The following is a 57,671-nucleotide window of genomic DNA, read 5'->3' as shown; positions in this document are numbered from 1 at the left end:
GCCTTCAGGCAGAGGCCTTTACGGCTCCCATCACCATCGGCGTTGGCCTGGGCCTTCTTCTTGGCAAGGTCATCGGCGTGTTTGGCACATCCATGATCGCCATCAAACTGGGGCTGGCTGACATGCCAGCCCATGCCGGGCGCCTTCAGATGCTGGGCACTGCGCTCCTGTGCGGCATCGGCTTTACAATGAGCCTCTTCATCACGTTGCTGGCCTTTTCCAGCGATCCGCTTTTCCAGTCGGAGGCCAAGATCGGGATATTGGCGGGATCGCTCCTTTCCGGGTTGCTTGGCTATATGCTGCTGCGGGTGGCCAAGGGAGACACCGGCAAGGACGCAACTGCGCAGGCGTGACGTCTTCAAAGGAACCACAGCAACAATCACCTGTTGCATATCAACATGACAGAATACGCGGGGGGGATGATGTCAGAACAGGTAGGCGGCTTCACGCAGATGGCCAGCGACCACCTCGAACATGTGGCGCTCTACCGCTGGTGGCGGCGCGCGGTGGTGGGACGGGTCGATCATGAAGCCGTAATGGGGCGAATCGTTGACGATAGCGGCTGGTCGCCCCGCTATGCCTTCATGGTCATGATGTCTGCGGGCATCGCTGTCCTTGGTCTTCTTCTGTCGTCCCCGGCAGTCGTCATCGGCGCCATGCTCATCTCTCCTCTGATGAGTCCCATCCTTGGTCTAGGCTTCAGCCTTGCTCTATTCGACTTTGCCGAGATGCGCCGATCAATGATCGCCCTGGCCATCGGCGCAGTAGCAGCGGTGCTGTTCACGGCGCTCATCGTGACGCTCTCGCCACTTCAGGCACCCACATCGGAAATTATCGCTAGGACGCGGCCCAATCTTTTCGACCTGGCGGTGGCGCTGTTCGCTTCGCTGGCCGGCACCTTCGCAATCATTCGGGGCCGGGGTGATACGATCGTTGGCGTGGCTATCGCCACCGCTCTTATGCCGCCGCTCGCCGTCGTCGGCTTTGGCCTTGCAACCTGGAACATGGCGGTGCTGGGCGGCGCATTTGCCCTTTTCGTCACCAACTTCGTGACCATCGCTTTGTCCGCGACGGTGATGGCGCGCTACTATGGCTTTGGCCATCACCTCTCCAGCCAGCAAAGCTGGACGCAAACCTTTCTGCTCCTTTTCGTGTTCGTAGCGATGGCGATCCCACTCGGCATCTCGCTCAAGCAGATCGCAGGCGAGGCGGTCACGACGAACCAGGTTCGCTCTTTCCTGTCGGACCGCTTCGGCTCGTCCGCCCGCGTGACCCAGTTGGACATCGATTTCGACGCGGCGCCGATCATGGTTCGCTCGGTGGTCATCACACCGCGCAGTCAGGCGCAGCGCAACGATGCGCTACAGAAGGAACTGGAGCAGCGCATCGGCCGCACCGTCCGACTGCGGCTCGATCAGGTGTTGCTGGAGGCGGGCGCGGGCGCCATCGATGCCCAACGGGAGGAAATCCGGCAGGCAAGTGATGCCGCCGCGCTGGAAAGCAGCCGTATTACTTCCCTCTCACAAACTCTCGCACTGGCCGCGGGCGTCCCGGCCGAACAGGTGACGATTGACCGCGATCATCGCCGCGCCAGCGCCGTTGCCGCGCCGCTTCCCGGCGCATCCCTGCAATCCTATCGTATCCTGGAAAGCCGCGTAGCTGCACAGGCCGAAGGTTGGGGTGTGGCGATCATCCCACCGCAGATGGGCTTCCCTGCGGTTGCCTTTGGCAATGACATCGCGACATTGGACCCAGTCTCCCGTGAGGCGGTCCTCACCTCCGCATGGGCGGCCCGCCGCTGGAATATACAGGCGCTGGTCGTGCCAGGCTTGCCAACCGGCGAGACCGACAATCCAGGCCTCAGTCAGCGTCGTGCGCTCGCCATCGCTCAACTGCTGCATGAGCAAGGGGTTGCCGCCATTCCCGGCAATGCAGCAGGGCAGAGCTTCCGCCTCACTCCTGCGCAAGGGGAAACCGCACCCTGATGGCTGCCTTGTCCATGGTCACCCCTGCGACAATCAGTACATGTATCCTGCTTGCGACGCTGCTCCTGTTTGCATCGGAACGTGTGCGGCACGATCTGGTCGCGCTGATCGCCCTGTTCGCGAGCATTGTCACCGGGCTCGTGAAACCGGGCGAGGCATTTTCCGGCTTCTCGGACCCAGCGGTGCTCGCCGTCGCCGGCGTGCTGGTCGTCGGCCGGGCCGTCGAGCTGTCTGGAGCCGCCTCGGCCATCGCCAAGGTCGCCATTCCCGCGAAGGCTGGATTTGCGGTGCGGCTCACTGGCCTGCTGATCATCGCTGCTGTTGTCGGCCTTCATGAACAACATCGCCGCTCTGGTCATCACGATGCCGATCGCGAGCGAGATTGCGCGTGACTCTCGCCTGCCACCCGCTGCTACACTGATGCCACTGGCCTTCGCCACCATCCTTGGTGGCATGACAACCCTGATCGGTACGCCGGCCAATCTGATTCTGTCATCTGTGCGTGAGCAGGAACTGGGCGAGCCGTTCGGGTTCTTTTCCATGACCACGGTGGGCGTCGCTGTGACCGGCGCGGGCATTGTCCATCTTGCGCTGATCGGATGGCGTCTGCTCCCGATCCGCATGCGGACCGACCGCCAGGCGCGTGCACCTTGGCGCGTGTTCGAAATAGCGGTGCCGCATGACGGGACTATTCCGACGACCGCTTCTCTGCGCGCGGCAGGAGCGCGATTGCTCGCTGCTTTCCATACCACGGAACGACCTGCCATCGACACGATCCAGCATGCCGGAAATCGCCTGCTGCTGCTGTCGCGCTCGAATCCATGGGACGTTGCGCAGGCCACCGGGCTGGAAGCGGTCACGCAGCGCAATGAGGCTGACGATGCGGTCACGGCGCGTGTCGCCGTCGCGCACGGCTCTCTCCTGATAGGCGCGGGGTATGACGAGGTTCGCACCCGCAGTCAGGAGCAGTTGGAGGTGGTGGCTGTTGGACCAAGGGTGGCGCGCGAGCGCAAGCCACTCGTACGCATGCGCATCAGGGCCGGAGACCAGCTTTATGTGCGGGGAGGCAAAGATGACATCGCCCGCTTCATAGCCGGCGCACGACTGCTCGAGATTGATCGGCTGGACACCATGCCGGTCAATCGCACGAAAGCCATCGCGATAGTCGCCATCTTTGCTGCCGCCATTGTGGGAATTGTGGCGTTTCGCCTCTCCCCCGCTCTGGCGTTCGTCGGCGCGGCGGCTCTTGCCGCGCAATGGCTGGGCGGTGTGCTTGCCGGGCAGCCGCTCTTCTTCGTGCTGGCTGCGCTATGTTCAGTCACGCTGCTGCTTTCGATATTCCTCAACAATGTCGCTACCGCCATCATCATGGGGCCTATGGCGATTGCCGTTGCACATCTGCTGGGTGTCAGTCCGGATGCTGCGCTACTTGCGGTGCTTGTCGGAGCGACTTCGGATTTCCTCACCCCCATCGGACATCAGAATAATCTGCTGGTCATGGGGTCTGGTGGCTATAAATTTACTGACTATGCAAGAATAGGAGCACCGCTCGTCATCATCGTCGTGATGATATCAGCGGCGGTTTTGTCAATGAGTTGAGGGTTCCCGTCTGATAGAGGCATTTCAGGCCGCAAATTTGCTCTTTCGGCGTTACTCGGCCTTGTTGCATGACCTTCAGATACTTCGCACAGCCAGTCAGGAGCTTGACGTCAAACGACGATCAGAATGAGACAGAGGATAGTCTGATTGCGTTTGCAACAATTGTAATTGACTAAGGTCGCCGCCTGATGGCCGCTGGAACAGCCGCAATCCGAATTCGGGCAGGATCGCGATCAGATGGTCGAAAATGTCGGCCTGTAGGCCCTCATATGCGGCCCAGACGGTCGTGTTGGCGAAGGCATAGATTTCGAGCGGCAGTCCATGTTCGCTGGGCGCCAGCTGGCGCACCAGCAGGGTCTGGTCCGGGCTGATATTCGGATGCGCACGCAGATAGGCCAGCACATAGGCGCGAAAAGTGCCAATATTGGTCAGCCGTCGGCTGTCCAGCCTGTTGTCCGCGGCACGATCCACATTCCAGCGTGACAGGTCATCTCGCTTGTCGTGCAGATAGGTCCCCAGCAAGCCGAAGCGAGAAACGGCATGCATCCCTGCTTCATCAAGAAAGCTGACGCTATTCTGGTCGATCACCAGTGCACGCATGATCCGGCGTCCGCCCGATTCCTGCATTCCGCGCCAATTGCGAAAACTTTCGCTGATCAAACGATGCGTCGGGATGGTGGTGATCGTCTTGTCGAAGTTCTGAACCTTTACCGTGTGCAGGGCTATATCGACCACATCGCCATTGGCGTTGAGCTGCGGCATCTCGATCCAGTCGCCCACCCGGATCATGTCGTTGGAGCCGATCTGGACGGATGCGACCAGCGACAGGATCGTGTCCTTGAACACCAGCATCAGCACGGCCGCCATCGCCCCCAGGCCCGACAGCAGCAGCAAGGGCGACTGGTCCATCAGCGCCGCGATCATCAGGATGCTCGCCGCGCCATAGACCAGCAGCTTGCCCACCTGCACATAGCCCTTGATCGGCCGGTTCGCCGCATCGGGGCGGCGCTGATAAAGGTCGTTGCCGAGCGTCAGAAGGCCACTCAAGGCGATGGCCAGCGTCAGGATGATGAAGGCCGCGCACAGGCTGGCCATGAAGCCGGCGAGCCTGACCGGCAGATGCGGGACGGCGGCGACGCCCGACTGGATAATGAGCGCCGGCACGATGTTGGACAGGCGCGCGACGACGGCACCGATGTGCGCGGCCTCGACCCGGAACGGCAGATGATTGATCAGTCGCAGCAACAGAGTCAGGACGATACGCTTGGCAACCCAGTTGGCCGCCCAGGCGAATGCGCCAAGCAGCAGCAATCCCGTCACGGCCTGCAACCAGACATTCTCGACATAGCCGCGGGTGAGGATCTGGAGGCTGTCCGACGCAATATAGAGCTGGCTGATCATGCGGCCCGTTCCCCTCCGAACGGATCGTCGTAAAGCGACCGGCCCGCCGTTTCCGGCATGAAGCGAAGCGCGATCAAGCCGATGATGCAGGCCGCCATCATGTAGAAGGCTGGCATGAGTTCATTGCCGGTCGTGCCGATCAGCGCGCTACCGATCGCCGGCGCCGTACCGCCGAACAGCGAAGTTGACAGATTATAGGCGATCGCAAAGCCGGCGAAACGCGCGGCGGTGGGGAACAGCGCCGGGAAGGTCGCCGAAATCGTCGCCAGTTGCGGCACATAGAGCAGGCCGAGCAGGACAAAGCCGATGATCGCGCCGACCAAGCCCGTCGCCATCAGCATGTATAGCGGCACCACCGCGACCAGCAGGCCGATCAGCGACAGCCGCCACATCGGGCGTCGGCCCATCCGATCGGACATATGGCCGGCGATTGGCAGGAAGACCATCATGAAGAGCATGCCGATGATCGGCACCACCAGCGCCTCGTCCGGGGACAGGCCGATGCGGCGCTGCAAATAGGTCGGCATGTAGCTGAGCAGCGTATAGTTGACGACATTGAGCGCCACGACCAGCCCCCCCACGACCAGCATCGGCCGCTTATGGTCGCGCAGCAGCCGGGAAAGGGACGGCGATCTGCTGCCTTCGGCCGCCTGCTCGCGAAAGACCGGCGTGTCCTCCATCCTCGATCGCAGATACATGCCGATGAGGCCCATGGGCGCAGCCACCAGAAAGGGAATGCGCCAGCCCCAGTCGTGCATAACCGCGTCCCCCAGCAGCAGCGAAAAGCCCAGCATCAGTGCCGCACCGAAAGAGAAACCGGCAAGCGTGCCGAACTCCAGGAAGCTGCCATAGAAGCCGCGTCGGGCGTCGGGCGCATATTCGGCCATGAAGGTCGCGGCCCCGCCATATTCGCCACCGGTCGAAAAGCCCTGCACCATGCGCAATAGGATGAGCAGCGCGGGCGCCGCCCAGCCAATCTGCGCATAGGAGGGGATGAGGCCGACGGCCAGCGTCGCGCCGGACATAAGCAGGATAGTCAACGCCAGCACCGCCTTGCGCCCCAGCCGGTCGCCCAGCGGTCCCCAAAACAGACCGCCCAGAGGCCGGACGAGGAAGGAAATGGCGAAGGTCGCCAGCGCGAACAGCACGGCATCGTCTACCTCGCCCGGAAAGAGCGCGGCGGAGATATAGGTCACGCCATAGGCATAGATGCCATAGTCGAACCATTCGGTTGCATTGCCCAGTGCCGATGCGGCGATCGCCCGCCGCAGGGTGGCCTTGTCGGCCTGCGCCGGAATTTCGGCGGTCGCAGGTATGGCGGAAGCGGTCATTCAGTCTGTCCATCTACGGTATTGGGATCGAGCAGCGAGGCCACCGGCGTGGTGCGCGGCACGATCTGGAATTCCTGCTGGTCGGGCACCGGCACGGGCGGGGTCGCCGCCTGACGCCAGAGGCCGAAGGCCAGCGTCGCGCCGGCGCACAGGGCAATGAAGAGGAAGAGGCCGCTCGTCGGCGCCAGGCTCATCAGCAGCGCAGCGCCCAGCGGGCCGATTGCCGCGCCAACCGAATAGAGCAATACCAGCCGCCCGCTCGCCGCCACCCGCTCGGTCGCGAGCAGCCGGTCGTTGCAGTGCGCGACGCAGAGCGGATAGAGAGCGAAACTGAGGCCGCCGAACAGGGCGCCAAGCGCCAGCAGCCACGGGCCGCCCGACACCAGCATCGCCAGCGCCGTGCAGACAGCCAGCGTCGCGGCAAAGCAGCCGACGATCACCCGCCGCCGGTCGAGCCGGTCCGACAGGCGCCCCAGCGGCCATTGCAGCGCGACGCCGCCCAGGATGACGATCATCATGAAGCTGGCGGTCGCGCCAAGGTCCAGCCCCAGCCGACGCACATGCACCGCAGCCATGCCATAGAAGGCGCCCAGCATCAGCCCGGTCGCGACCGAGCCGACCGTGCCGAGCGGTGAGGCGGCATAAAGGGCGCGGATGGTGAAGGCTTGGGCATCGACCGGCGCGGGCGCGCTGCTGCGGGTCAGGCATAACGGGATGATGGCCAGGGAAATGAGGATGGAGGCGATCTGGAATGGCACCGCCGGCAACGCACCGCTGGCGCCCAGCAGCAATTGCCCGACCGCCTGCCCCGAATAGAGGGCGACCATATAGGCTGCGAGCACGCTGCCGCGCGTTTCCGCCTCCGCCCGGTCGTTGAGCCAGCTTTCCAGACAGATGAACACGCCCGCGACGCAGATGCCGTCGATCAGGCGCAGGCAGGCCCAGAAGAGCGGATATTGGACCAGCGCATAGGCCAATGTGCTGGCCGACAGCAGCGAGACGAAGGCGGCGAAGGCGCGGATATGCCCCACCTGTCGCACGATCGCCCCGGCCCGCAACGCACCCACCACGAGCCCACCGAAATAGGCGGTGGCGACCGCACCGATCGCCATCGTGCCTGCCCCTGCCCGCTCCAGCCGCAGGCCGATCAGCGTGGACAGGAAGCCGCTGCCCGCCATCAGCATGAAGATGGCGAGCAGCAGGCTGCGGACGGGGTGGATCGCGGCGAACATGGGGGACGACCGGGTGCGGATCAGGCCGCGCGCCGATCCTCCGCCGGTTCCGCCCCGTCCTCCACCAGGGCACGGTGCAGCGCGCCCACGGCGGTCTCATAATGATCGACATCGACGATGAACTGGACGTCGACATTGCGGATCTGGTGCTGCATCGCGACGATCGGCACATGGGCATCGGCCAGCGCCTGCAGGGCGTCGGGCACCAGCCCCGGCCGGGCTATGTCGCTGCCGATGACCGACACGATCGCCACCGGCTGGGCCGATATGGCAGCGTCCGGATAGCGCGCCTGCAAATCGGCGATCACCCGCTTCACCGTCGCCGCATCGGCGGACAGATAATGGGTGATGGTGTTGGCATTCGACGCCTTGCTGACGATCCAGGCGCCATGGCGGGCCAGCGCGTCCAATATCGCCGCGTCATAGCCTTTCACGCCGACCATATCCTGCTCAAAGAACTGAAGCGCCTGCGCATGGCGCACGCCGGTGACGATCTCGACGCGCGGCGTGTCGGACACATAGGCGCCGCAGATCAGCGTCCCGCCATCCTCCCGGTCGAATGTGTTGCGCACCCGCAGCGGAATGTCGGTCTGGCGCAGCCCCCGGCCGGCGCCGGGATGGATCGCCTCCATCCCCAGATTGGCAAGCTGGTCCGCCACATCATAATTGGTGCGGCCGATCTTGCGCGCCTTGTCCGTGCCCACTAGGCGCGGGTCGGCGCTCGACAGGTGGAACTCCTTGTGGATGATCGCCTCGCGCGCCTTGGTCAGCACGGCAATGCGCGAAAAGGTCATTTCCGAATAGCCACGGGCATAAAGGCGCACCATGCCCTCGCTGCATCCGGCATAGCCGGTGACGATCGGCAGGGTGGTGGAAAGGTCGATCGGCGCAAACGCCTGGCCGATCCGGTCGTCCAGCTCGCGCATGTCCTGCTGGTCCCACAGGGTCAGGTCGACAAACTGCGCATTGACGCCCCGGTCGCGGAGCAGCAGCGCGGTCGAATGCGCGCTATGCGCTTCGCCGAGACCCGCCAGCAGTTCCCGCACCGTCACCAGTTGTTCCTTGACGCAGAAGCGACCATGGCTGCGCAGCCGCGCCAGATCGTCGAGACAGGCGGCGACCGCATCGATCCGCATGTCGACAAAGGCATTGGCCTCCGCCAACCGGTCGGCGCGGACGAACATCGTCGCATTGCGCTCCTGCATGGCGCGGCGCACCGTCTCCATCGCCTGGCGCCAGCCGTCCGCATCCTCGTCCGCCACGAAGCGGGCATAGACACCCGGTTCGCCGCTTTTCTTGTGCTCCAGCAGCAAGTCGGTCATGCCGGCATAGGCCGACACGACGAAGATGCGATGATAGAGGTCCGCGCCCTTGCGGCCGGCGATCAGCACATTGTCGAACAATGTCGCCGTCGCGGCCATGGATGTGCCGCCGATCTTCTCGACGCTATGCAGGCTGCTCATGCCAGCGCCTCCTGCATCAGGGGGCCGGTGATCGGCGTGATGACCGGCGGTTCGCCGCGCGCGGCGATGAAGGCTGGGCGCGGCCGGTCGACACCAAAGGGCGCCTCCAGCCGGTTGGACACCGCATTATAGACCAGGAAGGCATTGGCGCGCGGGAACGGCGTGATGTTGCCGTTCGACCCGTGCATGATGTTGCAGTCGAAGATCACCACCGATCCGGGCTTGCCGGTCGGCGCGACGATGCCATGATGATGCGCCAGTTCGGCCAGGCTATCCTCGTCGGGAACGCCATATTCCTGGCGCTTGAGCGACTGGCGATAATGGTCCTCGGGCGTCTCGCCGACGCAGGTCAGATATTGGCGATGCGATCCGGGGATCAGCATCAACGGGCCGTTATGCGGCGTGTTTTCGGCCAGCAGCACCGACATGGACAGCGCGCGCATGCGCGGCATGCCATCCTCCACATGCCAGGTCTCGAAATCGCTGTGCCAGTAGAATTCCTTGCCCTGGAAACCGGGCTTATAATTGAGCCGTGACTGGTGGATATAGACATCGTCACCCAGCAGGAAGCGGGCCACGCCAGCCAGGCGACTGTCCGCCGCCAGCCGCTCGATCACCCGGCTCTGGGCATGGATGCGGAAGATGGAACGGACTTCCTTGCCGCCCGGTTCGGTGATCACCGTTTCGGCTTCCAGTGCATCGGGATCGGCCAGCAGCTTGCGGGCCTCGTGCTGGAGGAAGGCGACTTCCGCGTCGGAGAAAATGTCTTCCAGCACCAGATAGCCGTCGCGGTCGAAGGCATCGGCCTGGTCGCGGCTGATCGGCGCGTCGGCGCTCCAGTCGGCATGAACGACCGGATCGTGGCGCGGCAAGAATTCCGCCATGTCGGCATGGCGGGACGGGTAGAGGTCTTTCATGGGACTCCCCCTTTTTCAATCTATGGTAACAAGGGCGTGGCAGGCTCGGGCGTCCCAAACCTGCATCACGCATCAGTCGGCCAGCGCAGGTTCGCGCGCGGCGCTGGTATCGGCGGGATAAGCGCCATTCTCGTCATGCACTTCCTTGCCGGTGACCGGCGGATTGAAGGTGCAGGCGCACAATATGTCGGTTTCCGGCCGCACGATATGCTGGTCATGAGCGTTGAGCGCATACATGACGCCAGGCGCCAATTGATGCGTGATGCCGGTGCCCAGATCCTCGATCGTGCCCGTGCCCTTGAGCACCAGCACCGCCTCCAGATGGTTCTGGTAGTGCATGTGCAGTTCCTCACCCGCGTACATGGTAGTGACGTGGAAGGAAAAGCCCATATTGTCATCCTTCAACAGAAGGCGGGCGCTTTCCCAGCCCTTGGACTTCACATTGCGGTCGGACTTGCGGATGTCATTAAGTTTGCGAACGATCATGTCTGATATCTCCTCTTATTCTGCGGCGACGCCATAGGTGACGGTCAGCGCGGACCGGATGCTCTCCTCAAGAATGTCGAGGCCGGCCGACAGCACGGCGTCCTCGATCACGAGGGGCGCCAGCACCTTGACGATCTCGTCATGCGCGCCGCTGGTTTCGATGATGAGCCCCTGCGCAAAGCAGGCGGCGGTGATGGTCTGCGCGACTTCGCCCGATCCGACATCGATGCCGCGCATCATGCCGCGACCTCGGGTGGACAGGCCATGTTCGGCCGCCATCGCGTCCAGCCGCCGTTCCAGCAGCGCGCCGCGACGGGCGATATCCTGTTCGAACTGCGCATCGCCCCAGAAATGGCGCAGCGCAGCGGTGGCGGTGACGAAGGCATGGTTGTTGCCCCGGAAGGTGCCATTATGTTCGCCCGGTGCCCATTGATCCAGTTCCGGACGGAACAGGGTGAGCGCGAAGGGCAGGCCCATGCCCGACAGCGACTTCGCCATGGTGACAATGTCGGGGGTGAAGCCCATCCCTTCGAAGCTGAAGAAATTGCCGGTGCGGCCACAGCCCGCCTGGATATCGTCGACGATCATCAGCGCGCCGTGGCGCCTGGCGATCTCGGCAATCCGGCGCAACCATTGCGGCGAGGCGGCATTGAGGCCGCCTTCCCCCTGCACCGTTTCCACCAGGATGGCGGCCGGCGCATCGAGGCCGCTCGACGGATCGGACAGGCGCCGTTCCAACAGGTCGGCCGTATCGACATCGGGACCATGATAACCATCATAGGGTTCATGAGCGACATGGCTCAGGGGCACACCTGCACCACCGCGCTTGGCGGCATTGCCTGTGCAGGCGAGCGCGCCGAGCGTCATGCCGTGAAAGCCGTTGGTGAAGGCGATCACCAGCTCGCGCCCAGTGATCTTGCGCGCCAGCTTGATCGCTGCCTCGACTGCATTGGTGCCGGTCGGCCCGGTGAACATAGCGCGATAATCAAGCCCGCGGGGACGCAGGATCACATCCTCCAGCGTGCCAAGGAAGTCGGCCTTGGCATCGGTGTGCAGGTCAAGGCCATGGGTGATGCCGTCGCCGGCGATATAGTCGACCAGCGCGGCCTTCAGGATCGGATGATTGTGGCCATAGTTGAGTGTGGAGCAACCCGACAGGAAATCGAGATAGCGGCCGCCCTGATTGTCGTGCATCCACACGCCTTGTGCGCGGTTGAACTGACGCGGCATGGCGCGGGCATAGCTGCGCACGGCGGACTCGCGCCGCTCATAAATGGCCGTGTCGGGCATGGCGCTGGTAGGTTTGGGCTGGGTCGTGACGGTCATGGTCTCTAATCTCTTTCAACTCTGTGCCGGTGTCGGCAGCGGGCCGATGCGCGCCTGCCATTCGGTGGCGTGGGCGCCGGCAAAATGGGCCTGTTCTTCAAAGCGGGCGGTCTTTTCGACCGGTGCGCCCCACCGCCGCGCCAGCCCCTGGAACAGGGCCCAGGAGGCGCGATTATCGTCGGTGATGGTCGTCGTCAGATGGGTGACGCCGGCCTGTTCGGGCCGGGCCAGCAGCGCCTCGACCATGCGACCAGCAAGGCGCTGGCCGCGCGCGGCGGACGACACCGCGACCTGCCACACGAAGAAAGTGTCGGGCGCGGACGGCGGACGATAGCCCGACACCCAGCCGACCACCTCACCCCCGCGCTCGGCAACGATACAGCTGTCGGCGAAGTCGGTGCATTGCAGCAGGTTGCAATAGGCCGAATTGGGATCAAGCGGCGGACAGGCCGCGATCAATCCACTGATGGCCGGCCCATCCGTAGCGACGGGCTTGCGGAAAAACATGTCCTGCCCCTCGCTCGGTTCAGAGCGCGCAGAAGCCCGTGGCGGCGTAGCAGCCGCTGTAGCTTGGGAATATAAGATTGTTCAGCTCCCGAATTATATTTTACTCGGAGAAGCAGATTCTCCGGCGAGACGGGCGCTTATATGCCGATCCCCTGCGCCACCTTCAACCCCAAAGTCGAAATTATATTTCACATGACGAAGTATATGATAAGGAACTTTTAGCGCCGTTGGCGATCTGCGCGACTTCGCGCTATGCGCCTTTCCATGGATTCCGAAATTGCCTTCCTGACCCTGCGCGCGTTGCGTCGAGTCCTTCGCGCGACTGAAATCGGCAGTCGTCAGTTGGCGACGACCACCGGCCTCACCCCATCGCAATTGCTGGTGTTGCGGGAAATCGACTCGCGCGAGTCGGTCACCCCTTCGGCCGTGGCGCAATCGCTGCAATTTAGTCAGGCCACGATCACCGCAGTCGTGGACCGACTGGTCGTGCTCGGCTTCGTCCAGCGGCAGCGCGGCGAACGCGACAAGCGTCAGATTCACCTGACCCTGTTGCCCGATGGTCGCGACGCCTTGGCCGAAGCACCCGATCCACTACAGAAGCGCTTTATAGACCGCTTCGACGCTCTTCCCAACTGGGAACAGGCTATGATCCTTGCCGCGGCGGAACGGTTGGCAGTACTGATGGATGCAGATTCGATAGACGCCGCGCCGCTGCTGGACAGCGGCCGGATCGATCGCTCTGAACCGCATTGACGCCCCTTGTCGAATGTTCAGAGCCAGAGTTCGGCTCCTTAGATGCAGACCTTCCACGGCATCATTTGCTGTGCGCTCATTTGATGCAACCCGATCTTGCGCTATCGTTTGCGTATACATTCTCTTTCGTTGGGTGCCGCAGTCGACCCATTGTTGCCGTTCAATCGCTCCCGAAAGTGATATTGTCGCACGCATGCGCATGGGCAAACACATCCGATCGTGCTATGGAGGCACACCGGAACAGCGCATGCATAGATGGTGGCTCTAAGCCACCATCAAGCTCCGCGGCTTCGTATGTCTGATCTACCGAGCCGCCACATCGATGCCTGATGATATAGTCGTAACCGAGCTTCAATCCGTCGTCCTGAAACGCCTCAACGCCCAGACGGCTGGTAGCGGCTCCAGATCGATGATGTTTGCCCATGGATTTGGGTGCGACCAGAATATGTGGCGATACGTCGCACCGGCGTTTGAGGCTTCTTTCCGAACGGTGCTTTTTGACTACGTCGGTGCAGGATCGTCCGATCTTACCGCATATGATCCCGGTAAATATGCCTCGCTAGAGGGCTATGCCGATGATGTCGTGGCTCTGGCCAAAGCCCTTGGTATCGTTGACGGGATATTCGTCGGCCATTCGGTAAGCGCGATGATCGGCCTGATGGCGGCACGCCGTGCGCCTGAACTCTTCTCGGCGCTTGTGCTGGTGGGGCCGTCGCCCTGTTACATCGACGATGGCGACTATGTGGGCGGGTTCGACCGTGCCCAGATCACGGAATTGCTGGAGTTTCTGGACAGCAACCATATGGGCTGGTCGCAGGCTATGGCACCGGTGATCATGGGCAATCCTGATCGCCCGGGTCTTGGCGAAGAACTGATCGCCAGTTTCTGTCGCACCGATCCGGAGATCGCCAAGCAGTTCGCGCGCACGACCTTCCTGTCCGATTGCCGGAATGAACTCGGGCCGATTGGGGCCAAGGTTCTTATCCTTCAGTGCCGAGAGGACGTCATCGCGCCAGTGTGCGTCGGCGAATATGTTCAGAATGCCATCCCCGGAAGTGAGTTGGTGCTGCTCGACGCTACGGGGCACTGCCCGAACCTGAGCGCACCTGAGCAAACCATAGCGGCGATCAAAGCCTTTGTCTGAGGCTTCGCGAAACCCCGATACGGTCGCTCAACAGCAAGCCATCGATTTCGAGCATCTCTTTGAGGCAGCGCCTTGCGGCTATGTGCTCGCGGACAGGGATGGACGCATAACCCGTGCGAACCGGACTTTGGCAGACTGGATCGGCAAGCCTTCCGACCAGTTGATCGGCAAGCGCTTCGCCGACCTCCTCCCTGTGGCCGGGAAGATATTCTACGAAACCCACTTCGCGCCGATGCTCCACATGCACGGCCGCTTCAGCGAGGTGGCTTTGGAGATCGTTCGGGCGGACGGTTCCAAGGCGCCGATCCTTGTCAATGCCGCTGCTGTCCGTGACGGCGATGACCTGTCCGAGATGCGCTTCACCATCTTCCTCGCGGCGGAACGCCGTCTGTACGAACGTGGTCTGATCGAGGCCCGTGACAAGGCGGAGGCAACGATTGCCAGCGAACGGGCTGATTCCGAATTGCGCGAGCAGTTCATCGCTGTGCTCGGCCACGACCTTCGCAATCCCCTGGCGTCGATCGCCAGCGGCATCCACATGCTCGAACGCGACGGGCTGACCGAGCGGGGCAAAAAGGTAACCGGGCTGATGACCGGCAGCATATTGCGCGCCTCAGCCCTCATCGACAATGTCCTCGATTTCGCGCGCGGGCGCCTAGGTGGCGGCATCACTCTGGATAGAAACGCCGAGCCGCTCGAACCCATCCTGCGCCAGGTCGTCTCCGAACTCCGGTCGATCGCGCCCGATCGCACCGTCACGGCGCATTATGATCTGGCGGAGCCTGTTCATTGTGACCGGATGAGGATCGGGCAATTGCTGTCCAATCTCCTCGGCAACGCACTGACCCATGGCGCCAGGGACCAGCCAGTCCGCATTAATGCATCCACTACGCATGGCGAGTTGGTGATCGCCGTATCCAACGGCGGTGACCCGATCCCGCCAGATGCACTGGAGCGCCTGTTCCAGCCATTTTTCCGTGGTCAGGATCGCGTGAAGCATGGTTTGGGCCTCGGCTTGCACATCGCTTCTGAAATTGCCCGGGCTCATGGCGGTAATCTGGTGGCGCGGTCTGACGCAACCGCAACGACCTTTATCTTCACTATGCCATTGGCAACCTGACACGCCATCAAGCGATATTTATGAACCTCCAGCATGCTGGGGCATTGATCATGACCGGGCATACTCCCGCGGAAGGAGGCCCGATTTGTCTACGCATGCACCCTCTTCGACCGTCCTGATAGTGGAGGACGAAACTCTCGTCCGAATGCTTGGGACGGATATTCTTGAAGAAGCCGGCTTTATCGTGGTGGAGGCCGCCAATGCTGACGAGGCCATGGCGGTCCTTCAGGGACAGCCTGACGTCCACCTGCTCTTTTCGGACGTCGATATGCCCGGGACCATGGACGGGCTGGAACTGGCAAAACTGGTTCATGAACGATGGCCGCGCATCCGGCTTCTTCTGACGTCAGGCCACCACCGGCTTGCCAGTGCCGATATACCCGGGACAGGACAGTTCGTGCCGAAGCCTTGGAGTGGAACTGCGCTGGTCGACAAGATTCGCGGCCTTCTCGCCGCATAGGAACCTCGGTTCAAGCCGATGGCAGGTCGGCCTGATGTGGCACCTTCCGCTTCACGATGGTATTGGGCGATGAGGAATATCTGATCACTTCAGCATTCTGTCTCTGTCCATCATCCGTTTGCTCACCGGCTTGGGTATCGGTGGCATGCTGGCCTGCACCAACGCCATGGTTGCCGAACTGGCCAATGCGCGGGCACGCAATCTCGCCGTCGCCGTGATGGCGGCTGGCTATCCCGTCGGTGCGATCGTCGGCGGATCGATCGCATCGATATTGCTGGTATCGGGCGGGTGGCGCGACGTGTTCCAGTTCGGCGCGATCATCACAGGTGTCTTCCTGCCGCTGGCATGCTTCCTGCTGCCGGAATCGATCGGTTTCCTCTTGCAGAAACGGCCTGCCAATGCGTTGAAAAAGGTCAATGCCCTGCTGACCCGCATGGGCCATGATGAAGTTGACGCTCTGGCCGCGCCCGATGTCGCCGCGCCCAAAGCTTCTCTTGCCGCCTTGTTCGCACCCGGACTGGCCCGCATCACCCTGTTACTGACAGCCGCCTACTTCGCGCACATCATGACCTTCTATTTCATCCTGAAATGTGTGCCCAAGATCGTCGTCGACATGGCCATGCGCCATCGGCGGCCGGCGGCGTGCTGGTGTGGGCCAATGTCGGGGGACTGGCGGGCGCTTTGCTGCTGAGCGTCCTCAGTTGGAAAATCGGTATCCGCGTGCAGGTCATCATCGCCATGCTGATCTCCACGGCGATGGTCAGCTTTTTCGGTCAGGGCCAATCCAGCCTGTCGGGCCTGGCGATGATTGCCGCCGCCGCCGGCTTCTTCACCAATGCCGGCGTCGTGGGCCTCTATGCCCTGATCGCCCAGTCATTTCCGACAGCCGTCCGGGGCGGCGGAACGGGTATCGTGATTGGCGCCGGGCGCGGTGGTGCGGCACTGGGACCGATATTGGCAGGCTTTCTGTTCAGCCTGAATTTCGGCCTGCCGATGGTGGCCATGACGATGTCGCTGGGATCGCTCCTTGCCGCCGTCGCCCTTTTGCTGCTGCGGCCCGGCCGATCATCCTGATCCAAGCATAGTCTAACGACTATCCACTCTCATTCGGCCTACAGATCGCCTTCCGCATAGCTCCTGATCAGTTGATACAGGAAGCGGCGGCCGTCCATGATCACGCTCACCCGATAGCGTTCGTTCAGCCCGTGGACGCCATTGCCGTCCGGCTCGCGGAACATGCCTGACACGCCAATGGTTGGGATGCCCGCCGCGTTCAGCGTCCGCCCGTCGGTGCCGGCCGTGGTCATGAACGGCACGACCGGCGTTCCGCCCAACTGGTCCTTCGACGCCTTCTCGATCGGCCCCATGATCTGCGGCGTGATCTTCGGGAATACCGGTGACGGCCCCTGCTCCGGCTTGATCAGCGTCAGTTCCGGATCGGCGATCGCCTTCAGCAGCATGGCGTTGGCGTTATCGATCGTGTCGCCCGGCAACAGGCGGCAGTTGATGGTCAGCCGCACGCTCTGGGGCAGGGCATTGGCCGCATGGCCACCCTCGATCATCGTGGGGACACAGGTGGTGCGCAACATGCCATGCCATAGCGGCGACTGGCTGACGATCCGGTCCGCCTCCGCATCATTGGGGTTCGCGACCAGCCGCGCCATCGCCGCGCCCGTCTCCCCGCCCACGATCGGCGCCATGCGGGTGAAGAAGCCCTTGCTGGATTCATTGAAGGTCACCGGAAATTCCAGCTTGCTCAGCCGGTCCATCGCCCGCCCCATGCTGTAGAGCGCATTGTCTGGCCGGGGTCGCGAGGAATGGCCGCCCGGATTGGTCGCCTCCAGCACGAAATTGCCGCCGCCCTTTTCCGCCACCAGCACCGACACGACGACCCGCTTGCCATCTTGCGTCATCTCGCCGTTGCCGCCTTCGTTCAGGCCCAGCTTCGCGTCGATCAGATCGCGATGATTGTCGACCAGCCATTTCGCGCCATTCACCCGGCCGCCGCCTTCCTCGCCACAGGTCAGCGCCATCTTCACCGTATGTTTGGGCTTCAGTCCTTCCTTGTTGAAGCGCAGCAGCGTGTCGATCCAGGCCGCCGCCTGCGACTTCATGTCGGCGACGCCGCGCCCGTACAGAACGCCATTTTCCTCGATCAGGGTGAAAGGGTCGCGCTTCCAGTCGGCACGCTTGGCGTTCACCGTGTCGATATGCCCCAGCAACAGCAGCGCATCGGGCTGGCGGCCCGGCAGGATCGCGACCAGATTGCCCGCCTTGGGGTCTTCGGGCGGCACCAGCAGCTGGATATTCTCGGCCGGGAAGCCCGCTCCCTTCATCCGCGCCGCGACCTTTTCGACCAGCGTCGTGCAACTCCCCGTCGCCCCGGTGCTGTCTGTTTCGACCAGTTCCTTCAATATCGCGCGATATTGCGCCTCACCCGGATCGGCCGTTGCGGCGAAGGCCCCTGCGGGTGTCAGCAGGGCAAGGGTAAAGGCGATCTTGGCATAAGGCATCAGCGGCTCTCCCTGGAGCGGATCATGAAAACAGGATGCGGCACGGCCGGATCATGGCGCCGCGCAGGTAAAACTGGCGGTGGCGTTGCTGTCGCCGCCCCGATAGCGCGGCACCAAAGGCCAGACGCAGATCGGACGCTGGAAGGCGATGCGTCCCGAAGGCCCCTGGCCCTCACTATATTTGGTCGCCACCAGCGTTTCGGGCGCCTTGCCCTTTTCCACCCAGTCATAAAGGGCAAGGCCCATATCGTGCAGACTGTCATCGACCGGCGGCTCGCTGTTGCGGGTCGCGTTCGACATGTTGGTCGCCCCCTCCCCGCCCGCCGTATGCCCCATGCCGCCGACCATATAGAGGCGGGCAAAGCCCTGTATATCTGCCAGCCTGTCCGTCCGCGTGCCCGCGCTGCTCTGCGCGACGAGGCTCTCATAATAGTTGATCGTTTCGGGCGATGCCGCGACCGGATCGTTCCAGCCGACGAACATGATCAGCTTGCCGCCCCGCGCCCGAAAGCGCGACAGGTCGGGATCGACGGCATCGATGACCGGCCCCATCGACGTGCGAACCCGGTCGACATCCGCGCCCCAGTCGAATTTCCACCAGTCCCAGTCCGGATCGTCCTTCACCCAATAGCGGAAGAAATCGACGCGCTGCGGCTCATCCTGCTTGCCCGGATTGGCCCAGTAGCCGGCCCAGCCCGGCAGCGGGCTGTCCTCATCCCCCTGCCCTTCGCTGCCCACGACATAGCCGGGATAGATTTGCGCGCCCGTCCGGGCATCGCGCGGTCCCTGATAGATGGCCTGCATCGTCGCCACCTGCTCCCCGGTCAGGCAGTCGGGGGCGTCGCCGCCCTTGCAGGACAGGCTGGCCGGGTCGAACGGGCAGGCACGCGGATCGCTGACCACGCCATCGCTCACCCCGTCCAGCGCGTCGCATTGCGCGACCACCGCCTTCTTCACCATGGCCAGCTTCGGCACCGGGACGATGGGATGATCATTGTCGCCGGGCCGGTGATTCTTCACGAAACTCCAGAGGAAGGACAGGATGAGCGATGTCCGGTTATTGCCCGGCGCGCCCGCGATGATGCCGTCGAAATCCTCCGGATAGCGCTGCGCTTCCATCAGCGCCTGATGGCCGCCGGTGGAGGAGCCGGAGAAATAGCTATGGGTCGCCGCCCGGCCGTAATAGGCCTGCGTCATCGCCTTGGCCGCGACGATGCTTTCATGGACGGCGCGGAAGCCCCAATCCTCGATCGCCGCGCGATTGCCGCGCCCGAAGGTCAGCGATCCGCCGCGATGGCCGGTATCGGTCGCCACGCCCACATCGCCCCGGCGGACCCGCGCCGCGAGTTGCGCATAATAGAGGTTCGACCCGAAGCCGCCATTGCCGACCATATGGACCCGCCCGGACCAGTCGGTCGCCTGTGGCAGCCAGACTTCGAAACCGATGCGGGAACCGGCCACGGGCGAGGCTACCGCCTGCACATGGCAGAATGTCGGCAGCGCGCCATGGCTGCGAACCGGGCGACCGTCCTCCTGCGGTTCGGCAAAGCTGCCGCCGGCAATCTCCTGCGCGCCGGTGACGGTGACATGCGGCAGCACGATCTTCGCCATGTCCGCGCAGTTCGCAGCATGAGCCGGATCGGCCGCCAACGCGACCAGCGCCAGCCCTCCGACCAGCCCAATGCCTATTGCCCTCACTTCAGCGTTTCGGGCGGCGACGGCTTGGCCAGCGGCACGGGGACATGGCGGGGCATATAGACCTGCCCGTCCTTGATCACGATATTGCCGTTGCGCACCACCATCTCGACCTTGGCCAGATCGTCCAGATTCTGGTCCGGATTGCCCGCCACGACGATGACGTCGGCCAGCTTGCCCGGCTCCAGCGTGCCCAGCTTATCTCCCATATCCATGATCTGGGCATTGACGCGGGTTGCCGCCATCAGCGCCTTGGCCGGGGAATAGCCCGCCTTTTGCAGGAATTTGAGGTCGGCGATGTAGATGTTGGGCGTGTTATAGAAGGAACCGCCGATATTGTCGGTCCCGACGCCGATGGTGATCCCGGCGGCGATCATTTTCTTCAGGATATCATAATTGGCCTGCGCCGCCATGGAGAAGCGCCGCGATGCCGTGCCCGCATAGACGCCGCGCGAATCGAACAGCCCCTGATAAACCTGCATGGTGGGGATGGAGGCCGTCCCCTTCTGCGCCATCAGCTTGATCGTCTCATCGGTGCGCGGCAGCGGATGCTCGATCGAATCCACCCCGGCCTCGACCGCCATCTGGGTATAGATGGTCTCGCAATCGCAGGTGACCTTCAGGCCCAGCCGATGCGCCTCCGCCACGGCGGCCTTCACCTCGTCCGGGGCGAAATGGCTGGCGATCTTGATATGGCTGGCGCCCATCTTGTAGGTTTCGCGCACCGCCTTGACCCAATCGTCCGCGCCATTGGCTTCGCGCGTATAGGCGGCGCTGTGGATCGGGGTCAGCGGCCGGTCGGCGGCATGGCCGCCCGTGCCGGTGATGATATGCCCGGCGGCAAAGACACGCGGTCCGGGCGCCATATCCTTTTCCAGCCATTCGCTGATGATATAGGGCGCGTTCAGCGGCCCGCTCATGTCGCGGACCGACGTAATCCCGTTTTCCAGCAGCATTTGCAGGCTGCGCAGCGCGCGCAGCGTGGCATGGCCTTCGCTGTCGGTCATGTCCGCCGGGGTTTCCGGGGTCGGGTAGGTCGAATGGACATGCATGTCGATCAGGCCCGGCATCACCGTCTTGCCGGTGACGTCGACGATCTTCGCATCGGCCGGCCAGGCGGTCGAACCCGCCGGCAGCACCGCCACGATCTTGTTCTGCTGGATCACGACCGATCCGGGATAGGCCGCGCTCTTCACGGAATCGAAGATGCGCCCGCCGGTCAGCACCAATGTCCCGTCGAAACCCTGCTTGCGGGGAATGGCCGGGGTCCGTTGCGGATTGTCGGCCGTCACCTGTTCGGGATATTGCACCTTGCGCCGGTCGTTGAAATCCTGCGCCAGCGCGGTTCCGCCCAGCAGCAGAGCCAGCGGCAGCATGCGCTTTGCCCCCTGCAAGGCGCGACGCGCCTTATGCCGCGCAAAATCCTGAATGCTGTCCCTCTTCACCTGACGCCCCCCGGTCTGAACCTGTCTGCCCCTAAAGACGCAGGCCCGGCCGACAGCCTCCCGATAAAATGGAATTTTGTCGTACTTTGTGTCGAAAAGCCGATCGTGCGGATACCGGAAAAGCCGCTTTCGTCCGTTGTGGAGGAAAGGAACCGTGCGGGGTGGGGCAGGTCGATCTTGGCAGAGCGGGGAAGGACTTTCAGACAGTCGTTCGCGCATGTCGGGATCATCGGCCCGGCATCGCTTGGCCTGCTCGCTTTATCCTGCCCGGCAAAGGCGGGATTGGGCGGACCGGCCAATATATCCGTCCCACAGCAACGACTGGAAAAGGCGATCCAGCAACTGGCCGTGCAGACACGGCGACAGGTCATTTTCGCTCCCTCGCCCCTGACCCGTAAACTGTCCGCGCCGATCAAGGGCTATCTGACATTTGAAGACGCGCTGCGCCGCCTGCTCAGGGGGACCGGCCTGACTTTCCGGCAAAGCGTCAACGGCGTCATCTCGATCGAGCCGGAGCGCGAGGAAGCGGCTCCCCCCGCAACGCCCGCCGAACCGGTGGATGCGCCACCCAATCCGCAGGCGCTGGTCGTCATCGGTCCCCATATATTCGAACCCGTGACCTTTGCCGGCGACATGCAACTGCGCCCCGCCAGCTTTTCGCTCGACGCCCTGCTGGATGATGGCGCCGGTCCCAGCGCCCAGCCCGGCAGCGCGGGGCAGCAGGGCATTGTCGTCCGCGGCATCGGCATGGCGGGGGAGGCCACGACAGCCGTCTATTTCGGTGACGTCGCCATCACCGGCCCCTCCGGCACCGGCAGCGATGCGTCGCGCACGACCATGGATCTGGCGCTGGTCGACATCTATAGCGTCAGCACGGCGCGAACCGCGCGCAACACCGAACATGGCATCGGCGCGCTGGCCGGCGAGGTGGAAGTGGAGCCCGAACCCGCCAAGCTCGGCAAATGGGAAGGCAAGTCGACACTCGGCTTTTCGCTGCTGGAGGGCGGTGATCCGGGATATCAGCTGGCGGGAACGATCAATGCGCCGGTCGGTGAAAATGCCGCAATCCGGCTGACCGGCTATGCTAACCGGCAGGGCGGCTTCGTCGACAATATCCGCACCGGCGACGACAATGTGAATGGCGATGCGATGCAGGGCGTCCGCCTCATCACCCGCTATGCTCCCCATGCCGATCTCGACATATCCGCGCTGCTGACATGGCAGCACCGGCGCATATCGGACAGCGGCGCCTGGAGCCGCGCGCTGGGCCGTTATAATATGGACCGGCAATTTCTGGCGCCGACGACCCATGACTTCCTGCTGGGACGGCTGAAGGCCGCCTACCAGATGGACCATGTCCGCCTGACCAGCATATCGGCTTATTATCGCTGGAAGCTCGACCGCAAATTCGACCGCACCAATCCCACCCTTCTTCAGGCGTCGGACCCGGCCGCCTGCCAGCGCTATTTCGCCCTCGGCACCGGCGCTATGTGTGACCCGCAGCAAGTCGACGCCTTCACCAATCATGTGGAAAGCCTGACCCCGGCCCTGCTGCACATTCCCATCACCCTGCGCCGCATGTCGCAGGAAGTCCGTCTGGAAAGCCGACCCGGCGGCCCGATCGACTGGACTACCGGGGTGATGCTGGACCACCGGTCGGAACATTTCAGCAGCGGCCTCTCCGTCTATACGGACGATGACGCACCAACCGACTATTTCGGCCTGCGCGAAATGGCTATCAGCCGGACGCAGGCGGCGATTTTCGGCGACGTCGCCTATCATGGCGACGGCGGCTGGCTGGCGTCGCTCGGCCTGCGTTATGACTGGCACCGTGTATCGTCCCGCAACGACGTACTGGTGCCCAACATCATCAGCGGATCGATCGATTCCTGGCCGTTGACGGTCAAGCGATCGCAGGGCCTCTATGCCCGCGCACATCTGGACCTGCCCGTCGACGATCATGTGACGCTGCACTGGCAGGCGACCCGCAGCTTCCGCCCGGCGGGGGTGAACACGGCTTCGGTCCTCGTCCCCAACCAGCGCACATTTGAGGCGGACAGCTTGTTGGGCGCGGAATTCGGCCTGAAAGCGCGGTGGAACCCGGCCCTGTCCTTCACACTGATGGGCTATCTCAACGTCTGGCAGGACATGCAATATCGCGCTTTGTCGGAAAACCGGTCCCACGCCTATATCGTCAATGTCGGCAACGCCGCGATCGCCGGCACGGAAATGGAAATGACGGTCACGCCATCCGACCGCACCACCATCCGCCTGTCGAGCAGCATAATCCTGAGCCAGATCGAACGGATAGCACCGGCCGCCGCCGCCGTGGGCGTCGTGGAAAAGGGCGATTCAATCCCCTTCGCCTCCACCTTCCGCGCCAGCCTCAGCCTGATGCAGCGCTGGCCGCTGGAGGACGGACGCGCGATCACTGCGAAAGCCCATTGGCAATATCAGTCCGGATTCCATTCCACCTTCAGCCGAAACGACCCGGATTATCTGGCGACGAAGGGCTTCCTGCTGCTCAACACGGACGCCGCCTATAACTGGCGCGATGCGTCCATTTCGGTGTCCCTCAAAAATCTTTTCAATGTTCGTGCAGATTTGCGTGCTTTGAATAATGGATTCGGGGCGGGTCAAACGTTCAGCTACAGGCCAAGGGAATTTTCGTTGATCTGGACAAGACGATGGTAACATCGCCGGACAGGATACCGACAGGCCAATAGGGGGAAGTGGAGAGGAACGGAGCTATTTGACAGGGGAATAGGCATCCGATGGACCAGTATCGCGGTACGCAATTAAGTCTCGCTCCGTCCCATCCGCTGCATCAGCGGGACCTGATCCCGTTCATCCCTGCCCTGCGCAGCTATTTCGTCCGGAAAACCGGCAATCTGAACATCGTGGACGATCTGGTGCAGGACGTGATGCTGCGCATTCTGGCGCGGCGATCGACCGACCAGATCGACAATCCGGAAGCCTATCTGTTCCGCACCGCCGCCAATGTGCTGCGCGACAAGGCCCGCCGCGACAGCGTTCGCAAGGTCGAGATGCAAAAAAATCTGACCGAAAGCGATCATCCTGTTGAGGAATGTTCGCCAGACCGCGTCATAGTTGCAAGAGAAGAGATATTGCGGGTCGCGGCGGCGTTGCAGGAACTGCCCGAACGAACACGGGACATATTCCTGATGAAGCGGTTCGAAGGTTTGTCCCATGCGGAAATTGCGGCCAGGGTCGGCCTTTCGGTCAGTGGTATTGAAAAGCAGATCGCAAAAGCGGTAGCGCATCTCGCCCGGCGAATGTCGAAGTGAAAGGTTAAGGCGCAACCATGGCTGATCGGTTTGATGTTGCCGCTGCATATCTGGCGCGCATGCTGTCGCGTCGGGATTCTCCGGCCATGCAGTCCGAAATGGACGAATGGGAAGAGGCTGCGCCGGAAAATCGCAAGGCGATGGAAGATGTGTACGCCGCCTGGGATGTCGCCGGATCGACCCAGGACAGCCCGGAAATCCAGCAGATGCTGGCCGAGATGCGCGAACGGACCCAGCCGAAGCGTGAAAGCTGGCTGCGTTCGGGCACCGGCAAATGGGCCATCGCCGCTGGATTGGTCGCGATGGTGTCCGCCTCTGCCGTCGTCTGGTTCGGCAAGAGCGGCTCGACGCCCGGCGCCAGTGAGCAGGCGCAGATCGCGGCCGTGGCAAATGATCCCCAGATTCTGACCAGCGCCAAGGACCGCCGCACCATCCGCCTGCCGGACGGATCGCGCATCACGCTGGATCGCGACAGCAGCATCAGGTTGGCCTATTCCGACAATCAGCGCGGCGTCACGCTGCAAAATGGCCGCGCCCATTTCGCCGTGCACAAAGATGCAAGCCGCCCCTTCATCGTCTCGGCCGGTCGGCTGACCGCCACCGCCGTCGGCACCGCCTTCGACGTCAGCCTCTCGCCCAAGGGCGAGGGCGTAATGATATCGGAAGGCATCGTCCGCGTCGTCACCCAGTTGCCCGCCAGGCATGGCGGCCATACGACCCTGCTCAACGCGGGCATGAAGCTGGTGCAATATGCCGGTTCGGTCGAACTGACCCCGGTCGACATCATGCAGGAATCCGCCTGGACCGACGGCAAGATCATCTTTTCATCGCATTGCCTGACCGACGTTGCCCGCCAGATGAACCCCTATGCTGGCGACGCCCTGCTGGTCGACCGGGACGCCGCCCGGATCGCGATCAGCGGCGTGTTCGACCTCAATAATGTGGAAGGACTGGCCCATGCGCTGGAGCAACAGGGGCTGGCCACGGTGCGCCATCAAAATGGCAAGATCATCATTTCCCGCGTTCCGGCAGCCGGTTCGACCGACTGCCGGAGCCTGACCTAAATCAGGGCTTCGCTGAAGGCCCGTAGAGCAGCGCGTTGAACAGGAATTTGAACGTTCCATAGGCCTGCGCGCGATGCGCCACTTCGGGCGCCATGACGAACAGCTTCCCCTTGCCGACATCGATATCCGCGACGGCGATGGTGCCCCCCAGCTTCTCCTGCCCCACGGCCCAGCCGCTGCGCAGCAGATCACGCCCGTCGAACCAGGATATGCTCTTATAGCCCGCACCACCAGCAACCGGGGTGAAGCTCTGCGCCTGATTGAAGAAGACGTCCACCTGATCGGGCAGGCCAAAGGCCAGCGGCTGGCGATTGTCGACGCGCGCGCGCAGGATCGCGCCGGGGATATAGAAGTTCTTGATATCCAGCGCCTTTGCCGCGCCATCCACTTCCCGCGTCAGGGCGGGCTTGAGCGGCGTAGAAAACAGGTCGACGAAGCGCGCCGAACTGCCGATCGCCACCACGCTGCCGCCATTGCGGGCAAAGGCGGCGATGGCAGGCACCGTCTTGGCATCCGTAACCTTGCCCAGCATCGCGCGATATTGGGTAGGCGTGTCGTTCAGCTCCGGCTGGCGGCTCGGCCGGTCGGAACCCCATGCGCCTTCGGGTGGCAGGGCGTCGTCGGCGAACAGAAGGACGTCATAATCCTTCTCCAGATTGCCCGCGTCCAGTCGCTGCGGAAAAACCTGCTCGAACGGGAATTCGAACCGCTCCAGCAGCCAGCGCGTCCAACCCGCCGTGATCAGCCCGCCATAGCGATCCACCAGCCCGATCCGCATGGGTTTCAGCGCGATCATTTCGCCCTGCGGCTTTGCCGCCACCGCCTGCGCGACGATCCCCAATTCGCTTGTTGCCTTCGCGACGATGCTCTTCGCCTGTGCCGACGCCGGTATCCAGATCGCGCCGGGCTGCATCGCTTTGCCATTCACGCTCGTCGCCTGCCGCACCCAGGCCGGGCGAATACCGGCCTTGAGCAGGCGATTCGTCAGGATGAAGCCGTTATTGCTCTCATGGCTGACGATCCAGCCGGCATCGCCCTGCCCCTCGATCCGGCCGGGCGGCGGGGCCAGCGGTTCGGACAGGGTGGCAAAGCCTTCGGGCATCGGGTCCAGGATGCGGTCGAACCTTACCCCCATCTGATAGGCCAGCGTATAGCCGGTAATGTCGTAGGGCGCCTTGGGCGGACCGCCGGGGTAATCGGTGTCGTGGGGATGATCCTGCGGCTCGAACATGTCCAATATATGCGGGCGATAGGCCTGCGCCGTCCGCACGATATAGGAACCGGCGGCATAGCTTTTGCCCCCAGCCGTGAAGGGTGCGTCGGCCCGCTCGACATCGACGCCATTCTTGATCAGCGCGTTGAGGAAGGTGACGGCGGTCGGCAGATCGGGCTGATCGGCGGGAATGACATAGGCGCGCGGATCGCGTTCCGCCGGCGGCTGCATCAGCATGCCATAGAGTTTGGGATCGATCTTCTTCGGTCCGCTGGCCATGGGACGATTATATTCGTCCTTGCCCTCCACCTTCAGCGGCGCAGCATTGACCAGCCGGTCGACCTTGGCGGGCGTCACGGTCCAGCTGTCGCGGCTGCCCTTCTCTATGCTGTTCATGCCCATCCGCCAGACGTTGAACAGCAACCGCTCCCGATTGCGCGATGCATAGTCGATCACGGCGCGGTTGAGCGTCCATTGATAGTCGAGCGAATCCTGCAAATGCCAGTCGCGCGGCGCGATCGGCATCATCTCGTCGCCACGCGGCAACTGGGTGCCGGGCACCAGCGGGATCTTCGCGGGCGTGGGGCTGCCGATAATCTCGGTCAGCAGGCCGATGCTGTTGTGGAAATAGGCGACCGACCGTTCCATGCCATTATGCCAGGTGGAATAGCGTGCCGCGCTGCGGGTGCCCGATCCCGCCTTGCCCTCGGCGATCAGGCGGGAATGCATGGAAAAGCCGACCTCGTTGAGCTGCGACATGACGATCGGGTCATAGTTGAAATTGAACGGATCGCGGAAAGGCGGGACGAACACCACCATGCCTTCCGGCCCGGTCTGATGCTGGTTGTAGATGATCTGCGGATACCATGTGCGGAACAGCTGCCGGTTGACATTTTCCGTCTCCGGCATCGCCATCATATAGCTATCGCGGTTATTATCATGGCCGATATATTTCTGGTACAGCACGGGCAGCGTCGCAAATTCCCGCGCCTTGGGATCGGCATGGCGCATATACCAGTTGGCGACCAGCTCCATCCCGTCCGGATTGTCCTGCGCGAACAGGATGATGCAATCGTCCAGCATCCGCATCGTTTCCGGGTCGGACTGGGTCAGCATCCGGTGAAGCACCTGAATCTGCCCCTGCGCCGTCACCGTTTCGGTCGCGTGCATGCCCGCGTCGATCCAGACGATCGCCTTGCCCTCCGCCGACAGGCGCTGCGCCTCCTTCTCGTCCACGCCCTTGGCGCGCGCCAGTTTCTGCGCGATGTCGCGATAATGATCCAGCTTGCCCAGATTGGCGGGGGACGACACGATCGCCATCCATTGCGTCCGCCCTTCTGCCGTCTTGCCCATGTCGACCAGCTTCATCCGGTCGCTCTCACCGGCCAGCTTCTTCAGATAGGCTTCATATTCGCTATAATTGGCCAGATAATAATCCGTGCCCGGCTTCTGCTTGAAAAAGGCTTCGGGCGCGGTCTGCGCGGTCAGGGAAACGGATTGCGCCAGCATGCCGGCGGTCAGCAACAGCCAATGGGGTTTCATCATGGCTCCATGGAAAATATTTTAGGTAAACTGGCGCGATAAGCCGTTCAATAAAAGCGGATATTGTCCACCTGCATCCACAGATGCTTGCCCGCCGGGCGACTGCCGCCGATCTCCACCTGAATGATGCCATCGGGCTTGAACGCAGGCGCCGCCTGCCCGCGCGTGACGACCGGCGTGAACTGGCTGAAGGGCACGTCCACGCTGCCCCAGGCGGGCGTGCCGGTCACGGTCGTTTCCCAGCTTCCGTCCAGTCCGTTGATCCGCACGATATAGGCGCCATCCCCCTTCACCTCGAAACGCACGCCCTGATAGCCGTCCAGCCGAACCGGCGTGACCGACCCGCGCGTCAGCGGCACAATGAAGCCTGCATAGGCATTATCCTTGGTCGACATACGGGCCGACAGCGCCAGCGCCTTGCCCCCGCCATCGCGCGGCACGACCTGCGTGATCTCCACCGTCCGGTCGAGGCCGCCATCGGGCGATTCCAGCCGCAACGTATCGAGCGAGGAGCGCTGGTCCGCCCGTTCGAAATCATCCAGCAATGCCGGCACGGTGACGGACGCCAGCCGGGTCGCCTGATTGGCGGCAGGCAGCGGCGGCGCCCCGGCCCCGCTGACCAGACGGCCGTCGACCATGACCTGCGATATCTTGTAGACGTCCATGATATTCGCCCAGGGCGCACCATCGATGATCGCGATGTCGGCCCGCTTGCCCACGGCGATGGTCCCGCGATCGGCATCGATCCGCAGCACCTTCGCGCTGTTCTTCGTGCCGGACTCCAGCGCCTGTGCCGGGGTCAGCCCTGCCTTCACCAGCAATTCCATCTCGCGCAGCGTCGATCGGCCATGCGGCGTGCCGGGCATACCGGCATCGGTGCCGACGGCGATGATCACGCCCGCATCATGCAGCGCCTTCACATTGCCCAGCGCATAGCCGAAATTGATCAGCGATCTTTTGTAGCGCGGATCGTCGGTCGTCACCGGCCCTTGACGCGGCTTTTCCGGATCATAGACGGCCAGTGTCGGCGCCATCGCCATGCCGGTCGCCTTGATCGCGGCCACTTCCTCCGCCGTGATCGCGCGATCCTGCATGCCGTGGGCCAGCGAATCCACTTCGCCCCGCGCTCCGACCAGCCCGCGTTCGACCGTGACCGTATGGGTCAGGACGGGCCAGTTATTCTTGTGCGCCGCCTGCGACAGCGCCCGCAGCGTCCATTCGTCCATGCTGGTATTGTCGGGCGAGCTGCCATAGCGCCAGCCATCGGTGAAGGCCTTGATCAGGTCCGGCTGATAGGCTTCCAGCGTCTTGACCGCCGCCTTCGCGCCTTCGGGCGTGTTGATGGGGATGGTCGTGTTCCGATCGCCCCAGTCCGCGCCATGGCCGCCCGGCGTGCTGACGCGCGCGGCAAAGGCGACATGCGGCGTCGCCAGCGTCTTCAGCCAGGCGCGGCGCGGGGCATAGGATTCGGGCTGCTCATGAAAGTCCGTGACCGTGGTGATGCCCGACTGGACATAGGCGGTGGCGATCTGCGGAATGGTGGCGGGCGATCCGCCCGGCGTCCAGTGGGTGTGCACGTCGATGAAGCCCGGCAGCACCGCCTTCCCCTTCGCATCGATGATCTTCGCGCCGCGCGGCACGGTCACATCACTGCCCACGGCAATGATCCGGTCGCCTTCGATCAGCACGGTGGCAGGCTTTGCCGCCGTACCCGTGCCGTCGAACACCATGCCGCCCACTATCGCGGTGACGCCCTTGCCGGTTTGCGCCGGGACGGACGCCGCCGTCAGAACCAGACCCGCAATCACCGGTGCCATCAGAAGATATGTGCGCAAGATATGCCCCCTTATTGCCTGCCGCTCGCCAGCCCCACGGCCCGGACGAATAGCCTCTCTGCTCCCTAAGACGCAGCGCACGCGCCTATCCTCCCAAACCAGCGCCAAACATTGCGACAGCTTATTCTGTGGGGGTTTGTCGCCCAGCCGCGTCTATATTTCGGACCAGTAACGAGGGGACATATATCCATGGGGAAAACAGCACTCACACTCGCCCTGACGACGGCGCTTTCGATGGGCGGCATGACCGCGCCGATCGCCCATGCCGCGCCAGCCGACGGCGAACCGGCCTTTCGCGCGCTGTACAAGGAGATGGTGGAAACCGACAGCAGCTTCGACACCGGCGACTGTACCGCCGTGACCAACAAGGTGGCGGAACGGATGAAGGCGGCGGGTTTCCCGGCGGAAAATCTCCACCTCTTCGTGCCCGAAGGCCATCCCAAGGCGGGCGCGCTGGTCGCCGTCTATCCGGGCCGCGATCCCAAGGCCAAGGCGATCCTGATGCTGGGCCATATCGACGTAGTGAACGCCCGCCGGGCCGACTGGACCCGCGATCCCTTCACCATGATCGAAGAAGACGGCTATTTCTACGGTCGCGGCACCTCCGACATGAAGGCGCAGAGCGCGATCTGGGCGGACACTATGATCCGTTTCAACCAGGAGAAGTACAAGCCGCTGCGCACCGTCAAGATGGCGCTGACCTGTGGCGAGGAAGGGCTGTATCTGAACGGCGCCAAATGGCTGACGGAAAATCAGCGCGACCTGATCGACGCCGAATTCGCCCTGAATGAAGGCGGCGCAGGTGAGTTGGACGCCAGCGGCAAGCCGGTGGCGCAGACGCTTCAGGCCGCGCAGAAGGTGGTGATGAACTTCGCGGTGGAGGCGACCAACCCCGGCGGCCATTCGTCCGTCCCGCGCCCCGACAATGCGATCTACAGCCTGGCCCGCGCGCTCGACCGGCTGGGTCAATATGATTTCCCGGTCCAGTTCATCGACGCCAACAAGGGCTATTTCACCCGCATGGCCAAGGTGGTGGGCGGCGAAACCGGCGCCGCGATGACCGCCATCGTCGCCAATCCCAATGATGCGGCCGCCAATGCGATCCTGAACAAATCGCCCATGTATCATTCGATGCTGCGCACCACCTGCGTCGCAACCATGTTGTCGGCCGGCCATGCTTCCAACGCCCTGCCCCAGCGCGCGACCGCCACGGTCAATTGCCGCGTAATGCCCGGTGTATCGACGGACGAAGTGTTGGCGACGCTGACCAAGGTGGTCAACGATCCCGAAGTCAAGGTCACGTCCCAGCGCGCCTATCGCCCGTCCAATCCGGCCCCCGTCACGCCGAAGATATTGGGCACGGCCGAGAAGATCTCCGCCTCCATCTGGCCAGGCGTTCCGGTCGTGCCGCACATGGCGACCGGCGCCACTGACGCGGTGTCGCTGAATGCGGCCGGCATCCCGACCTATGGCATTTCCGGGCTGTTCCGCGACACCGACGGCAATGGCGTCCATGGCCTCAACGAACGTATCCGCGTTAAGTCCGTGATGGAAGGTCGCGTGTTCCTCTATCAACTGGTGAAGGCCTACGCCGACCAGAAGAATTGATGAAAAAGGGGCCGGTCATCCTCTCGGATGACCGGCCCCTCCTCGCCCTCCCTGACCTCGCTAAGCCTTAATAGCCCACGCCATAGCCCATGCGGCGCGGGTCCGATCCGCCCATGCGGGCGCCCGACGGATCGGCCAATATGCCCTGAATGCTGCCGATGGCATAAGGGCCGACCTTCTCGATCCGATGCCCCATCGCCCCCAGCGAGGCGATGATGTTCTCGGAAAAACGCCCTTCCATCTGCACGCTCATCGCCGCACCGGGCTTGTAGAAATTGGGGTCAGGGTCCAGCGCGAAACGCGGCGCTTCGATCGCCGCCTGAATGGGCATGCCCCGGTCCACCACATTGACCAGAAACTGATATTGGGTCTGGCCGATGGTTTCGCCGCCCGGCGACCCGAACACCATCTTGAACCGCCCCTTGTCCAGCACGATCGTCGGGCCATTGCCCAGCAGCGCCCGCTTGCCCGGCGCGATCTTGTTCGGGTGCCCGGCATAGGGCGCGGACGATCCCAGCCGCAGTCCGTTATTGCACAGCAGCCCCGTGTCCCCCATCACCATGAACGTGCCGAAACCGCCACCGACGGTCGTCGTCACGGCGATGGCATTGCCGTCCTGATCGACGATCGACATACTGGTCGTATCGCCGCCACGGGTATGATCGTCCCCGTTCGCCGCGAAAATCTGCGGCGGCTGCGTCATCGACGTGCGGCCATTATAGCGGATCGCGTCGCCCCCCTCGGGATAGGCGATCGCCCGCTTGATATCGATCAGACGGCGGCGCTCGGCCGCGAACTGCTTGGACAGCAGGCCATGGACCGGCGTCTCGCTAAATTTCGGGTCGGCCGCATATTTATAGACGTCCGCCTTGGCGACCTTGATCGTTTCGATCAGCAGGTGCGTCAGTTCCGGTCCATCAGCGGGCAGTGCGGAAATATCCCACCCCTCCAGCAGATTGAGCTGCTCGCACAATTCCAGCCCGGTGCGCGATGTCAGCGGACTGGAGTAGACGTCCAGCCCGCGATAATTGGTGCTGACCGGCTTGTCCCATTGCGGGCGATAGGCCGCCATGTCGTTCAGCCGCAGCCAGCCGCCGGTCTGCTGCGAAAAGCGCGCAAATTCCTGCGCGACCGGCCCGGAATAGAAATAGTCATAGGCGGCCTGCAACGCCTTGCCATGATCGGCCCCGCCCTTGCGCGCCTGCGTATCCGCGTCGGCCAATGCCTGAAGCGTGCGGGCCAGCGGTTCGTTGCGGAAGATCGAGCGGGGCGCAGGCGGCTGACCGCCGGGCAGGAAGATCGCCGCGCTGGTGGGATAGAGTTTCAGCGTCGCCTGCGCCCGGCGGATGAACATCGCGATCGACGGGTCTAGCGGGTGGCCATCGCGCGCATAGCCGATCGCCGGTTCCAGCAGCGTCGCCAGCGGCAACTTGCCGAAGCGGCGCGCCAGTTCGATCCAGCCGCCGAACGCGCCGGGCACCGTCACCGCCTTTGGCCCATGATCCAGTTCCTTGGGATCGCCATCGGGATCAAGCAGACGGGGCGCGCCGCCGGTGAAGGCCAGGGAGGAAACCTCCCCGCTCTTGCGGTCGAAACAGGTGGCAAAGCCATTGCCCGCCGCGCTCGACGCCCAGGGTTCGACCACATTCATCACTGCCATCGCAGCCACCGCCGCATCGGCCGCCGATCCGCCCTGCATCAGCATGCGGACCCCGGCCATCGACGCCAGCGGATGACCGGCGGCGACACCGCCATGCGGCATCGGCACCTCGATCCGGTGGGCGGCAACGCTCGCCTCGCCCGATCGCGGCGCATCGGGCGCCCGCGCACCGGACTGGGCCAGCGCCCGCACCGGCAGGGCGGACATCGCCACCCCGGCCAGGCTGGCGCTGATCATGGCGCGCCGGTCCATCCGGGCAGGCGCTGTTTCGGGAGGGATGCTGCTCATGCCATTCTCATTTTTTCATGCAGGGATTTGGGCGGGCGAAAAACAGGAATGCCCGGCCCCGCAAAGGATATCTCTCCTCCGCAGAACCGGGCCATTCCCTTCACATCAGGGGATCAGAAGGACTTCTTCGCCCCGACATACCAGTAGCGGGCCTGCGGCGCGTAAAGGTTCGATGCATAGCCGTTGGACGACAGCGGCGGATCCTTGTCGAACAGGTTGCGCACGCCCAGCGTGAAGCTGCTACCCTTCAGCATGCCTTCATTCTCGAACTTGTAGGTGCCGTAGAGGTTGATCGTGGTCTGTCCCTTGACGACGAAATTATCGCCTTCGGAATTGATCACGCTGCTCTGATAGGTGTCGCTGATGAACTGGGTGAAGGCACCGATTTCCACCGGCCCATAGGAATAGTTCAGGCTGCCCGACAGGCGCCAGCGCGGCTGGCCGTCCCGCTTGAGCACGCTGCCACCGCCTGCGACAGCCAACAGCGAACTGATCTGACCCGACGAAATGCCGTCCAGAATAGCCTGTGTGCTCGAAGCCGCCAGAACGTCATATTTGATCAGACGGGCCGCGTTCACGTTCAGCGCAAAGTTGCCGATACCGGTCTTCACCCGATATTCCATGTTGAAATCGATACCATCGACCTGAACGGGCAGCAGATTTTCGAACGGCGCCACGACATAGAGCAGTTCGCCCACCGGCGCGAGGCCCGTGCCCGCTACCAGCGCTTCATCCGCCGCCGTGGGCGCAGCGCGCACGACATTCGGATTGCTGCTGCCCTGTGTGCGGAGCAGATAGTCGAGCGTCAGCGAGTTCTGATAGTCGAGCAGACCGATGACATTCTTCTGCTTGATCCGCCAGCGGTCGACCGTCAGCGTCACATTGCCAAAGCCATCGGGCAGCGGCGGCGAGAAGACGGCGCCGAAGTTCCAGCTGGTCGACGTTTCCGGCTTCAGATTGGGGTTGCCGCCGCTCTGGCGCTGAACCTGAAGGCTCTGATTACAGGCAGAGAAGCTGCTGATGCGGCCAGCGCGCAGGTCTGCTTCGCAGAGCACATAATCGGTGCCGGTGCCAACGCGAACCAGTGTGTCGGTGTTCACGACCTCCAGATTCGGCGCGCGGAAGCCCTGCGACCAGGAGCCGCGCAGGCGAATGCCTTCCAGCAAGTCCCACGCCGCCGCGATCTTGGGCTTCGCGACACTGCCGACGTCGCTATATTTTTCATAACGACCGGCGATCTGCACGTCGAAGGACCGGAACATCGGCACTTCCATTTCCGGGGTGAACAGCGGAATGGCGAGTTCAGCATAGGCCGAATAGACGGTGCGCTTGCCCCTGACGTCCGGGCTGTAGCTGGCGCCGATCAGATCGCTGTCATAAACGATGCCGGTCACGCTGTCGGTATATTTGACCGTGCCGTCCTGATGGGAATCGCGATCATCATGATAGGTTTCGCGGCGTATTTCGACACCGGCCGCCACACCGACATTGCCGCCGCCCCACAGGCCCAGCAGTTCAGCGTTCGACAATTTGAAGTCCCACAGCGCCAGCGTCGTCTTGTTCTTGCGGACGCTGGTGATCATCACGCTGTCCATCGTCGCCTGATTGTTGATCGTGCAATCGCCGATCGAGGGCGTATCGACGCAACCGCCGTTGAACGGATTATAGGCGTCGGACGTGGTCTTGTTGATCGCGGCCTGCAACAGGGTGCTGGAAATGCTCTGCATGCTGTCGCGCACGGTCGCCCAGTTATAGAGGGCGGCGGTGTCGTAATTCCACTTGCCGATCTCGCCCTTCAGGCCGCCCAGGAAGCGATACTGATAGTTGACGACATCCACCGGACGCGGACCGACATCGAAATAGTTGAGCGAACTGATCGTGACCGGCACGCCTTCGTCTGAGATGTTCAGGCCCGGCAGTCGGTTCGGCGATCCGGTCGCGCCCAACGGATTCCAATAGGCGTTCGCCGCCACGGTGATCGGCGTGGTGCTGAGCGAGGAACCCGACGAGGTGACCTGATGGGTTTCGCCGCGATAGAAGCCGGCCTCCCCATAGATGGTCATCGTGTCGGTGATGTCGAAATGCGCCGTGCTGAAGATGTTGATGCGGTTGATCGACGGCGTTGCGGTCAGCGTCTTGTCCGACAGGGTCGAATTGAAGCGCAGGTTGGAATCGGTCGAGGCCATGGCCGTGGTGCCGCTGCCATCGTCGATACAGACGCCCGGCGTGCTGCTGGCAACGGCGCAACCCGCATTGGTGTCGGGCTGGACATGGAACTGGCGCGAGGAATTGGTGATCGCTACGCCATTGCTGGTGATGACGCCGCTGCCCGATGCGCGGAACGTGCCCCAGGGCGTGGTCGTGCTGGTGCCGTTGAACGCCGCCACATTGGCGAAGGAGGTGCCGGCGACATAGCCACGACGGTCCGAGTCAGCGGTATAGTCCTGATCGCTCAGATACAGCTTGGTCTTGCGGGCATAGCCGGCGAAGAGCGAGATATTGCCGCGTCCTTCGGCAAAATCCTTGCCGACCAGTCCGTTGAAGGAAAATTCGCGCAGATTGGTGCCTTCCGCACCGCCATATTGCGTGTCGAACCTCGCGCCCTTGAAATCGGAATCGAGCACATTGTTGATGACGCCGGCCACCGCGTCCGACCCGTAGAGAGCGGCCGCGCCGTCGCGCAGCACTTCGACGCGCTCGATCGCACCGACGGGAATGGCGTTGGCATTATAGCTGAAGACCGGCACGCCGGAATCGATCGCGCCGCTGATCGACTGGGACGTCGGGTGCAGCACGGTACGGCGGCCGTTGATCAGCAGCAGCGTATTGCCCTGCCCCATGCCACGAAGGCTGATGGACGACACGTCGCCGCGCGCGGCGTTGGGGCTGCTGCCGCCGATCGCCTGTTCGTTGAAGGCGGAACCGCCAAGCTGCGGGATGGAACGGAACAGGTCTGCGCCCGACACCGCCGCAACGCCCTTGATCTGCTCTTCGCCCACGCTGGTCACGGGGATGGCGCCGCTGGCCTTCAATCCCTTGATCTGGGTGCCGATGACGACGATTTCCGCGCCGCCATTGGGTTCTTCCGCTGGTGCCGCATCCTGCGCCTGCGCGGCGGATACACCCGCCATCATCGCTAGGCAGATGGCCAGGCTGCTGGTGGTTGCGCGCGTCCCGATTGCGTCTCGTTTCATAAATTCCCCCTGTCCCATTGCCCGGACGATCGCCTCGGGCATGTGCCGCGTCCCTCCTCTCCCAAAGGTCGTTTTCGGACTCTTCATCACCCTTGACGCAGGCTTTTCGGATTGCCTCCGAAAAAAATGACAGCCCTGTGGCAAACTGTTGCAGCAGGCTACGTTGCTCCCGGCGAGCGAAGCCGAACGCAAAAGGCGGCCATGTCCCTGTAAGACATGGCCGCCTTTTGCGGATCATAGTGATGCCCCCAACGATAGGCCGGGAGACAGGCCCGTTACCCGGCCGCCCTGACGATCTCCGCCCAGGCTTCCTCGCTGATGACCTCGATCCCCAGCGCGGTCGCCTGTTTCAGTTTCGATCCCGCGCCCGGCCCGGCGACGACCAGATCGGTCTTCGCACTGACCGATCCCGCCGCCTTGGCGCCCAGCCGTTCGGCCTGCGCCTTGGCCTCGTCCCGGCTCATCGTTTCCAGCTTGCCGGTGAAGACGACGATCTTGCCGGTGACGGCGCTGGCGGTGGTTTCCACGACATAGTCCGGGGTCGAGACTTCGGACAAAAGGTCGTCCCACGCCTCCACATTATGTGGTTCGTGGAAGAAGTCGGCCAGCGCATGGCCGACCGCCGCGCCGACATTTTCCACGCCGATATGTTCGGCGATCGCCTTGTCCTTCTTCGCCTGCGTCTCCTCCGCCGGTGCAGCATCGCGCAGGGCGATGATGTCCTGCGCCAACGTGCGGACAACGGGCAAGCTGGTGTAGCGCTTCAGCAGGTCGCGCGCTGTCACCGCGCCGACATGGCGGATGCCAAGGCCAAAGAGCAGCTTCGCGGCATCGGGCTGGCGTTTGGCCTCGATCGCGGCGAACAGATTGTCGACCGACTTCTCCTTCCAGCCCTCCCGGCCCAGCAGGTCCGAACGATGCTTCTTCAACCGGAAGATATCGGCCGGCTCGGCAATCCAGCCCAGGTCGAGAAATTCCTGGATCGTCTTTTCGCCCAGCCCCTCAATATCCAGCGCCGCGCGGCTGACGAAATGACGGAGCCGCTCGAACCGCTGCGCCGGGCAGATCAGCCCGCCAGTGCAGCGAAAATCGACCTCTTCCTCCTCCCGCACCGCTTCGGACTGGCAGACCGGGCAATGGGTCGGGAAATGGAAGGGATCGCGCACTTCCTCACGGGTCAGATTATCCACCACCTGCGGGATGACGTCGCCCGCACGCTGGACGACGATGCGGTCGCCGGGACGAACGCCCAGCCGCTCGATCTCGTCCGCATTATGCAGCGTCACGTTGGACACGACCACGCCGCCGACGGTGACGGGGGTCAGCCGACCGACCGGTGTCAGCTTGCCGGTGCGGCCGACCTGAATGTCGATGGCTTCCAGCGTCGTCTGCGCCCGTTCGGCCGGGAATTTATGCGCGATCGCCCAGCGCGGCGCCTTGGCAACGAAGCCCAGACGCTGCTGCCAGTCCAGCCGATCCACCTTGTACACTACGCCGTCGATGTCGAAGGGCAGGTCCGCACGCCGCCGCTCGATCTCCCGATAATGGGCGATCAGTGAATCGAGGCTGTCGACGCAGGTCAGCAGTTCCGACACTGGCAGGCCCCAGCCCGCAATCGCCTGCATCACGCCCAACTGGGTGTCGGCGGGCAGCGCGCTATGCGCGCCCCAGCCATGGGCAAGGAAACGCAGAGGTCGAATGGCGGTGACGCTGGCCTCCTTCTGACGCAGCGATCCGGCGGCGGCGTTGCGCGGATTGGCGAACTGGCGCGCCTTTTCCGGGTCGTCGGCTTCGTCCAGCAGCCGCTGGTTGAGCGCCACGAAATCGCCCTTGGCCATATAGACCTCGCCGCGCACCTCGAACAGGTCGGGGATGGCAGGGCCGGTCAGGCGCTGGGGAATATCGGCGATGGTGCGGACATTGGCGGTCACATCCTCGCCGGTCGTGCCGTCGCCACGGGTCGCCGCCAGCACCAGTTCGCCCTGCTCATAGCGCAGCGAGCAGGACAGGCCGTCAATCTTCGGCTCGGCAGTCAGCGCCAGCGGTTCAGCCTCCGCCAGTGCCAGAAAGCGTCGGACGCGGGCCAGAAATTCGGCTATATCCTCATCCGAAAAGCCATTGTCGAGGCTCATCATGCGGACGGCATGCGGCACTTTCTTCAACGTGGACGTCGCGGCAGCCCCTACCTGCGCATTGGGCGAATCCGCGCGGATCAGGTGCGGGAACGCAGCTTCCAGCGCATTATTCTCGCGGATCAGCGCGTCATAATCGGCGTCGCTGATCTCCGGCGCGTCCTGATCATGATAGAGGCGGTTATGCTTCGCCACCTCCCTGGCAAGGCGCATCAGGCGGTTGGCGGCTTCGGCTTCGGTAAGGGTGGCGGGGTCGGTCATGGGGATGCCTTAGCCTCAGTCGTGCTCCTGCGAAAGCTCGCCTTTCCGGTTCACGCGGAGGCGCGAAGACGCGGAGAGAATTGGTCGGCAAACCAATTTCTGAAGATTGTGTTCGCGCAGAGGCGCAAAGGACGCAGAGTTTTTTTCCTGAGAGCCGCTATGTCCGTCAGCCGAAGGCCACTCAAAAAATCTCCACGCCTTCGCTTCTCCCCGTGAAAAATTCATCCTCTGCGCGCTCTGCGCCTCTGCGCGAACAATAATCCACGCAGCAAATGGCGGAATTACACCCCCGCCACCGGCACCGTCTCGAAATGCTGCGGGAAGCCCGCGATGATCGGGCGCGCCTTGGCGATGGCCGCGCGGACAGCGGGCAGTTTCAGCGAGGCGGCATGGCTTTCACGGCTGTCCCAGACTTCGGTGATCCAGATCGCGTCGGGATTGGCGGTGTCGAGCGCCACGACATAGGAAAGGCAGCCGGGCATCGCCCTGGTCGCTTCCTTCAGATAGCCGACCAGTTCGTCGCGCTTGCCGGGGCTGGCGAGCATCTGCCCGATCAGACCGTAAAGGGGCTTCGACTCTTGCGCGGCGGCAGGAATGGCGGTTGCGGCAACCGCGGCGGCAGTGAGGCCAAGCATGTCTCTGCGATTATGGGTCATGCAATTTCCCCTGGTTGCATTCATTATCCGTTCGCTTCGAGCGAAGTCGAGAAGCAATAAGCGCTGCGCTCCCGTTTCTCGACACGCTCGAAACGAACCGAGGTTGGCCTGCTACACCCGCTCCAGCAACCGCTCCGCCTGCGCCCGCGCTTCCGCCGTAATCTCCGCGCCCGACAACATCCGCGCGATTTCCTCGCGGCGTTCGCCATCGTCCAGCGCATGGACGCCGGTGCGCGTCACCGTGCCGTCCGAAGACTTGGCGATCAGCATATGACCCGCGCCCCGCGCCGCGACCTGCGGGCTGTGGGTGACGACCAAGATCTGGTTGCTCTGCGCCAGTCGCGACAGACGCTCGCCGATCGCATCGGCCACCGCGCCGCCCACGCCCCGGTCGATCTCGTCAAAGATCAGCGTGTCCGCCCCGCCCCGTTCGGCCAGCGCGACCTTGAGCGCCAGGATGAAGCGGGACAGTTCGCCACCCGACGCAATCTTCGCCAGCGGCGCGAAGGGCGCGCCGGGGTTGGTCGAAATCTCGAACTCGACCCGGTCCATGCCCTGCGCGCTCCACTGCCCCTCGTCGAGCGGCGCGACCACCGTGCGAAAACGCGCGGCATCCAGCTTCAGTGGCGCCAGTTCGCCCGCCACCGCCGCATCAAGCCGGCCGGCGGCCAGTTGTCGCTCGCCCGACAGCGCCTGCGCTGCCGTGCGATAGGCAGCGGCCTTTTTCGCGACCGTCTTTTCCAGCGCCGCGATATGTTCTTCCCCGCCCTCGATCGCGGCCAGCTTCGCCGCCATATCCTCGCACAGCGCAGCAAGATCATCGGGCTGCACCTGATGCTTGCGGGCCAGACCGCGCAGGTCGAACAGGCGGGTTTCGATGGAGTCGAGCCGGGCGGGGTCGAAACTCAGCGCCTCGGCCGCTTCGGCCAGCCGATCCTCCGCCTCCCCCGCTTCCACCACGGCCCGGTCCAGCGCCTCCAGCACGGCGCTCAGCAGCGGTTCCTCGCCCGCGATACGGTCCAGCCGACGCGCCGCCTGCCGTAACTGGGCCAGGCCGCCATCCGATCCGGTCAGGCAATCGCCGATGGCAGACAGGTCATCGGTCAGCCGCGCGCCCTTCTGCATGGTCGCGCGCTCTTCGGCCAGCGTGGCCTCTTCACCCGCTTCGGGCGCGAATTTGCGCAATTCCTCCACCGCATGGGTCAGATAGTCGCGATCGCGCGCCGCAGTCTCGACCGTCTCGCGCGCCTGTGACAGGGCGCTGGCGGCCGTGCGCCAGTCGGCATGGGCCGATGCCACCGAACCCGCATCACAGCGCCCATAGCTGTCGAGCAGCGCGCGGTGCCCGCGCGGATTGAGCAGGCCGCGATCATCATGCTGACCATGGATTTCGACCAGCGACCCACCAAGGTCACGCAGCAACGCGGCGGAACAGGGCTGATCGTTCACGAAGGCGCGGCTGCCGCCATCGGCCTTCACCAGACGACGGATCAGCAGCGGTTCGCCCGGCTCCATATCAATGCCATTGTCGGCCAGCAATGCGCTGACACGATGGTCGGCGGCGGGCGGCTCGAAGGTCGCGACGACGCTGGCCTGCGCTTCCCCGTTACGCACCAGTCCGCTGTCGGCACGCGCGCCCAGCGCCAGACCCAGCGAGTCGAGCAGGATCGACTTGCCTGCCCCGGTTTCGCCGGTCAGCACGGAAAGGCCGGCGCCGAACTCCAGGTCCAGCGCCTCGATCAGCACGACATTGCGGATGGCCAGCGAGGTCAACATGACGCGCTTCTACCTGTCAACGCACAAAAGGGGAACAGGCAAAGCAGGCATCACGCCTTGGGCGGATGTTCCTGCATCAGCTTGTAGGACCGCTCATACCATTTGGTGCCGGGATAGTTGCGACCCAGCACCGCGGCGGCCTTCTGCGCTTCGGCAGGGATGCCCAGCGACAGATAGGATTCGACCAGTCGCTCCAGCGCTTCGGGCGTGTGAGTCGTGGTCTGATATTTGTCGACCACCGACCGGAAACGCAGCGTAGCGGCCAGCCACTGGCCACGGCGCTGATAGAATCGGCCGACTTCCATTTCCTTGCCGGCAAGGTGATCGTTGACCAGATCGACCTTCAGGCGCGCGTCGGCGGCATAGCGGGTGTCGGGATAGCGACGGATCAGTTCACCCAGCGCATCCAGCGCCTGCTGGGTGATCTTCTGGTCGCGGGTCACGTCGGCAATCTGCTCATAATAGCAGAGCGCGATCAGATAATAAGCGTAGGGCGCGTCCTTGTTGCCGGTGTGGATCGACAGGAAGCGCTGCGCCGCCGAGATGGATTCGGCATAATCCTGATTCAGATAATAGCTGAACGACGACATGAGCTGCGCCCGGCGTGCCCAGGGCGAATAGGGATGCTGACGTTCGACTTCATCGAACAGGGCGGCGGCCAGCTTATACTGGCCCCGGTCGAGCCGCGCCTTGCCACTATTATACAGGGTCGACACGTCGCGGGCGACATAGAGCGTATCCGCCTTGTTCTTCGAGGTCGAGCAACCCGAAAGCAGAATAGCGAGCAAAGCGGGAGCGGCGACCGCGCCGACGCGCGACATGTTTTTCATCAGCATGTGGCGGGTCATAGCTTAGCCGATGGCCGCCGCCAAGCGCCAGAATGCGGTGCGATCAACAAGCCGCCGCCGCGGGCAGATCGAGCCTGGCGACCGTCCCCGCCGCCTGCCCCGGGAAGAGCGCGAACCGCCCGCCAAGCTGGCTGGCCAGCGCATTGGCTATACGCAGGCCCAGCGACTGGCTATTGGCACTGTCGAAGTCCGCCGGGATGCCCCGGCCGTCGTCGACGACTTCCAGCATGAGCCCGTCCTCCACCTCTGCCAATGTCACCTGAATGCGGCCAGCGCGATCGGGCAGGCCATGTTCGATCGCATTGCTGACCGCTTCCGCCACGATCAGGGCAAACGATACCGCCATGTCGGAATCGAGCCGCATCGCATCGGGCGCGACGACGCTGACGGCCAGATCCTGCCGTCCGCTGGCATCCACGATATCGGTCGACAGCGCCGTCAGGAACGCGCCGATATCCTGTCCATTGCCCGACGGATCATAGAGCGCCCGGCTGATCCGGCCGACCAGCGCCAGTCGCGCCGATGCATCATCCAGCGCACGGCGCGCCACATCATTGTCGATCTGCCGCCGTTGAAGCGACAGCATGGCGGCCACGACCTGAAGATTGTTCGATACGCGATGCTGCAATTCGCGGAACAGCAGTTCGCGATTGTCCGCCAGCATGCGGCTGCGCTCCCGCTCCACCGCCAGGTTGAAATTGGCGCGCTGCATGAAATGGATCAGCAGGATGTCGATGACGACGACGCCGGTGTAGAAGAGCATCGCCACTGCGACCGCCGGATTCATCGCAAAGCCGAACATCGGCGGGATGAAGACATACCAGGACGCAAAGCCGCACAGGACCGCCGCAAATATCCCCGGCCTCACCCCGAACAGGAAGGATGTCAGGATGACGGCCGGAAAGAAAGTGACGAAGGGATAGCCGGTAGGCAGCAGCGGTTCGGCCGCAAAGCGCAGCAGCAACGCTGCCACGCAGAAAATCAGGGTCAGCGCATAGGCATAGATCGGCCGTTTCAGGACGAGCGGAAGGCGTTCGACAAAGCGCGCATTACTCCGCTGCATGATGATCCCCGACAGTTCGTCGTTACCCTAGCAGAACCATTCCGGGTCGCCTTGATCGAAATCAGTCTGCGAGCGGAATAAAATAAAAACGGGACGCCCGATATTCGGACGCCCCGTTTTCAATAGTTTCCACGCGGACGTTATCGTCCGGCGCGAAATATCAGTCCTGGGTCAGGAAGTCGGGCAGACCACCGCTGGGGCCGTCATCATTGCCGCCTTCGCTGCGCGGGCCACGGTCACGGCGCGGGCCCCGATCGCCGCCCCGATCACCACGCCCTTCACCACCGCGACCGCCACGGTCGCCGCCGTCACGGCGCGGGCCACGGCCACGATCACCACGGTCGCCGCGATCACCACGGGGTTCGCGCGGTTCGCGAGCCGGACGGGTGTCTTCCAGTTCCTCGCCGGTTTCCTGATCTACGACGCGCATGGACAGGCGAACCTTGCCGCGCGGGTCGATTTCGAGAACCTTGACCTTCACTTCCTGGCCTTCCGACACGACGTCGGTCGGCTTTTCCACGCGCTCATTCTTCATTTCGGAGACGTGGACGAGGCCGTCCTTGCCACCCATGAAGTTCACGAACGCGCCGAAGTCGACGATATTGACGACCTTGCCGACATAGACCTTGCCGACTTCGGCTTCCTCGACGATGCCGAGAATCCACTTCTTCGCGGCTTCGATCTGGGCCGTGTCGGACGAGGAAATCTTGATGATGCCTTCGTCGTCAATGTCGACCTTCGCGCCGGTTTCGGCGACGATTTCGCGGATGACCTTGCCGCCGGTGCCGATGACATCACGGATCTTCGACTTGTCGATCTGGATCGTTTCGATGCGCGGGGCATGGGCCGACAGCTCGGTACGGGTCGAGGACAGCGCCTTGCTCATCTCACCCAGGATGTGCGCGCGGCCTTCCTTGGCCTGACGCAGCGCGACTTCGAAGATTTCCTGCGTGATGCCGGCAACCTTGATGTCCATCTGCATGGTGGTGATACCTTCTTCGGTACCGGCCACCTTGAAGTCCATGTCGCCCAGATGATCTTCGTCGCCAAGGATGTCGCTCAAGACAGCGAAATTCTTGCCTTCCAGGATCAGGCCCATGGCGATGCCCGACACGGGGCGCTTCAGGGGCACACCGGCGTCCATCATCGAGAGCGAACCGCCGCAGACGGTGGCCATCGAGGAGGAACCGTTCGACTCGGTAATGTCCGAGAGAACGCGGATGGTGTAGGGGAATTCGTCCTTGCTGGGCAGGACGGGGTGCAGCGCACGCCATGCCAGCTTGCCATGGCCCACTTCACGACGGCCCGGCGCACCAAAGCGGCCGACTTCACCGACCGAATAGGGCGGGAAGTTATAGTGCAGCATGAAGTTTTCATAATGCAGGCCGGTCAGGCCGTCGATCATCTGCTCGGCGTCCTTGGTGCCCAGCGTGGTGGTGCAGATGGACTGCGTTTCACCGCGCGTGAACAGGGCCGAACCATGGGTGCGCGGCAGGAAGCCGACCATCGCTTCGATCGGGCGGATCTGCGTGGTGGTGCGGCCGTCGATGCGCTTGCCGTCCTTCAGGATGGCGCCGCGCACGATTTCCGCTTCCAGCTTCTTGGTCAGCTTGATGCCGGCCATCACGGTCTGGGCGTCCAGGCCGTCGGCTGCGAACGATGCCTTCGCCTTGGCGCGGGCTTCGTTCAGCGCGTTCGAGCGGGCCGACTTGTCGGTCAGCTTGTAGGCGGCCGTGATGTCCTTGCCGATCAGCTTCTTCAGCTTCTTCTTCAGCTCTTCGGTGTCATCGCTCTTGGCGATTTCCCACGGGTCCTTCGCGGCCTTTTCGGCCAGGTCGATGATCGCGTTGACGATCTTCTTGCTAGCTTCATGGGCGAACAGGACAGCGCCGAGCATGACGTCTTCCGACAGTTCCTTGGCTTCGGATTCGACCATCATCACCGCGTTGCCGGTGGCGGCAACGACCAGGTCGAGGTCGCCGGTCTTCACTTCGTCAAGGCTCGGGTTCAGCTGATATTCGCCATCCTTGTAACCGACGCGGGCAGCGCCGATCGGGCCCATGAAGGGCACGCCCGACAAGGTCAGCGCAGCCGATGCGGCGATCATCGCCACGATATCGGGTTCGCTTTCGCCATCGAAGCTCAGAACCTGAGCAATGACGTTGATTTCGTTATAGAAACCTTCGGGGAACAACGGGCGGATCGGGCGGTCGATCAGACGGGAAACCAGCGTTTCCTTTTCCGTCGCGCCACGTTCACGCTTGAAGAAGCCACCCGGAATGCGACCGGCGGCCGAATATTTTTCCTGATAGTGGACGGTCAGCGGGAAGAAGTCCTGACCTTCCTTCACGCTCTTGGCGGCGGTCACGGCGCACAGCACCACGGTTTCGCCATAGGTCGCCAGCACAGCAGCGTCAGCCTGACGCGCGATACGGCCGGTTTCGAGGGTCAGCGTCTTGCCGGCCAGCTCAATCGAAACTTTCTTTACATCGAACATAGAGTTTTCCTTCGCCCACCTGGCCCTATTGCCGGGCGGGGCCTGTGTTGCGGGCTAACCGGCCCACATCGGTTTCGGGGCATCATCTGGCCCCTGATATGCAACAGGGCGCCGGATTGCGCCCCATTCCAGAATCGGAAACGGCCCCGAATGGGGCCGTCCCTTTATAGCGGACTTACTTACGCAGGCCCAGCTTACCGATCAGGTCGACATAGCGAGCCTGATCTTTCTTCTTGAGATAGTCCAGCAGCGAACGACGCTTGTTGACCATCATCAGGAGACCACGGCGGCTATGATTGTCCTTGTGGTGACCCTTGAAATGCTCGGTCAGGTTGGTGATGCGTTCCGTCAGGATCGCAACCTGGACTTCCGGCGAACCGGTGTCACCCTCAACGCGGGCATATTCCTTGATAAGCGCTTCTTTGCGCTCGGCAGTGATCGTCATCTGTCTTCTTCCTTCGGCATCAGGTTAAATCCGCGCACTACCCGGATGTCTCCGTCCTGCGCTTCGACCAGCGCCACGGGAATGATCCCGTCGAACGCCAGATGAAGGCCGGTGGCAATGTCGGACCCCGACAGCACCTTCCCCTGTCGGAGAGCCAGTGCTTCATCGGGAGAGACTGCGAGAGCCGGGATGTCGTCCAGCCCCGCCGTCAACGGGAGCATAAGCCCACCGATGGTGCCGCCCCTAGCAGCTTCGTCCAATTTGTCCAGCGAAATCGCGGTTTCCAGGGTGAACGGCCCGGCCTTGATCCGCCGCAGCATGGTGACATGGCCCACCGTCCCCAGCGCCAGCGCAATGTCGCGGGCAAGGGAGCGGATATAGGTGCCTTTGGAGACATGCGCGCGCAGGGTGACGCTGCCGGCTTCCTCGCTGAGATAATCCAAGGCATAGATAGTAATGCGGCGGCTCTTGATTTCTGGCGCTTCTCCCGACCGTGCCAGATCGTAGGCGCGCGCACCATCTATCTTGATAGCCGAGTAAACGGGCGGGACCTGATCTATTTCTCCGACGAAATCAGCAAGAACATCCTCAACATCACCGAAGTTCGGAATGACGTCGGATTTCGCGACAACCTTCCCCTCCAGATCCAGCGTGTCGGTCTGCTCGCCAAATTTGATCGTGAAGTCATAAATCTTGTCGCTGTCGAGCATCCGGCCCGCCAGCTTGGTCGCCTCCCCGACCGCGATCGGCAGCACGCCGGTTGCCAGCGGATCGAGCGTGCCGCCATGGCCGACCTTCCACTTTTCCGTTCCGCCCAGCAATTCCCGCTGTGTGCGAAGCGCGCGCTTCACCGCGCTGACCGCCTGCGTCGAACCGAGGCCATGGGGTTTGTCGAGGATGATCCAGCCGTGCATGGCGGCGGGCCTTATCCCTGCGCGGCCAGCCTGTCACGCCATTCGTCGGCGAGGATGGAATAGATGATCGTGTCGCGGACATGGCCGGTCCAGGTGATGCGCTGCTTGCGCAACATGCCTTCGCGCACCGCACCCAGCTTCTCCACCGCCTTTTGCGATCGGATATTGCGGGCGTCGACGCGAAATTCGATGCGGTTAAAGCTGCAGTCGATCGCCCGGCCGATCAGCAATGGCTTGATCTGGCTATTGAGGCCCGTGCCGCGCGCTGACGGCGCCATATAGGTCAGGCCGATTTCCAGCGCATTATCCGCCGGAGACAGGTTGAGATAGCCGGACATGCCGACGGCCTGCCCCTCGGCAAAGACCATGAAAGGGCAGCGATCGGGATTGACGAGAGTGCCGTCAAATGCGGCATCGAAATCCGGTCCGGCGAAACGAACGGGATAGATATCCCATACCGCGTCGTTCAGCGGACAGATGGCGCGCAACACTTCGCGATGCGCTTCGTGCATTTGCTCCAGATGCAGGCCCGGCGCATCGATGGCGGCAAGCAACTGGTCCATCCGGCTCATCGTTGCATCTGCTCCACGAAATGGCGACGGCACAGCGCCACATAGCGATCATTGCCGCCAATCTCGGTCTGGTCGCCCTGCCGGATCGCCCTGCCCTGCCCGTCGACGCGCAGGTTCATCGTCGCCTTGCGCCCGCATTCGCAGATCGTCTTGATCTCGCTCAGCGTGTCGGCCAGCCCCAGCAGCGCCGCGCTGCCGGGAAAGAGTTGCCCCTGAAAATCGGTGCGGATGCCATAGCAGAGGACGGGAATGCCCAGCCGGTCGCACACTCCGCCCAGTTGCCAGACCTGCGCTTCGGTCAGGAATTGCGCCTCGTCCACAAGCACGCAGGACAGCGGCGTCGCTTCATGCTGGGCATCGATGGCGGCGAACATGTCGGTGGCGCCGTCGAACAGAGCGGCAAGCGCCTCCAGCCCGATGCGCGACACGATCCGACCCTGACCGTAGCGATCATCGAGCGCGGCGGTCCACAGCATCGTGTCCATGCCGCGCTCGCGATAGTTGAAGTCCGATTGCAGCAGGGTCGTCGATTTCCCCGCATTCATCGAGCTATAGTAGAAATAGAGTTTCGCCATCCGCCTGCGATTAGCGGATTGTCGGTGCAACGCCAGCCAGGAAACGGACCAGCGCGTCGGCCAGCGCGATACGCTTGTCGGAGAAGCTGTGATCGGTCGGCCAGACCATCAACCGCGAATCCGGATTGGCGCCCTGCGCATCCGCCGCAGCCTTGCGCGCCATCGCACCGATACCCCGCTCCGCACCGATCATCGTGAGCGGACGGCGACCATAGCCGGCAAGGCGCCGGCCAAGGTCGAACTTCGCGCCATCCGCCTTGATCTCCCCGGTCAGGCTTTCATAGGTCGCACCATTGAGCGGCGGCAGGTCGCCCGCCACTTCGGCCTTCCAGCCCGCTTCCCCCTCCGGCGTGGCGAGCGACGCCACGGTCTGCGCCGGGTCCCACGGATCGATCAGGAACAGGCCGGCGACGCGCGGTTCAGCGGCGGCGACATCGGCGGCCATGAAGCCGCCCATGCTATGCCCGGCCACGACGATCGCGCTGGTATCTATGCGATATTTGGCGATGGTCGATGGCTGCTGGAGAAATTGCAGCGCGGCAAAGGCGTCCTCCGACGCATGACTAAAGGAGAAGGTGCCAGGACTGCCCCAACTTCCGCGATAATGCAGCGTCAGCACATTCCATCCAGCGCGCCGTGCGGCCTGCGCAAGGTCCAGATTCTGCTCATTGCCTGGAAAGCCGTGCAGCAGCAGCAAAGTCGGATGCGTGCCGGACCCGGCGGCGGTATACATCACCGCATTCATCGCTCCATCCTCGACCGGGATGACGAAGGCGCTCATGCCAGCGGGATAAGCCGCGTCAGGCTTGGGATCGGTGATGACAGCGGGATGAGTGGCGGGTTCTCTGGCTAATAAGGGCGCTCCCGCCGCGAGCATGACGCACAAAGACAATAGCAATGATTTCCGCACCCCGGATGCCCCCTTCAATCAGTCTGACAGAACGACGCTGCTAACCTTGTGAACCCGTCGCGATAGGGCGGTCCTGCATCGACCGTGGCTTGGTCGGACGAATAAGAAGGTTGCCGTCACACAGGACGAATTCGACTTCATCGCCCTGCCGCAGATCGAGCGCCCGGCGCAGCGCCGCCGGCACTGTAATCCGATTATCGCGATTCACGACCAGTTTCATCCCGTCATTATGGGATAGAAGCATGGCGCCAGCAATCAATCTTCGCCCTCATCCTGCGTCAGGTCGCGGGCGACCTTGGGATCGCGGAGCAGCTTGTCGATATGACTGCCTTCGTCGAAGCTTTCGTCGGCGAGGAATTTGAGCTTCGCTGCATATTTGAGCGCGATGCGATGTGCGACTTCGCGCTGAAGATAGGCGGTGTTGGTGCGCAGCGCCTTCAGCACCGCTTCCTCATCCTGCCCCAGCAGCGATTTGATGAAAACGGTCGCGTGGCGCAGATCTGGCGACATGCGGACTTCCGTAACGCTGACGACATGCTTCGCCAGCACATCATCATGCACGTCGCCGCGCTGAAGAATGTCCGACAGGACATGGCGCACCTGCTCGCCCACGCGAAGCAGACGGACGGAAGGGCCTTCGGGTTGGTTGGACATAAATCCTCCCCTCCCGTTTACGGGAGGGGCCGGGGGCGGGCTCTACCCACCGGCCATAATATATAGGAGAGGGCGAGCCCACCCCCTGCCCCCCTCCCGCATGCGGGAGGGGGGATATGGTTTACAGCGTGCGCTGGCGCTCTTCGACTTCGAACAGTTCCAGCGTATCGCCGGCCTTGATGTCGTTCGTGTCCTGAAGGACCGCACCGCACTCCATGCCGGCGCGCACTTCGGACACATCGTCCTTGAAGCGACGCAGCGAGGCGATGTTGGTGCGCGATACGATGACATCGGCGCGGGTAAGACGTGCCGACAGACCCTTGCGGATGATGCCGTCGAGGACGAGCAGACCAGCCGCCTTGTCCTTCTTGCCCGCCGGGAACACCTGAAGCACTTCGGCACGACCAACGATCGTTTCGATGCGTTCGGGCGCCAACTGGCCCGCCATTTCGCCACGCACTTCTTCAAGAAGGTCGTAGATCACGTCATAATAACGCAGGCTGATCTTCTCGCGCTCGGCAAGCTGACGCGCCTTGGCATTGGGACGGACGTTGAAGCCGATCAGCGGCGCACGGCTGGCAGCGGCCAGCGTGACGTCGCTTTCGGTGATCGCGCCGACACCCGAATGCAGGATGCGCACCTTGATCTCGTCGGTCGAGATCTTGTTCAGCGACGATACGATCGCTTCAACAGACCCCTGCACGTCGCCCTTCACCACCACCGGATATTCGATGACGGTCGTATTCAGCGCCGAGAACATATGTTCGAAGCTGGTGGGCGCGGCAGTGGTCCGCTTGCGGGTCGCCAGTTCCTGACGGTAGGCAGCGACTTCACGGGCGCGGGCTTCATTTTCCACGACGGTAAGCTGGTCGCCCGCCTTGGGCACGCCGGTAAGGCCCAGCACCTCGACCGGAGACGAAGGACCGGCAGACTTCACCTGCTGCCCCTTGTCATTGACCAGCGCACGCACTTTACCGCTCTCCGAACCGATGACGAACGTGTCGCCAATCTTGAGCGTGCCCTTGCGGACCAGCACGGTGGCGACAGCGCCTCGACCCTTGTCGAGCTGTGCCTCGATCACATTGCCTTCGGCCGCGCGATCGGGGTTGGCGGTCAGTTCCATGACTTCGGCCTGAAGCAGGATCTTTTCGATCAATTCGTCGAGCCCGGTCTTCTTGAGCGCCGAAACTTCCACGTCCTGCACGTCGCCGCCCATATCCTCGACCACGATCTCCTCGCTCAGCAGGCGCTCACGCACCTTCTGCGGGTTCGCTTCGGGCTTGTCGCACTTGTTGATCGCAACGATCATCGGCACGCCAGCGGCCTTGGTGTGGTTGATGGCTTCGATGGTCTGCGGCATCAGGCCGTCGTCCGCCGCAACAACCAGAATGACGATGTCGGTGACGTTAGCGCCACGGGCACGCATTTCCGAGAAGGCTTCATGGCCCGGCGTATCGAGGAAGGTGATGACATCGCCCTTCTTCGTCGTCACCTGATAGGCGCCGATATGCTGGGTGATGCCGCCGCTTTCGCCCTTGACGACATCGGTGCCGCGCAGCGCATCGAGCAGCGAGGTCTTGCCATGGTCGACATGGCCCATGATGGTCACGACCGGCGCACGGGGCTTGAGCGTTTCGAACGCGTCGATCTCGCCTTCCATGCCGATTTCGACGTCGGCATCGGACACGCGTTGGATGCGGTGGCCGAATTCTTCGACCAGCAGTTCCGCCGTATCCTGATCGATCGGCTGGTTCAGCGTGACGGCGGTGCCCATCTTGAACAGCGACTTGACCAGATCCGCGCCCTTTTCGGCCATACGGTTGGCAAGTTCCTGAACGGTGATGCTTTCAGGCACGATCACATCGCGGCTCTGCTTCTCGCGCGTCTTGGAACCACCCGAATAATGGGCACGACGTTCCTTTTCACGCGCACGCTTCAGCGCGGCGAGCGAACGGGCACGCGCGCTGTCGTCATCGGCCAGAGCCTTGGTGACGGTCAGCTTGCCAGCCTGGCGACGATTATCCTCGCCCTTCTTGGCGCGATCCGGCTTGGCCGGCTCGGGACGCTTGACCGGCGCAACCGGGGTAAAGCGGCGCGGCGGCGGAATGGTGGCAGCCGTCGCGGGACGCGCTTCGGCTGCGGCAGGCGTCGGCTGAGCGGCAGGCGCAGCAGCCGGTTCGGCGGCGACGGGTGCAGACGGTTCAACCGGAGCGGCAGGCGCAGCTTCGGGTTCCGGCGCAGCCTCGGCCTCCGGTTCGACCGGATTGGCGGCCCTGGCTTCGGCCGCTTCGGCCGCCAGGCGATTCTCTTCAGCCCGACGCTTTTCTTCTTCGCTGGCGGCAAGGCGCGCGGCGTCTTCACGACGACGGGCATCTTCCAGCGCGGTCATGCGAGCTTCTTCCGCCTCACGCAGCAGCTTGGCCTGCAATTCCTGGCGCGACATCAGGCTCTGCGGCGGAGTGTGGCGCACCGGGGCGGCAGGCTGCGGCGCGCGCACCTGCTGCGGGGCAGGCGCAGGAGCGGCCGGACGCGGAGCGACGGGCGCCGGAGTCGGCTCCACCTGGGGCGCAGTCGCAGGAGCGCCACCGGTCGTCTCACCCGGCTTGCCCAGGACGCGGCGCCGCTTCACCTCAACCACGACCGTATTCTTGCGGCCATGGCTGAACTGCTGCTGCACCTGGCCGGATTCAACGGTCCGCTTGATGCCCAGCGGCTTGCGACCCAGAACCGGCTTGTCTTCCTTGCTGTCACTCATACGATCGAACTTAACCCTTCACTTCCGCTTCGGCCGGATAGGCCCGCCGACGCCCTTCTATTTCGATGCCTGTCCGGCAACGCCTAATCGGGAACGGCCGGTGCATCAGCGGAGACAGTCTCCCCATGCACTGGCGCCCCGTTAGCGCAACCCAGATAGCTTTCCAAGCGGCCAATGGCCGCGCGCAGGCGCGAAGCAGCCCGCGAGTCGGTCACCGCGATATGGACGACATTGTCGCGCCCCATTGCCATAGATAGGGCATCGCGGTCCACAGGCAAGGTGATGCCTGCCAAATCCGTACCTTCCGCTTCCTGTCCGACCCGATAGGCCTGGTCCAGTTTGCGGTTGCCGTCCGCCGCCGCATCGGCCGCATGGAGCAGCAATTGCACCTGCCCCTTGCGGCAGGCGACGTCGATCTTTTCCGATCCCGTCAACAGCATGGACGCGCGCGCCTCCAGCCCCAGCCGGTCGAGCAGCGCCTTGCGCAATCCGTCCTCGATCAGGGCCGGGAGAGTATCCGGAATGACCAAAGCGCCGTCCTTGAACGAACGGGCCAGTGCACCCTTGAGCTTGCCCTTGGCCAGCGCGACTTCCAGTTCGGCGCGCGACACGCCGATCCAGGCGCCCCGCCCCGGCGCCTTGGCACGGATATCGGGCAACACCTGCCCTTCCGGGCCAATGGCCAGACGGATCAGCGTTTCGGGGTCGGCACGGTCGCCGTTCAATATGCATTTGCGTTCGGTCATGCGCGCCCCTCCGCCAAAACGGATGAAAGGGCAAGTCCGACGCTGTCGAGAGGCGCTATTCTCTCATCGGGGAGTGTCCGCAACATTGGCGTCCTCCCTTGCTAGAGAAGCAGAATCGACAGCCGTCAGCAGCCCCGGCCGCTGCATGAGCGACCGGGTGCAATATGCTGACAGGATGCCGGCAAAAGTCATGGAGACTTACGCTTCCTCTTCGAACCAGTGAGCGCGGGCGGCCATGATGATCTCATTGCCCTGCTCGTCGCTCAGACCATAGGCTGCCAGGATGCCGCCCTTGTCGTCGCTGGTATTGTCCGACTTGCGACGGCGCTGATCGATACGCTTCTTCTGCACCAGTTCGTCGGTGGCGAGGTCGGCCAGATCGTCGAGCGTCTTGATGCCCGCCTTGCCCAGCGTGACCAGCATCGCTTCGGTCAGATGCGGCATATCGGCCAGCGCATCTTCGACGCCCAGATTCTGACGTTCTTCGCGGGCGGCGGCTTCGCGACGCTCCAGCGCTTCCTGCGCACGATTCTGCAATTCGCCGGCCAGATCATCGTCGAAGCCTTCGATCGAAGCCAGTTCGTCGATGCTGACATAGGCGACTTCTTCCAGCTCGCCAAAGCCTTCGGCCACCAGCAGCTGCGACAGGGTTTCGTCCACGTCCAGTTCGTTCTGGAACATTTCGGAGCGGGCCACGAATTCCTTCTGACGCTTCTCGCTGGCGTCGGCTTCGGTCATGATGTCGATCGCCTTGCCGGTCAGCTGGCTGGCAAGGCGGACATTCTGGCCGCGGCGACCGATGGCAAGCGACAGCTGATCGTCGGGAACGACGACTTCGATGCGCTCTTCTTCTTCATCGATGACGACGCGGGCGACCTGTGCGGGCTGGAGCGCGTTGACGACGAAGGTCGCGGTATCTTCCGACCAGGGGATGATGTCGATCTTCTCGCCCTGCATTTCCTGCACGACGGCCTGAACGCGGCTGCCCTTCATGCCGACGCAGGCACCGACCGGATCGATGCTGCTATCGCGGCTGATGACGCCGATCTTGGCGCGCGAACCCGGATCGCGGGCGGCGGCCATGATGGTGATGACACCGTCGTAGATTTCGGGGACTTCCTGCGCGAACAGCTTCTTCATGAATTCGGGATGCGCGCGGCTGAGGAAAATCTGCGGACCGCGATTTTCGCGGCGCACGTTCAGCACGACCGACCGGATGCGGTCACCGACGCGAACCACTTCGCGCGGGATCTGCTGGTCGCGACGGATCACGCCTTCGGCGCGGCCCAGATTGACGACGACATGGCCGAATTCGACCGACTTGACGACGCCGGTGATGATCTCACCCACGCGGTCCTTATATTCTTCATGCTGACGCTCGCGCTCGGCATCGCGGACCTTCTGGAAGATCACCTGCTTGGCCGACTGGGCGTCGATGCGGCCCAGATCGATCGCGGGCAGCGGATCGACGATGAAGTCGCCGACGATCGCGTCCTTCTTCAGCTTGGCAGCCTGCTTCAGGTCAACCTGCTTGAAATAATCCTCGACCACGTCGACCACTTCGACGACGCGCCACAGGCGCAGGTCGCCGCTGTCCGGGTCCAGCTTCGCACGAATGTCGTTTTCGGCGCCATAGCGGGCGCGCGCGGCGCGCTGGATCGCATCTTCCATCGCCTCGATGACGATGGCCTTGTCGATCATCTTTTCGCTGGCCACCGAATTGGCGATGGCGATCAGTTCTGCCCGATTGGCGGAAATGGCGTTGGCCATGACTTTATGAACCCTTATTCTTCGGTTTCAAATTCATCCGCCCCATCGGAAGAGAGCGGCATGGTAGCAGAAATCAGTCGGTCGGTCAGCAGCAGCTTGGCTTCGCCGACCAGAGCGAACGGAATGGAAACGGAACCAGCCTTGGCATCGGTGAAGAGGATATCCTCGCCCTCGACACCGTCCAGAATGCCGCGAAAACTCTTGCGCCCCTCGACCAGTTCGGTCGCGGCGATCTTCGCCTCATGCCCGGCCCATTCCTGGAAATCGTGCAGGCGGGTCAGCGGCCGGTCGATACCGGGCGAACTCACCTCCAGACGATAGGCTTCCTCGATCGGATCGACTTCATCCATCACGTCCGAAATGCGGCGCGAGATGGTGGCGCAATCCTCGATCACAAGTTGTTTGGTCCTGGGGTTTTCGGCCATGATCTGGAGCGTATATTCGTCGCCCGACCCGAAAAGCTTGATGCGCACAAGGTCGAAGCCCAAAGCCTTCACCTCGGGTTCGATCAGCGCGGTCAATTCGGCGATGTCCGCCATGCAGTCTCCAGAAACAAAATATGCGTCTTCCCGTGCCGCAGGCTGTTGCCCGCGACCCTGACATTTTTGACGATGTAAGGAAGCAATGCCGATATAGGCGGAGCGCGGGAAATCTGCAACATTATTCGTCTCTGACCATTTGAAGCGCATCATTCCGCGCGAAACGCCCCCCTCTCGAAGTCCAGCTACGGAGATATAGATGCGCCATATGACGCTCGCCGCCCTGCCCTTGGCTCTGATCGCCTGTTCGGGCGACGGGGCCAGCAACCAGACCACGCCTCCCGGCGAGAAGCCGTTCAAGGCATCCGTCATCGCCGATTTCGATTCGCCCTGGGCCATGACTTTCCTGCCGGACGGCCGCGCGCTGGTGACGGAGAAGGCCGGCGAGATGATATTGTTCGATCCCAAGAACGGCACCAAGATCCCGATCGCGGGCATCCCGAAATCCGATAGCGAGGGGCAAGGTGCCCTGATGGACGTCGTCCTTTCGCCGACCTTCGCGAAGGACAAGGCGGTCTATTTCAGCTTCTCGGAGGAGCGCGATGGCTTGAAGGGCGTGGCGCTGGCGAAGGGCGCCTTCAATCAGGCGAATGACGGCACAACCAAGCTGGACGGCGTACAGATCATCTTCCGCGCTAGCCCCTATGTCGAGGGCAATGGCCATTATTCGGGTCGCATCGCCTTTTCGCCCGACGGCAAATATCTGTTCTTTACCAATGGCGAGCGACAGAAATTCGATCCGGCGCAAGACCCCAAGGCGACGCTGGGCAAAGTGCTGCGCCTCAATCTGGACGGCACACCGGCGGCAGGCAATCCGCTCGCGGCGAAGGGCTTCAACCCTGCCATCTGGTCCTATGGCCATCGCAACCTGCTCGGTATCACCTTCGACAAGGACGGGCGCCTGTGGGAACAGGAAATGGGGCCGAAGGGCGGCGACGAGGTCAATCTGATCAAGCCCGGCCTCAACTATGGCTGGCCCAACGTATCGAATGGCAGCCATTATGACGGCCGCGACATTCCCGATCACAAGGCAGGCGATGGCTATGAAGCGCCCAAAGTCTGGTGGAATCCCTCCATCTCGCCGGGCGGCCTGTTCTATTATTCGGGCGACCTGTTCCCGCAATGGAAGGGATCGCTGTTCATCGGCGGCCTGTCGAGCCAGAGCCTGATCCGCGTGAAGCTGGACGGCGACAAGGCGGAAAAGGCCGACCAGTGGGATATGGGCGCCCGCATCCGCGAAGTGGAACAGGGGCCGGACGGCGCGATCTGGCTGCTGGAGGATGGCGGCAAGTCGCAGGGCCGGATGCTGAAGCTGACACCGGCAAGCTGATCCGCAGCTTTTCCGCGATTTCTTCATCGCCGCTCCATCATCGCTGCATGACACCGGATCATGACCGGCGACCAGCAGCGGGAGCGGCCATGAAAAATCGTCCATTCAGGGAAAGACTGCGATTCGCCCTCACCGGCCT

47 protein-coding genes and 1 pseudogene (2 of these 48 running past the window's edge) are annotated in these 57,671 nt (G+C 63.1%); 16 read left to right on the top strand and 32 right to left on the bottom strand.

All coding sequences use genetic code 11. The features are described 5' to 3' along the window. The 4 genes and pseudogenes from nhaA to BMY84_RS30805 all read left to right on the top strand — a co-directional run. Positions 1-353 carry the 3' end of a Na+/H+ antiporter NhaA gene (nhaA, locus tag BMY84_RS05275; protein ID WP_093081292.1) on the top strand. It extends 844 nt beyond the left edge of the window, so only the last 353 of its 1,197 coding nucleotides appear in the window; its start codon lies off the left edge, out of view; the stop codon is at positions 351-353. A 99-nt stretch (positions 354-452) separates the two neighbouring features. Continuing rightward, positions 453-1,985 carry a DUF389 domain-containing protein gene (locus BMY84_RS05270; RefSeq protein WP_256215067.1) on the top strand — a complete coding sequence of 511 codons (1,533 nt, stop codon included), beginning with the start codon at positions 453-455 and terminating at the stop codon, positions 1,983-1,985. Then, positions 1,985-3,173 (top strand): annotated as a pseudogene (locus BMY84_RS30810) (SLC13 family permease); the annotation flags it as partial. The gene BMY84_RS05270 and the pseudogene BMY84_RS30810, both read left to right, overlap by 1 nt. After that, positions 3,174-3,584: an SLC13 family permease gene (locus BMY84_RS30805; protein WP_371262403.1), complete on the top strand. Its 411-nt coding sequence runs from the start codon at positions 3,174-3,176 to the stop codon at positions 3,582-3,584. A gap of 96 nt (positions 3,585-3,680) precedes the next feature. Here the strand turns inward: BMY84_RS30805 and BMY84_RS05260 are convergent, their stop codons facing one another. The 8 genes from BMY84_RS05260 to ectA all read right to left on the bottom strand — a co-directional run bounded on the left by BMY84_RS05260 (position 3,681) and on the right by ectA (position 12,247). Then, positions 3,681-4,985 (bottom strand): mechanosensitive ion channel family protein, encoded by a 1,305-nt coding sequence (locus tag BMY84_RS05260; protein WP_256215066.1) that lies wholly within the window; start codon positions 4,983-4,985, stop codon positions 3,681-3,683. Next, positions 4,982-6,316, bottom strand: coding sequence for an MFS transporter (locus BMY84_RS05255; RefSeq protein ID WP_093081287.1), 1,335 nt, complete (start codon positions 6,314-6,316; stop codon positions 4,982-4,984). The genes BMY84_RS05260 and BMY84_RS05255 overlap by 4 nt, the downstream gene beginning before the upstream one ends. Next, positions 6,313-7,548, bottom strand: coding sequence for an MFS transporter (locus BMY84_RS05250; protein WP_093081284.1), 1,236 nt, complete (start codon positions 7,546-7,548; stop codon positions 6,313-6,315). The genes BMY84_RS05255 and BMY84_RS05250 overlap by 4 nt, the downstream gene beginning before the upstream one ends. A 20-nt stretch (positions 7,549-7,568) precedes the next feature. Beyond that, positions 7,569-9,011 carry an aspartate kinase gene (locus BMY84_RS05245; protein WP_093081282.1) on the bottom strand — a complete coding sequence of 481 codons (1,443 nt, stop codon included), beginning with the start codon at positions 9,009-9,011 and terminating at the stop codon, positions 7,569-7,571. Continuing rightward, a complete protein-coding gene (gene thpD, locus BMY84_RS05240; protein ID WP_093081279.1) occupies positions 9,008-9,928 on the bottom strand; it encodes an ectoine hydroxylase in 921 nt (306 codons plus the stop codon). Before thpD ends, BMY84_RS05245 begins: the two co-directional genes overlap by 4 nt. Positions 9,929-10,000: 72 nt before the next feature. Next, complete coding sequence (locus BMY84_RS05235; protein ID WP_093081278.1) at positions 10,001-10,414, bottom strand: ectoine synthase; 414 nt, start codon at positions 10,412-10,414, stop codon at positions 10,001-10,003. Positions 10,415-10,429: 15 nt separating this feature from the next. After that, positions 10,430-11,740 carry a diaminobutyrate--2-oxoglutarate transaminase gene (gene ectB, locus BMY84_RS05230; protein ID WP_093081275.1) on the bottom strand — a complete coding sequence of 437 codons (1,311 nt, stop codon included), beginning with the start codon at positions 11,738-11,740 and terminating at the stop codon, positions 10,430-10,432. Between the two features lie 15 nt (positions 11,741-11,755). After that, positions 11,756-12,247, bottom strand: a complete 492-nt coding sequence (ectA, locus tag BMY84_RS05225) for a diaminobutyrate acetyltransferase (protein WP_093081273.1) — start codon at positions 12,245-12,247, stop codon at positions 11,756-11,758. 252 nt (positions 12,248-12,499) lie between these two features. On the opposite strand from ectA, the gene BMY84_RS05220 reads away from it, so the two are divergent. The 6 genes from BMY84_RS05220 to BMY84_RS30355 all read left to right on the top strand — a co-directional run bounded on the left by BMY84_RS05220 (position 12,500) and on the right by BMY84_RS30355 (position 16,798). After that, positions 12,500-13,000: a MarR family winged helix-turn-helix transcriptional regulator gene (locus BMY84_RS05220; RefSeq protein WP_256215065.1), complete on the top strand. Its 501-nt coding sequence runs from the start codon at positions 12,500-12,502 to the stop codon at positions 12,998-13,000. A gap of 322 nt (positions 13,001-13,322) precedes the next feature. Then, entirely contained in the window at positions 13,323-14,144 is an 822-nt protein-coding gene (locus tag BMY84_RS05215; RefSeq protein ID WP_093081268.1) for an alpha/beta fold hydrolase, read from the top strand. Then, a complete protein-coding gene (locus BMY84_RS05210) occupies positions 14,137-15,264 on the top strand; it encodes a PAS domain-containing sensor histidine kinase (protein WP_093081265.1) in 1,128 nt (375 codons plus the stop codon). The genes BMY84_RS05215 and BMY84_RS05210 overlap by 8 nt, the downstream gene beginning before the upstream one ends. 85 nt (positions 15,265-15,349) lie before the next feature. Further along, positions 15,350-15,724, top strand: a complete 375-nt coding sequence (locus tag BMY84_RS05205; protein ID WP_218146911.1) for a response regulator — start codon at positions 15,350-15,352, stop codon at positions 15,722-15,724. 130 nt (positions 15,725-15,854) lie between these two features. Beyond that, a complete protein-coding gene (locus BMY84_RS30360) occupies positions 15,855-16,415 on the top strand; it encodes an MFS transporter (protein ID WP_256215064.1) in 561 nt (186 codons plus the stop codon). Beyond that, positions 16,313-16,798 (top strand): MFS transporter, encoded by a 486-nt coding sequence (locus BMY84_RS30355; protein WP_371262395.1) that lies wholly within the window; start codon positions 16,313-16,315, stop codon positions 16,796-16,798. The genes BMY84_RS30360 and BMY84_RS30355 overlap by 103 nt, the downstream gene beginning before the upstream one ends. Before the next feature lie 38 nt (positions 16,799-16,836). On the opposite strand, the gene BMY84_RS05195 is transcribed toward BMY84_RS30355, so the two are convergent. The 3 genes from BMY84_RS05195 to BMY84_RS05185 are packed head-to-tail and all read right to left on the bottom strand — an operon-like array spanning position 16,837 to position 21,377. Continuing rightward, positions 16,837-18,237 carry a M20/M25/M40 family metallo-hydrolase gene (locus tag BMY84_RS05195; protein WP_093081261.1) on the bottom strand — a complete coding sequence of 467 codons (1,401 nt, stop codon included), beginning with the start codon at positions 18,235-18,237 and terminating at the stop codon, positions 16,837-16,839. A gap of 51 nt (positions 18,238-18,288) precedes the next feature. Beyond that, positions 18,289-19,935, bottom strand: a complete 1,647-nt coding sequence (locus tag BMY84_RS05190; protein WP_093081259.1) for a tannase/feruloyl esterase family alpha/beta hydrolase — start codon at positions 19,933-19,935, stop codon at positions 18,289-18,291. After that, positions 19,932-21,377 (bottom strand): amidohydrolase family protein, encoded by a 1,446-nt coding sequence (locus BMY84_RS05185; protein WP_256215062.1) that lies wholly within the window; start codon positions 21,375-21,377, stop codon positions 19,932-19,934. The genes BMY84_RS05190 and BMY84_RS05185 overlap by 4 nt, the downstream gene beginning before the upstream one ends. A 177-nt stretch (positions 21,378-21,554) precedes the next feature. On the opposite strand from BMY84_RS05185, the gene BMY84_RS05180 reads away from it, so the two are divergent. From BMY84_RS05180 to BMY84_RS05170, 3 genes are all read left to right on the top strand, one after another. Beyond that, on the top strand, positions 21,555-24,071 hold the full coding sequence (locus BMY84_RS05180) for a TonB-dependent receptor (RefSeq protein WP_256215061.1): 2,517 nt from the start codon (positions 21,555-21,557) through the stop codon (positions 24,069-24,071). 80 nt (positions 24,072-24,151) lie between these two features. Continuing rightward, positions 24,152-24,685 (top strand): RNA polymerase sigma factor, encoded by a 534-nt coding sequence (locus BMY84_RS05175; protein ID WP_093012959.1) that lies wholly within the window; start codon positions 24,152-24,154, stop codon positions 24,683-24,685. Positions 24,686-24,702: 17 nt separating this feature from the next. Further along, complete coding sequence (locus BMY84_RS05170) at positions 24,703-25,749, top strand: FecR family protein (RefSeq protein WP_093081251.1); 1,047 nt, start codon at positions 24,703-24,705, stop codon at positions 25,747-25,749. A gap of 1 nt (position 25,750) precedes the next feature. Here BMY84_RS05170 and BMY84_RS05165 read toward each other — a convergent pair whose 3' ends face one another. Together BMY84_RS05165 and BMY84_RS05160 are read right to left on the bottom strand one after the other, a co-directional pair. Continuing rightward, positions 25,751-28,504, bottom strand: coding sequence for a M14 family metallopeptidase (locus BMY84_RS05165; RefSeq protein ID WP_093081792.1), 2,754 nt, complete (start codon positions 28,502-28,504; stop codon positions 25,751-25,753). Between the two features lie 47 nt (positions 28,505-28,551). After that, positions 28,552-30,339, bottom strand: coding sequence for a CIA30 family protein (locus BMY84_RS05160; protein WP_256215059.1), 1,788 nt, complete (start codon positions 30,337-30,339; stop codon positions 28,552-28,554). A 189-nt stretch (positions 30,340-30,528) separates the two neighbouring features. Here BMY84_RS05160 and BMY84_RS05155 point away from each other — a divergent pair, with 189 nt between their 5' ends. Next, positions 30,529-31,947, top strand: coding sequence for a M20/M25/M40 family metallo-hydrolase (locus BMY84_RS05155; protein ID WP_093081249.1), 1,419 nt, complete (start codon positions 30,529-30,531; stop codon positions 31,945-31,947). Positions 31,948-32,014: 67 nt separating this feature from the next. Here the strand turns inward: BMY84_RS05155 and BMY84_RS05150 are convergent, their stop codons facing one another. From BMY84_RS05150 to rimP, 19 genes are all read right to left on the bottom strand, one after another. Beyond that, entirely contained in the window at positions 32,015-33,895 is a 1,881-nt protein-coding gene (locus BMY84_RS05150; protein WP_093081246.1) for a gamma-glutamyltransferase family protein, read from the bottom strand. A 113-nt stretch (positions 33,896-34,008) separates the two neighbouring features. Beyond that, positions 34,009-37,089, bottom strand: a complete 3,081-nt coding sequence (locus BMY84_RS05145; RefSeq protein ID WP_177203899.1) for a TonB-dependent receptor domain-containing protein — start codon at positions 37,087-37,089, stop codon at positions 34,009-34,011. A gap of 275 nt (positions 37,090-37,364) precedes the next feature. Beyond that, entirely contained in the window at positions 37,365-39,482 is a 2,118-nt protein-coding gene (gene ligA / locus BMY84_RS05140; protein WP_093081243.1) for an NAD-dependent DNA ligase LigA, read from the bottom strand. A 281-nt stretch (positions 39,483-39,763) separates the two neighbouring features. Next, positions 39,764-40,138: a putative quinol monooxygenase gene (locus BMY84_RS05135; protein WP_093081241.1), complete on the bottom strand. Its 375-nt coding sequence runs from the start codon at positions 40,136-40,138 to the stop codon at positions 39,764-39,766. A 111-nt stretch (positions 40,139-40,249) separates the two neighbouring features. After that, entirely contained in the window at positions 40,250-41,914 is a 1,665-nt protein-coding gene (recN, locus tag BMY84_RS05130; RefSeq protein WP_093081238.1) for a DNA repair protein RecN, read from the bottom strand. A gap of 50 nt (positions 41,915-41,964) precedes the next feature. Beyond that, positions 41,965-42,750, bottom strand: a complete 786-nt coding sequence (locus BMY84_RS05125; protein WP_093081236.1) for an outer membrane protein assembly factor BamD — start codon at positions 42,748-42,750, stop codon at positions 41,965-41,967. 55 nt (positions 42,751-42,805) lie between these two features. Beyond that, entirely contained in the window at positions 42,806-43,825 is a 1,020-nt protein-coding gene (locus BMY84_RS05120; RefSeq protein WP_093081233.1) for a sensor histidine kinase, read from the bottom strand. 160 nt (positions 43,826-43,985) lie between these two features. Continuing rightward, entirely contained in the window at positions 43,986-46,322 is a 2,337-nt protein-coding gene (gene pnp / locus BMY84_RS05115) for a polyribonucleotide nucleotidyltransferase (RefSeq protein ID WP_093081230.1), read from the bottom strand. Between the two features lie 175 nt (positions 46,323-46,497). Further along, positions 46,498-46,767 carry a 30S ribosomal protein S15 gene (rpsO, locus tag BMY84_RS05110; protein ID WP_093012986.1) on the bottom strand — a complete coding sequence of 90 codons (270 nt, stop codon included), beginning with the start codon at positions 46,765-46,767 and terminating at the stop codon, positions 46,498-46,500. Continuing rightward, on the bottom strand, positions 46,764-47,681 hold the full coding sequence (gene truB / locus BMY84_RS05105) for a tRNA pseudouridine(55) synthase TruB (RefSeq protein ID WP_093081228.1): 918 nt from the start codon (positions 47,679-47,681) through the stop codon (positions 46,764-46,766). Before truB ends, rpsO begins: the two co-directional genes overlap by 4 nt. An 11-nt stretch (positions 47,682-47,692) precedes the next feature. After that, the gene (locus BMY84_RS05100; RefSeq protein WP_177203898.1) at positions 47,693-48,253 is read right to left on the bottom strand and encodes a GNAT family N-acetyltransferase; all 561 of its coding nucleotides are present in this window, start codon (positions 48,251-48,253) and stop codon (positions 47,693-47,695) included. Continuing rightward, a complete protein-coding gene (locus tag BMY84_RS05095) occupies positions 48,250-48,828 on the bottom strand; it encodes a thymidine kinase (protein WP_093081223.1) in 579 nt (192 codons plus the stop codon). The genes BMY84_RS05100 and BMY84_RS05095 overlap by 4 nt, the downstream gene beginning before the upstream one ends. 10 nt (positions 48,829-48,838) lie before the next feature. Continuing rightward, positions 48,839-49,705, bottom strand: coding sequence for an alpha/beta hydrolase family protein (locus BMY84_RS05090; RefSeq protein WP_093081220.1), 867 nt, complete (start codon positions 49,703-49,705; stop codon positions 48,839-48,841). A gap of 73 nt (positions 49,706-49,778) precedes the next feature. Further along, positions 49,779-49,958 (bottom strand): AbrB/MazE/SpoVT family DNA-binding domain-containing protein, encoded by a 180-nt coding sequence (locus BMY84_RS05085; protein WP_177203897.1) that lies wholly within the window; start codon positions 49,956-49,958, stop codon positions 49,779-49,781. Between the two features lie 35 nt (positions 49,959-49,993). Continuing rightward, entirely contained in the window at positions 49,994-50,392 is a 399-nt protein-coding gene (gene rbfA / locus BMY84_RS05080; RefSeq protein WP_093081215.1) for a 30S ribosome-binding factor RbfA, read from the bottom strand. Positions 50,393-50,513: 121 nt separating this feature from the next. Next, positions 50,514-53,147, bottom strand: a complete 2,634-nt coding sequence (gene infB / locus BMY84_RS05075) for a translation initiation factor IF-2 (RefSeq protein WP_093081213.1) — start codon at positions 53,145-53,147, stop codon at positions 50,514-50,516. Between the two features lie 83 nt (positions 53,148-53,230). Further along, positions 53,231-53,893: a DUF448 domain-containing protein gene (locus tag BMY84_RS05070; RefSeq protein WP_093081210.1), complete on the bottom strand. Its 663-nt coding sequence runs from the start codon at positions 53,891-53,893 to the stop codon at positions 53,231-53,233. A 198-nt stretch (positions 53,894-54,091) separates the two neighbouring features. Next, a complete protein-coding gene (nusA, locus tag BMY84_RS05065; RefSeq protein WP_093081208.1) occupies positions 54,092-55,663 on the bottom strand; it encodes a transcription termination factor NusA in 1,572 nt (523 codons plus the stop codon). A gap of 14 nt (positions 55,664-55,677) precedes the next feature. Then, positions 55,678-56,202 carry a ribosome maturation protein RimP gene (rimP, locus tag BMY84_RS05060; protein ID WP_093081205.1) on the bottom strand — a complete coding sequence of 175 codons (525 nt, stop codon included), beginning with the start codon at positions 56,200-56,202 and terminating at the stop codon, positions 55,678-55,680. Positions 56,203-56,401: 199 nt separating this feature from the next. Between rimP and BMY84_RS05055 the strand changes: the two genes are divergently transcribed. Next, a complete protein-coding gene (locus BMY84_RS05055) occupies positions 56,402-57,532 on the top strand; it encodes a PQQ-dependent sugar dehydrogenase (RefSeq protein ID WP_093081203.1) in 1,131 nt (376 codons plus the stop codon). 89 nt (positions 57,533-57,621) lie between these two features. Next, on the top strand, positions 57,622-57,671 hold the 5' end (the start) of the coding sequence (locus tag BMY84_RS05050; RefSeq protein WP_093081200.1) for a diacylglycerol kinase. 304 nt of this gene lie beyond the right edge of the window; the window shows 50 of its 354 coding nt (coding positions 1-50); the start codon lies at positions 57,622-57,624; the stop codon falls past the right edge of the window.

The organism is Sphingobium sp. AP50 (assembly GCF_900109095.1).
Classification (GTDB): Bacteria; Pseudomonadota; Alphaproteobacteria; order Sphingomonadales; family Sphingomonadaceae; genus Sphingobium.
Note: the sequence above shows the minus strand (reverse complement) of the source record. Positions and strands in the feature narration are given on the sequence as shown.

Excerpts from the sequence above, each read along its gene's own strand:
- BMY84_RS05235 (WP_093081278.1), bottom strand. The coding sequence starts at position 10,414 with ATGATCGTTCGCAAACTTAATGACATCCGCAAGTCCGACCGCAATGTG.
- BMY84_RS05070 (WP_093081210.1), bottom strand. The coding sequence starts at position 53,893 with ATGACCGAACGCAAATGCATATTGAACGGCGACCGTGCCGACCCCGAA.
- ectB (WP_093081275.1), bottom strand. The coding sequence starts at position 11,740 with ATGACCGTCACGACCCAGCCCAAACCTACCAGCGCCATGCCCGACACG.
- BMY84_RS05170 (WP_093081251.1), top strand. The coding sequence starts at position 24,703 with ATGGCTGATCGGTTTGATGTTGCCGCTGCATATCTGGCGCGCATGCTG.
- nusA (WP_093081208.1), bottom strand. The coding sequence starts at position 55,663 with ATGGCCAACGCCATTTCCGCCAATCGGGCAGAACTGATCGCCATCGCC.
- BMY84_RS05120 (WP_093081233.1), bottom strand. The coding sequence starts at position 43,825 with ATGCAGCGGAGTAATGCGCGCTTTGTCGAACGCCTTCCGCTCGTCCTG.
- BMY84_RS05135 (WP_093081241.1), bottom strand. The coding sequence starts at position 40,138 with ATGACCCATAATCGCAGAGACATGCTTGGCCTCACTGCCGCCGCGGTT.
- truB (WP_093081228.1), bottom strand. The coding sequence starts at position 47,681 with ATGCACGGCTGGATCATCCTCGACAAACCCCATGGCCTCGGTTCGACG.
- BMY84_RS05260 (WP_256215066.1), bottom strand. The coding sequence starts at position 4,985 with ATGATCAGCCAGCTCTATATTGCGTCGGACAGCCTCCAGATCCTCACC.
- BMY84_RS05055 (WP_093081203.1), top strand. The coding sequence starts at position 56,402 with ATGCGCCATATGACGCTCGCCGCCCTGCCCTTGGCTCTGATCGCCTGT.
- rpsO (WP_093012986.1), bottom strand. The coding sequence starts at position 46,767 with ATGACGATCACTGCCGAGCGCAAAGAAGCGCTTATCAAGGAATATGCC.
- BMY84_RS05085 (WP_177203897.1), bottom strand. The coding sequence starts at position 49,958 with ATGAAACTGGTCGTGAATCGCGATAATCGGATTACAGTGCCGGCGGCG.
- BMY84_RS05215 (WP_093081268.1), top strand. The coding sequence starts at position 13,323 with ATGCCTGATGATATAGTCGTAACCGAGCTTCAATCCGTCGTCCTGAAA.
- BMY84_RS05270 (WP_256215067.1), top strand. The coding sequence starts at position 453 with ATGGCCAGCGACCACCTCGAACATGTGGCGCTCTACCGCTGGTGGCGG.
- BMY84_RS05255 (WP_093081287.1), bottom strand. The coding sequence starts at position 6,316 with ATGACCGCTTCCGCCATACCTGCGACCGCCGAAATTCCGGCGCAGGCC.
- BMY84_RS30355 (WP_371262395.1), top strand. The coding sequence starts at position 16,313 with ATGTGTGCCCAAGATCGTCGTCGACATGGCCATGCGCCATCGGCGGCC.
- rimP (WP_093081205.1), bottom strand. The coding sequence starts at position 56,202 with ATGGCGGACATCGCCGAATTGACCGCGCTGATCGAACCCGAGGTGAAG.
- BMY84_RS05095 (WP_093081223.1), bottom strand. The coding sequence starts at position 48,828 with ATGGCGAAACTCTATTTCTACTATAGCTCGATGAATGCGGGGAAATCG.
- BMY84_RS05195 (WP_093081261.1), bottom strand. The coding sequence starts at position 18,237 with ATGCCTTATGCCAAGATCGCCTTTACCCTTGCCCTGCTGACACCCGCA.
- infB (WP_093081213.1), bottom strand. The coding sequence starts at position 53,147 with ATGAGTGACAGCAAGGAAGACAAGCCGGTTCTGGGTCGCAAGCCGCTG.
- BMY84_RS05165 (WP_093081792.1), bottom strand. The coding sequence starts at position 28,504 with ATGAAACCCCATTGGCTGTTGCTGACCGCCGGCATGCTGGCGCAATCC.
- pnp (WP_093081230.1), bottom strand. The coding sequence starts at position 46,322 with ATGTTCGATGTAAAGAAAGTTTCGATTGAGCTGGCCGGCAAGACGCTG.
- BMY84_RS05090 (WP_093081220.1), bottom strand. The coding sequence starts at position 49,705 with ATGCTCGCGGCGGGAGCGCCCTTATTAGCCAGAGAACCCGCCACTCAT.
- BMY84_RS05245 (WP_093081282.1), bottom strand. The coding sequence starts at position 9,011 with ATGAGCAGCCTGCATAGCGTCGAGAAGATCGGCGGCACATCCATGGCC.
- BMY84_RS05150 (WP_093081246.1), bottom strand. The coding sequence starts at position 33,895 with ATGAGCAGCATCCCTCCCGAAACAGCGCCTGCCCGGATGGACCGGCGC.
- thpD (WP_093081279.1), bottom strand. The coding sequence starts at position 9,928 with ATGAAAGACCTCTACCCGTCCCGCCATGCCGACATGGCGGAATTCTTG.
- BMY84_RS05100 (WP_177203898.1), bottom strand. The coding sequence starts at position 48,253 with ATGAGCCGGATGGACCAGTTGCTTGCCGCCATCGATGCGCCGGGCCTG.
- BMY84_RS05125 (WP_093081236.1), bottom strand. The coding sequence starts at position 42,750 with ATGCTGATGAAAAACATGTCGCGCGTCGGCGCGGTCGCCGCTCCCGCT.
- ligA (WP_093081243.1), bottom strand. The coding sequence starts at position 39,482 with ATGACCGACCCCGCCACCCTTACCGAAGCCGAAGCCGCCAACCGCCTG.
- BMY84_RS05145 (WP_177203899.1), bottom strand. The coding sequence starts at position 37,089 with ATGAAACGAGACGCAATCGGGACGCGCGCAACCACCAGCAGCCTGGCC.
- ectA (WP_093081273.1), bottom strand. The coding sequence starts at position 12,247 with ATGTTTTTCCGCAAGCCCGTCGCTACGGATGGGCCGGCCATCAGTGGA.
- BMY84_RS05220 (WP_256215065.1), top strand. The coding sequence starts at position 12,500 with ATGCGCCTTTCCATGGATTCCGAAATTGCCTTCCTGACCCTGCGCGCG.
- BMY84_RS05155 (WP_093081249.1), top strand. The coding sequence starts at position 30,529 with ATGGGGAAAACAGCACTCACACTCGCCCTGACGACGGCGCTTTCGATG.
- recN (WP_093081238.1), bottom strand. The coding sequence starts at position 41,914 with ATGTTGACCTCGCTGGCCATCCGCAATGTCGTGCTGATCGAGGCGCTG.
- rbfA (WP_093081215.1), bottom strand. The coding sequence starts at position 50,392 with ATGTCCAACCAACCCGAAGGCCCTTCCGTCCGTCTGCTTCGCGTGGGC.
- BMY84_RS05175 (WP_093012959.1), top strand. The coding sequence starts at position 24,152 with ATGGACCAGTATCGCGGTACGCAATTAAGTCTCGCTCCGTCCCATCCG.
- BMY84_RS05250 (WP_093081284.1), bottom strand. The coding sequence starts at position 7,548 with ATGTTCGCCGCGATCCACCCCGTCCGCAGCCTGCTGCTCGCCATCTTC.